At 73.5% G+C, this 55,717-nt stretch carries 54 protein-coding genes, 1 tRNA gene and 1 riboswitch (2 of these 56 cut by a window edge); of the genes, 31 read left to right on the top strand and 24 right to left on the bottom strand.

Features of this window, described 5'->3' with window-relative positions:
- Positions 1 to 323: the 3' portion of a hypothetical protein gene (locus FB454_RS18450; protein WP_255368255.1), read on the top strand. Its footprint begins 10 nt before the window's first position; only the last 323 of its 333 coding nucleotides appear in the window; the start codon falls outside the window, past its left edge; the stop codon is at positions 321 to 323.
- A gap of 360 nt (positions 324 to 683) precedes the next feature.
- Positions 684 to 1,550: a hypothetical protein gene (locus FB454_RS18445; protein ID WP_145823219.1), complete on the top strand. Its 867-nt coding sequence runs from the start codon at positions 684 to 686 to the stop codon at positions 1,548 to 1,550.
- A gap of 84 nt (positions 1,551 to 1,634) precedes the next feature.
- On the opposite strand, the gene FB454_RS34910 is transcribed toward FB454_RS18445, so the two are convergent.
- The 6 genes from FB454_RS34910 to FB454_RS18415 all read right to left on the bottom strand — a co-directional run bounded on the left by FB454_RS34910 (position 1,635) and on the right by FB454_RS18415 (position 6,111).
- Positions 1,635 to 1,850: a hypothetical protein gene (locus FB454_RS34910; protein ID WP_186461616.1), complete on the bottom strand. Its 216-nt coding sequence runs from the start codon at positions 1,848 to 1,850 to the stop codon at positions 1,635 to 1,637.
- A 10-nt stretch (positions 1,851 to 1,860) separates the two neighbouring features.
- Positions 1,861 to 1,935 (bottom strand) — tRNA-Val (locus FB454_RS18435).
- 83 nt (positions 1,936 to 2,018) lie between these two features.
- Complete coding sequence (locus FB454_RS18430; RefSeq protein WP_013287822.1) at positions 2,019 to 2,486, bottom strand: peroxiredoxin; 468 nt, start codon at positions 2,484 to 2,486, stop codon at positions 2,019 to 2,021.
- Positions 2,487 to 2,567: 81 nt separating this feature from the next.
- The gene (locus tag FB454_RS18425) at positions 2,568 to 3,002 is read right to left on the bottom strand and encodes a DUF3052 domain-containing protein (protein WP_013287823.1); all 435 of its coding nucleotides are present in this window, start codon (positions 3,000 to 3,002) and stop codon (positions 2,568 to 2,570) included.
- 110 nt (positions 3,003 to 3,112) lie between these two features.
- Positions 3,113 to 5,578 (bottom strand): transketolase C-terminal domain-containing protein, encoded by a 2,466-nt coding sequence (locus FB454_RS18420; protein WP_357236728.1) that lies wholly within the window; start codon positions 5,576 to 5,578, stop codon positions 3,113 to 3,115.
- A gap of 62 nt (positions 5,579 to 5,640) precedes the next feature.
- A complete protein-coding gene (locus FB454_RS18415; protein WP_013287825.1) occupies positions 5,641 to 6,111 on the bottom strand; it encodes a MarR family winged helix-turn-helix transcriptional regulator in 471 nt (156 codons plus the stop codon).
- Positions 6,112 to 6,297: 186 nt separating this feature from the next.
- Between FB454_RS18415 and FB454_RS18410 the strand changes: the two genes are divergently transcribed.
- A complete protein-coding gene (locus FB454_RS18410; RefSeq protein ID WP_145823217.1) occupies positions 6,298 to 7,941 on the top strand; it encodes an alkaline phosphatase D family protein in 1,644 nt (547 codons plus the stop codon).
- 41 nt (positions 7,942 to 7,982) lie between these two features.
- Here FB454_RS18410 and FB454_RS18405 read toward each other — a convergent pair whose 3' ends face one another.
- The gene (locus tag FB454_RS18405) at positions 7,983 to 8,387 is read right to left on the bottom strand and encodes a secondary thiamine-phosphate synthase enzyme YjbQ (protein WP_030271630.1); all 405 of its coding nucleotides are present in this window, start codon (positions 8,385 to 8,387) and stop codon (positions 7,983 to 7,985) included.
- A gap of 189 nt (positions 8,388 to 8,576) precedes the next feature.
- On the opposite strand from FB454_RS18405, the gene aceE reads away from it, so the two are divergent.
- Positions 8,577 to 11,321, top strand: a complete 2,745-nt coding sequence (gene aceE / locus FB454_RS18400) for a pyruvate dehydrogenase (acetyl-transferring), homodimeric type (RefSeq protein ID WP_013287828.1) — start codon at positions 8,577 to 8,579, stop codon at positions 11,319 to 11,321.
- Positions 11,322 to 11,459: 138 nt separating this feature from the next.
- Here aceE and FB454_RS18395 read toward each other — a convergent pair whose 3' ends face one another.
- Positions 11,460 to 11,906, bottom strand: a complete 447-nt coding sequence (locus tag FB454_RS18395; protein ID WP_013287829.1) for an SRPBCC family protein — start codon at positions 11,904 to 11,906, stop codon at positions 11,460 to 11,462.
- Positions 11,907 to 12,108: 202 nt separating this feature from the next.
- Between FB454_RS18395 and FB454_RS18390 the strand changes: the two genes are divergently transcribed.
- The 3 genes from FB454_RS18390 (at position 12,109) to gltX (ending at position 16,232) form a co-directional block, all read left to right on the top strand.
- Positions 12,109 to 13,422: a GH1 family beta-glucosidase gene (locus FB454_RS18390; RefSeq protein WP_030271634.1), complete on the top strand. Its 1,314-nt coding sequence runs from the start codon at positions 12,109 to 12,111 to the stop codon at positions 13,420 to 13,422.
- Positions 13,419 to 14,696, top strand: a complete 1,278-nt coding sequence (locus tag FB454_RS18385) for an MFS transporter (RefSeq protein WP_145823216.1) — start codon at positions 13,419 to 13,421, stop codon at positions 14,694 to 14,696. The genes FB454_RS18390 and FB454_RS18385 overlap by 4 nt, the downstream gene beginning before the upstream one ends.
- Positions 14,697 to 14,822: 126 nt before the next feature.
- A complete protein-coding gene (gene gltX, locus FB454_RS18380; protein ID WP_030271635.1) occupies positions 14,823 to 16,232 on the top strand; it encodes a glutamate--tRNA ligase in 1,410 nt (469 codons plus the stop codon).
- 169 nt (positions 16,233 to 16,401) lie between these two features.
- Here the strand turns inward: gltX and FB454_RS18375 are convergent, their stop codons facing one another.
- A complete protein-coding gene (locus FB454_RS18375) occupies positions 16,402 to 17,004 on the bottom strand; it encodes a copper resistance CopC family protein (protein WP_071098154.1) in 603 nt (200 codons plus the stop codon).
- Positions 17,005 to 17,196: 192 nt separating this feature from the next.
- Here FB454_RS18375 and FB454_RS18370 point away from each other — a divergent pair, with 192 nt between their 5' ends.
- Positions 17,197 to 17,859, top strand: coding sequence for a hypothetical protein (locus FB454_RS18370; RefSeq protein ID WP_013287834.1), 663 nt, complete (start codon positions 17,197 to 17,199; stop codon positions 17,857 to 17,859).
- A gap of 56 nt (positions 17,860 to 17,915) precedes the next feature.
- On the opposite strand, the gene FB454_RS18365 is transcribed toward FB454_RS18370, so the two are convergent.
- Entirely contained in the window at positions 17,916 to 18,245 is a 330-nt protein-coding gene (locus tag FB454_RS18365; protein ID WP_145754767.1) for a hypothetical protein, read from the bottom strand.
- 143 nt (positions 18,246 to 18,388) lie between these two features.
- Here FB454_RS18365 and FB454_RS18360 point away from each other — a divergent pair, with 143 nt between their 5' ends.
- From FB454_RS18360 to fabF, 5 genes are all read left to right on the top strand, one after another.
- The gene (locus tag FB454_RS18360; RefSeq protein WP_225319759.1) at positions 18,389 to 19,624 is read left to right on the top strand and encodes a PucR family transcriptional regulator; all 1,236 of its coding nucleotides are present in this window, start codon (positions 18,389 to 18,391) and stop codon (positions 19,622 to 19,624) included.
- A gap of 97 nt (positions 19,625 to 19,721) precedes the next feature.
- A complete protein-coding gene (locus tag FB454_RS18355) occupies positions 19,722 to 20,891 on the top strand; it encodes an acyltransferase domain-containing protein (protein WP_145823215.1) in 1,170 nt (389 codons plus the stop codon).
- Positions 20,892 to 21,836 carry a beta-ketoacyl-ACP synthase III gene (locus FB454_RS18350; RefSeq protein WP_013287838.1) on the top strand — a complete coding sequence of 315 codons (945 nt, stop codon included), beginning with the start codon at positions 20,892 to 20,894 and terminating at the stop codon, positions 21,834 to 21,836.
- A gap of 83 nt (positions 21,837 to 21,919) precedes the next feature.
- Positions 21,920 to 22,159: an acyl carrier protein gene (locus FB454_RS18345; RefSeq protein WP_007072348.1), complete on the top strand. Its 240-nt coding sequence runs from the start codon at positions 21,920 to 21,922 to the stop codon at positions 22,157 to 22,159.
- Positions 22,160 to 22,161: 2 nt separating this feature from the next.
- Positions 22,162 to 23,388, top strand: coding sequence for a beta-ketoacyl-ACP synthase II (fabF, locus tag FB454_RS18340; RefSeq protein ID WP_013475619.1), 1,227 nt, complete (start codon positions 22,162 to 22,164; stop codon positions 23,386 to 23,388).
- A 101-nt stretch (positions 23,389 to 23,489) separates the two neighbouring features.
- Here the strand turns inward: fabF and FB454_RS18335 are convergent, their stop codons facing one another.
- The 3 genes from FB454_RS18335 to FB454_RS18325 all read right to left on the bottom strand — a co-directional run bounded on the left by FB454_RS18335 (position 23,490) and on the right by FB454_RS18325 (position 26,032).
- Complete coding sequence (locus tag FB454_RS18335; RefSeq protein ID WP_013287840.1) at positions 23,490 to 23,711, bottom strand: hypothetical protein; 222 nt, start codon at positions 23,709 to 23,711, stop codon at positions 23,490 to 23,492.
- 71 nt (positions 23,712 to 23,782) lie between these two features.
- Positions 23,783 to 25,507 (bottom strand): glycoside hydrolase family 3 protein, encoded by a 1,725-nt coding sequence (locus tag FB454_RS18330; protein WP_071098153.1) that lies wholly within the window; start codon positions 25,505 to 25,507, stop codon positions 23,783 to 23,785.
- A 33-nt stretch (positions 25,508 to 25,540) separates the two neighbouring features.
- The gene (locus FB454_RS18325) at positions 25,541 to 26,032 is read right to left on the bottom strand and encodes a DUF3145 domain-containing protein (protein WP_013287841.1); all 492 of its coding nucleotides are present in this window, start codon (positions 26,030 to 26,032) and stop codon (positions 25,541 to 25,543) included.
- Positions 26,033 to 26,359: 327 nt separating this feature from the next.
- On the opposite strand from FB454_RS18325, the gene FB454_RS18320 reads away from it, so the two are divergent.
- Entirely contained in the window at positions 26,360 to 26,689 is a 330-nt protein-coding gene (locus tag FB454_RS18320) for a hypothetical protein (RefSeq protein WP_013287842.1), read from the top strand.
- A 37-nt stretch (positions 26,690 to 26,726) separates the two neighbouring features.
- On the opposite strand, the gene FB454_RS18315 is transcribed toward FB454_RS18320, so the two are convergent.
- Positions 26,727 to 27,350 carry a carbonic anhydrase gene (locus FB454_RS18315; RefSeq protein ID WP_013475616.1) on the bottom strand — a complete coding sequence of 208 codons (624 nt, stop codon included), beginning with the start codon at positions 27,348 to 27,350 and terminating at the stop codon, positions 26,727 to 26,729.
- 148 nt (positions 27,351 to 27,498) lie between these two features.
- On the opposite strand from FB454_RS18315, the gene FB454_RS18310 reads away from it, so the two are divergent.
- From FB454_RS18310 to FB454_RS18295, 4 genes are all read left to right on the top strand, one after another.
- The gene (locus FB454_RS18310; RefSeq protein WP_013475615.1) at positions 27,499 to 28,413 is read left to right on the top strand and encodes an alpha/beta fold hydrolase; all 915 of its coding nucleotides are present in this window, start codon (positions 27,499 to 27,501) and stop codon (positions 28,411 to 28,413) included.
- Between the two features lie 124 nt (positions 28,414 to 28,537).
- Positions 28,538 to 30,652 carry an AAA family ATPase gene (locus FB454_RS18305; RefSeq protein WP_145823214.1) on the top strand — a complete coding sequence of 705 codons (2,115 nt, stop codon included), beginning with the start codon at positions 28,538 to 28,540 and terminating at the stop codon, positions 30,650 to 30,652.
- Between the two features lie 104 nt (positions 30,653 to 30,756).
- A complete protein-coding gene (locus FB454_RS18300) occupies positions 30,757 to 31,671 on the top strand; it encodes a cation diffusion facilitator family transporter (protein WP_145754772.1) in 915 nt (304 codons plus the stop codon).
- Between the two features lie 144 nt (positions 31,672 to 31,815).
- A riboswitch (cyclic di-AMP (ydaO/yuaA leader) is annotated at positions 31,816 to 31,946 on the top strand.
- 4 nt (positions 31,947 to 31,950) lie between these two features.
- A complete protein-coding gene (locus tag FB454_RS18295) occupies positions 31,951 to 33,024 on the top strand; it encodes a coiled-coil domain-containing protein (RefSeq protein ID WP_013287847.1) in 1,074 nt (357 codons plus the stop codon).
- A gap of 25 nt (positions 33,025 to 33,049) precedes the next feature.
- Here the strand turns inward: FB454_RS18295 and FB454_RS18290 are convergent, their stop codons facing one another.
- Both FB454_RS18290 and FB454_RS18285 read right to left on the bottom strand, forming a co-directional pair.
- Positions 33,050 to 33,502 carry an SRPBCC family protein gene (locus tag FB454_RS18290; RefSeq protein WP_013287848.1) on the bottom strand — a complete coding sequence of 151 codons (453 nt, stop codon included), beginning with the start codon at positions 33,500 to 33,502 and terminating at the stop codon, positions 33,050 to 33,052.
- Positions 33,503 to 33,605: 103 nt separating this feature from the next.
- Positions 33,606 to 33,965, bottom strand: a complete 360-nt coding sequence (locus FB454_RS18285) for an STAS domain-containing protein (protein WP_013287849.1) — start codon at positions 33,963 to 33,965, stop codon at positions 33,606 to 33,608.
- 418 nt (positions 33,966 to 34,383) lie between these two features.
- On the opposite strand from FB454_RS18285, the gene FB454_RS18280 reads away from it, so the two are divergent.
- From FB454_RS18280 to FB454_RS18265, 4 genes are all read left to right on the top strand, one after another.
- On the top strand, positions 34,384 to 34,788 hold the full coding sequence (locus FB454_RS18280) for a hypothetical protein (protein WP_013287850.1): 405 nt from the start codon (positions 34,384 to 34,386) through the stop codon (positions 34,786 to 34,788).
- Positions 34,789 to 34,948: 160 nt separating this feature from the next.
- Complete coding sequence (locus tag FB454_RS18275; protein WP_030271660.1) at positions 34,949 to 35,623, top strand: BON domain-containing protein; 675 nt, start codon at positions 34,949 to 34,951, stop codon at positions 35,621 to 35,623.
- A gap of 58 nt (positions 35,624 to 35,681) precedes the next feature.
- The gene (locus FB454_RS18270) at positions 35,682 to 36,179 is read left to right on the top strand and encodes a redoxin domain-containing protein (RefSeq protein WP_013475609.1); all 498 of its coding nucleotides are present in this window, start codon (positions 35,682 to 35,684) and stop codon (positions 36,177 to 36,179) included.
- Positions 36,176 to 36,730, top strand: coding sequence for a DsbA family protein (locus FB454_RS18265; protein WP_013475608.1), 555 nt, complete (start codon positions 36,176 to 36,178; stop codon positions 36,728 to 36,730). Before FB454_RS18270 ends, FB454_RS18265 begins: the two co-directional genes overlap by 4 nt.
- 3 nt (positions 36,731 to 36,733) lie before the next feature.
- Here the strand turns inward: FB454_RS18265 and FB454_RS18260 are convergent, their stop codons facing one another.
- Positions 36,734 to 39,529: a winged helix-turn-helix domain-containing protein gene (locus FB454_RS18260; RefSeq protein ID WP_145754775.1), complete on the bottom strand. Its 2,796-nt coding sequence runs from the start codon at positions 39,527 to 39,529 to the stop codon at positions 36,734 to 36,736.
- A 155-nt stretch (positions 39,530 to 39,684) separates the two neighbouring features.
- Between FB454_RS18260 and FB454_RS18255 the strand changes: the two genes are divergently transcribed.
- The 5 genes from FB454_RS18255 (at position 39,685) to serS (ending at position 45,362) form a co-directional block, all read left to right on the top strand.
- A complete protein-coding gene (locus FB454_RS18255) occupies positions 39,685 to 40,128 on the top strand; it encodes a hypothetical protein (protein WP_013287855.1) in 444 nt (147 codons plus the stop codon).
- Positions 40,125 to 41,261, top strand: a complete 1,137-nt coding sequence (locus FB454_RS18250; protein WP_145754777.1) for an alcohol dehydrogenase catalytic domain-containing protein — start codon at positions 40,125 to 40,127, stop codon at positions 41,259 to 41,261. Before FB454_RS18255 ends, FB454_RS18250 begins: the two co-directional genes overlap by 4 nt.
- 31 nt (positions 41,262 to 41,292) lie before the next feature.
- Complete coding sequence (locus FB454_RS18245) at positions 41,293 to 42,468, top strand: saccharopine dehydrogenase NADP-binding domain-containing protein (protein ID WP_145754779.1); 1,176 nt, start codon at positions 41,293 to 41,295, stop codon at positions 42,466 to 42,468.
- Positions 42,469 to 42,499: 31 nt separating this feature from the next.
- Entirely contained in the window at positions 42,500 to 43,651 is a 1,152-nt protein-coding gene (locus FB454_RS18240) for a DNA polymerase III subunit beta family protein (RefSeq protein WP_145823213.1), read from the top strand.
- 427 nt (positions 43,652 to 44,078) lie between these two features.
- Positions 44,079 to 45,362, top strand: a complete 1,284-nt coding sequence (serS, locus tag FB454_RS18235; protein ID WP_013287859.1) for a serine--tRNA ligase — start codon at positions 44,079 to 44,081, stop codon at positions 45,360 to 45,362.
- Here the strand turns inward: serS and FB454_RS18230 are convergent.
- The 4 genes from FB454_RS18230 to FB454_RS18215 are packed head-to-tail and all read right to left on the bottom strand — an operon-like array spanning position 45,349 to position 50,086.
- Positions 45,349 to 46,323 carry a cytochrome c biogenesis CcdA family protein gene (locus FB454_RS18230; RefSeq protein ID WP_145823212.1) on the bottom strand — a complete coding sequence of 325 codons (975 nt, stop codon included), beginning with the start codon at positions 46,321 to 46,323 and terminating at the stop codon, positions 45,349 to 45,351. The genes serS and FB454_RS18230 overlap by 14 nt on opposite strands.
- Positions 46,320 to 46,907: a redoxin family protein gene (locus FB454_RS18225; protein WP_145823211.1), complete on the bottom strand. Its 588-nt coding sequence runs from the start codon at positions 46,905 to 46,907 to the stop codon at positions 46,320 to 46,322. Before FB454_RS18225 ends, FB454_RS18230 begins: the two co-directional genes overlap by 4 nt.
- Positions 46,908 to 46,922: 15 nt before the next feature.
- The gene (locus tag FB454_RS18220) at positions 46,923 to 48,389 is read right to left on the bottom strand and encodes an NADH-quinone oxidoreductase subunit NuoF family protein (RefSeq protein WP_013287862.1); all 1,467 of its coding nucleotides are present in this window, start codon (positions 48,387 to 48,389) and stop codon (positions 46,923 to 46,925) included.
- Positions 48,386 to 50,086: a ferric reductase-like transmembrane domain-containing protein gene (locus tag FB454_RS18215; protein WP_145754789.1), complete on the bottom strand. Its 1,701-nt coding sequence runs from the start codon at positions 50,084 to 50,086 to the stop codon at positions 48,386 to 48,388. Before FB454_RS18215 ends, FB454_RS18220 begins: the two co-directional genes overlap by 4 nt.
- Before the next feature lie 291 nt (positions 50,087 to 50,377).
- Between FB454_RS18215 and FB454_RS18210 the strand changes: the two genes are divergently transcribed.
- Positions 50,378 to 51,823, top strand: a complete 1,446-nt coding sequence (locus tag FB454_RS18210; RefSeq protein ID WP_145823210.1) for an alpha-amylase — start codon at positions 50,378 to 50,380, stop codon at positions 51,821 to 51,823.
- A 73-nt stretch (positions 51,824 to 51,896) separates the two neighbouring features.
- Positions 51,897 to 52,787, top strand: coding sequence for a L,D-transpeptidase (locus FB454_RS18205; RefSeq protein WP_145823209.1), 891 nt, complete (start codon positions 51,897 to 51,899; stop codon positions 52,785 to 52,787).
- Between the two features lie 40 nt (positions 52,788 to 52,827).
- Here FB454_RS18205 and FB454_RS18200 read toward each other — a convergent pair whose 3' ends face one another.
- A complete protein-coding gene (locus FB454_RS18200; protein WP_145823208.1) occupies positions 52,828 to 53,571 on the bottom strand; it encodes an SDR family oxidoreductase in 744 nt (247 codons plus the stop codon).
- A gap of 139 nt (positions 53,572 to 53,710) precedes the next feature.
- On the opposite strand from FB454_RS18200, the gene FB454_RS18195 reads away from it, so the two are divergent.
- The gene (locus FB454_RS18195) at positions 53,711 to 54,562 is read left to right on the top strand and encodes an alpha/beta fold hydrolase (protein WP_145823207.1); all 852 of its coding nucleotides are present in this window, start codon (positions 53,711 to 53,713) and stop codon (positions 54,560 to 54,562) included.
- Between the two features lie 14 nt (positions 54,563 to 54,576).
- On the opposite strand, the gene FB454_RS18190 is transcribed toward FB454_RS18195, so the two are convergent.
- Positions 54,577 to 54,831 (bottom strand): hypothetical protein, encoded by a 255-nt coding sequence (locus FB454_RS18190; protein WP_013287870.1) that lies wholly within the window; start codon positions 54,829 to 54,831, stop codon positions 54,577 to 54,579.
- Complete coding sequence (locus tag FB454_RS18185; protein ID WP_030271676.1) at positions 54,828 to 55,142, bottom strand: DivIVA domain-containing protein; 315 nt, start codon at positions 55,140 to 55,142, stop codon at positions 54,828 to 54,830. The genes FB454_RS18190 and FB454_RS18185 overlap by 4 nt, the downstream gene beginning before the upstream one ends.
- Positions 55,143 to 55,509: 367 nt before the next feature.
- Here FB454_RS18185 and FB454_RS18180 point away from each other — a divergent pair, with 367 nt between their 5' ends.
- Positions 55,510 to 55,717: the 5' end (the start) of a helix-turn-helix domain-containing protein gene (locus FB454_RS18180; protein ID WP_030271678.1), read on the top strand. It continues 671 nt past the right edge of the window; 208 of the gene's 879 nt are visible here — the first part of the coding sequence; it begins with the start codon at positions 55,510 to 55,512; its stop codon lies beyond the right edge, outside the window.

Here is a 55,717-nt window from a genome sequence, read left to right as displayed (position 1 = left end):
AGACTGCGCCACAGGGGTGGATGCAGCAGCACATGGCCTCCTGGCTCCGCCTCGCCACCACCTTGCAAAGCGAAGGCTGGGAGGCGCAGATGACGTGTGAGGCAGCTCCGGTGCAGATGGAAGGTCACTTGCCGAGTGGCGAGCGGTTCTACTTCCGTGCCCGTCACAGCGATGTATCGCTCGGCATCGGAGGCGAAGACCCTTCCGACATCCCTGAGTGGGAAGAGAGCGAATCACACGAGGAAGCAAGCTGGCTACCAGCTACCGACGGGGAGGCCATCATCCGACGACTCGCGCTCCGATATGCGGGGCGGAAGCGTTGAGGTGTGGCCGGGATTCGCTTCGCGTGGTGGCACCCTTCCCTTGATGGTGGGAGCGGCAGGTTTCGAACCTGCGACCCCTCGCTTGTAAGTTCTGGGCGCTCCGTCTACACGGTCACCGCTGCTGTCGGCAGCCGCGCCCTGCCCCGTCTCACGTCTAGGAGTTGCCGGTCATGGCCGTAGGCAGCTTGCCGCAGCGGACCTGGCGCGGCTGTGGTTCAGCGGTTGCTGGGCGACGCGTCCGCTGAACGCCGATCAGTGCAGGCGGCCGATTGGACCGGTGCTCTTCACATGACTTGGCGGTGCTCTTAACATGATCGGCCGCCGGTCGCGTAGCCGGCGGGCATCGGCCGGGGGTGTGGCGTGGGCAAGCGATCACGTGTCGAGTGGCACGACAACGGCGCGCTCACCTGGACTTGGGGGCTGACGCTGATCGTGTCGGGCGTCGGGCTGCTGCTGTTGGCCGTTGCGGCGGTCCTCTGGGCGGTCCACACCCCGGCCGAGGTCGCCGATGGAGGCGGCAGATTCATGGTCCCGGCGATATTCGGTGCCGTCGCGCTTCTGGTAGCGGTGGCTGGACGAATCACCTCGGCCAACGCCCTGAGGTACGCAGACTCGACCCTGCCGAAGGTTCCCCACGAACTGGGGGTGACACACCACGTCGGGAGGCAGCGGCGCTCGCTACGACGTAGCAGCGGCATTGCCTACCTGTATATGGCGGTCATCGCTGGCGGGCTCGCCGGCGCCGCTCTGGTGAACTGGGATGAGCAGCCCCGCGCTGGCAGCCTGCTTGAACTGGCACTCGCCGCGAGCGGCGCTGCCGGCTGCTACCTGGCCGGGCCGGCCGCCCGGTTCGTCGTCACACCGGAATATCTCCGCATCGAGACGGCGCTGCGCCGCATATCGATACCCCGGCACATGCTCGGCGACTTCTCCCAGCGCGGCGTAAAGATCCGTCTCGACCTGAGCAACGGCGACTACGTCCAGTTCCGGGTCGACTCACCCATATTGGACGCCGGCAACAGCAGGTACCGAACCAACGGGCGGACCCAGGCGCGCACCGTCGAGCGAATCGTGGCGATGCTGCGCGACGTGACCAGCGCCGGTAGCACCGACAGTCAGGTCGTAAGAGCGCCGAGGTGGGCCATGATCACCCTCGCCGTCGCCGCCGGGCTGGTGTCGGTCGCAGCGTTCATCGCGCCAGTCTTGCTACCGGCGCTTAGACCCTGACCGAGAGACGCTGCACAGCCTCATCCCAGGAGCGCGCCGTTACAGCCACCGAACACCGATATCTGCGCAGCAGACCCTTCTTGGCTACGTGCTGGTGATCTCGCCCTGCTCTTCGCCGGCCTCCGAGAGAAAGCCGGCCGCCCCGAGGTCCGGCTGCACGACCTGCGGCACACCGTCGTCTCGCTGCTGATGGAGTTGCGCGTCCCGCCGCACGTCGTCCAGGCCATCGCCCGGCACGCCGACGTAAGCCCCTGTTGCTGTCACCGCCCCGAGGCCCGATCTTCTCGGGGCGGTTTTCACTGCTGGTGGGTGGTGGGCGCGGCAGGTTTCGAACCTGCGACCCCTCGCTTGTAAGGCGAGTGCTCTCCCACTGAGCTACGCGCCCGGAACGCCCGTACGGCGGGCCGGAGCGGCCAGCTTACCTGCCCGCCTCCGGCCCCGCGCAACGACGTGCCTGGGGTGTGGGACTCAGGCGGCGACGGCCTCGGCCAGTGCCTTGCGCCAGCCCTGCTGGTCGCGCGCCTCGCCGGGCATGTTCATCTCGGCGAACCGGACCACGCCGGCCTTGTCGATGACGAAGGTGCCCCGGTTGGCGATGCCCGCGACGTCGTTGAAGACGCCGTACGCCTGCGCCACCGCGCCGTGCGGCCAGAAGTCGGACAGCAGCGGGAACTGGTAGCCCTCCCGGTCGGCCCAGATCTTGTGGGCGTACACGGAGTCGACGCTGACGGTCAGCACCTGGACGTCGTCGTTGACGTACTCGTTGAGGTTGTCCCGCACCTCGCACAGCTCGCCCTGGCAGATGCCGGTGAAGGCGAGCGGGTAGAAGACCAGCAGCACGGTCTTGCTACCGCGGAGGTCGGAGAGCCGGACCTCCTGGTTGTTCTGGTCCTTGAGCAGGAAGTCGGGCGCCTCGGCGCCAACCTCGATGGGCATGCGTGCTCCCTCGGGATCGGGTCTGGAGATGATCAGCCTGCCACACCCGGCGACCGCGGTCGCCGGGTGTGCGGCGCCGCCCTACTTCTTGCTCTTGGACCCGCGACGCATGACGAGGCGGGCCCCGCTCCAGTCGCGGCCGGCGTTGATGGTGGAGGTCTGCTGGAGCCCGGCAGTCTGCGCGCTCTCCGCGACCTCGCTCGGCTCGACGTGACCGTCGCGGCCGGCCTTCGGGGTCAGGAGCCAGACCACGCCGTTGTCCGCGAGCGGCCCGAGGGCGTCGACGAGGAGCTCGAACAGGTCACCGTCGCCGTCGCGGTGCCAGACCAGAACCGCGTCGACCACCTCGTCGGTGTCCTCGTCGACGAGTTCCCCACAGCGGTCGGTCAGGGCGTCCCGGAGATCGGTGTCGACGTCGTCGTCGTAGCCCATCTCCATGACGACCATGCCCGGCTCGATACCGAACCGGTCCGCCAGGCTGCGTACCCCGTCGGCCTGGCCAGCGGTCGCGCTCACTGTCGAGTGCCTCCTCATCTATCCCTGCTCGTGGCGTCGGGTGACACCGTCGGGCTCAGTCCACACAGTTGCGGCTCGCCGCGCAAGTGGCGCACCGGGTGGAACGGAATTTACCGTGCCAGCAGCGTACGGGCACCCTGGGTGATGGCTTCCGCGGAGACCAGAACCTGACGGGCAGCCGGACCTAATGGTACAAACGAGTCAAGTGCGGCTACGCGGCGTGCAGCGCCCACGTACCCGGTGTCGACGAGCGCGGACAGGACGCCCTCGCCCACCCCGCCGGTTCGCCGCGTCTCGTCCACCACCAGCACCCGGCCGGTCGCCGAGGACTCCCGGATGATGTCGGCCACCGGCAGCGGGGCCAGCCAGCGCAGGTCCACCACCCGGCTGCCCACGCCCTCCTCGGCCAGCGTGGCGGCGGCACGCAGCGACATCCGCACCCCGTTACCGAACGTGATGATGGTGAGGTCCTCGGCGGAGCCGATCCCGTAGACGCGAGCCCGCCCGATCGGCACGTGCCGGTCCGCCCAGGTGCCCGGCTCGGCGTACTCGGCGGTCCACTCGTCGTCACCGTCCGTGTACAGGTCGCGCACGTGGTAGAGCGCGATCGGCTCCACGAACACGCAGACGCTGCCGTCCACCCGGGCCGCCGCCAGGCAGGTCCGCAGCATCGGCGCGGCGTCGTCCGGCCGGGCCGGCACGGCCACCACCAGCCCCGGCACGTCCCGCAGCGCCCCCAGCGAGTCGTCGTTGCGGTCGTGGCCGCCGAGTCCTTCCGGGCTCGCCAGGCCGGGCACCCGCACCACCATCGGGTTGCGGAACTCGCCCCGGGACAGGAACCGCATGGTGGCCGCCTCGCCGCGGAGCTGGTCCTCGGCGCCGTGCAGCGATGTGAGGTGGCGGATCTCGGGCACCGGCAGCAGACCGGCCAGCCCGGCGCCCAGCCCGAGCCCGAGGATCGAGGTCGCGTCCGGCAGCGTGTCGAACACGCGCGCCGCCCCGAACCGGTCCCGCAGCCCCTCGGTCACGCCGTACACCCCACCCTGTGCGGCCACGTCGTGGCCGAACACCGCCGTCCCGGGGTGGTCGAGCATGCCGTCGGCGAGCGCGGCGTTGATGCTCTGCGCCAGCGTGAGCGGGCCGGTCAGCTCCGGCGGCTTGCCGCCGAACGCCTCCGCCCGCGCTCCGGCGCCCGGCCCGGCCGCGTGCGCCGCCGCCTCGGCGACCGCGCGGGACACCCGCACCGGCCGGCGCGGCGCCAGCTCCCGCACGATCTCGACCGGGGAGGCGAGCTTCGGCTCGTCCAGCACCTCCTCGGCGACGCGGCGCAGTTGCCAGCCCCGCTCGTCGTAGCGGGCCAGCAGTTCCTCGCCACTGGCGTACCCGGAGGTCACCAGCAGCCGCGCGGTGGCCAGCAGCGGGTCGCGGGCCGCGTCGCCGTCACCCTGCTCCATCAGGCGGACCGCGCTCAGGTGCAGCACGGCGGGCCGGCGCTGGCGGCGTACCCAGTCCGCCGCCTCCGCCGCGACCCGGTAGGTCGCGGCCACGTCCGTGCCGTCGGCGGCGAAGTACCTGATGCCGGGCCGGGCCCGCAGCGTGGCGGCCACCCAGCCCTCGGCGGAGGCGCCGCCGTCGGCGCAGACGAACAGCACCGGGATGCGCAGGCCGGTGTGGTCGTACCAGCCGGTCGTGTTCAGCGCGGCCGTGGCCGCGGCGTGGTCGGCCGCGCCGTCGTCGAAGGCGCAGACCACCACGGCGTCGGCCGGCCAGGGCGCCGCCTCGGCCTCGCCGTCGGCGGGCCGCGCGCCGCGGCGCAGCCGCTCCAGCGCGAGCCCCAGGCCGACGGCGCGCGGCAGGTGCGAACCGGCGGCCGACGTGGTCGGCACGACCGCCAGGTCGGCGCGGCCGAAGACCTTCGCCCGCCCGCCGGCCGCGGGCTCCTCGGCGGAGGCGACGATGCCGCGCAGCACGTCGCGCGCCGCCGCCGCGAACGCGTCGTCGGGCGCGGGCTGCGGCAGATCGGGTACGACGACAGTCGCGTCCCCGTCCGCGTCCACGACGATCCCGGCGCCCACGGGGAGGCTGGCCGCCTCCGTCTCCCCCGGGTCAACGTCGAGATCTTGGTGGGAAACGGCCCCCGGAGGGGCGCTTTCGCTCCAAGATCTTCCCGGTTCCGGGGTGGTGGGTGGGGCGTCGGCGCCGGTCGCGGGCGGCAGGTCCGGCGGGGCTGCGGGGAAGGCGCCGGCGGCCTGGGCCGCGCGCAGGCAGTAGAACGCGCCGGAGCGGGCGTGCAGCAGCGCGGGATCGGTCGGCCGCAGCGCGGCTGCCACCGCGGCGTCGCCCTCGTGACCGGCCGACTCGACAGTGAAGTACCCCTCACCGAAGCCCGACAGCCACCGCCCGGCCAGGTCGAGCAGCCGGCTGGTCAGCTGCGCGTCGAACAGGGCCAGCGCCTGCGCCCCGGTCAACGCACCGCCGTCGGGCAGCGGTTCGGCCAGGTCGCGCCGCTGGTCGGGCGCCCCGAGCGCGGCCAGTTCGGCTCGGAGCCGGTCGTCGAGATCGTGCGGGGTGGTCACGCGGACAGCATTACCGACTCGGGCCCGCCTCGCCCAGTCGGACACGTTCCGCCCGGCGTGGCTCAGACCTGGCCACACTCCTGCGGACAGCCTCCGTCGGAGACCTTGAGCACCAGGTCCCGCAGTGTGGCCAGTTCGTCGGTGCTCAGGGCGTCGAGGAGTCGGGAGTCCGACATCACCTGGCGGACCCGGTCGCGTACCTGCCGCCCCCGCCCGGTGACCACGAGCGCCTTCTGCCGCCGGTCGGCCGGATCGGTACGCCGTTCCACCAGCCCGGCCTGCTCCAGCTTGTCGGCCAGGCCGGTGACGTTGGACCTGTCGCAGCCGAGCTGCTCGGCGAGGTCACGGGCCGGGAGCGGGCGGTCCGGGTCCAGCTCGTGCAGCGCCCGGGCGACCGCCGGGGTGAGGCCCAGCGCCGCGATCCCCTCGTCCTGGTGGTGCCGCAACGCGGCGGCGACGTGCAGGATCCGGCGCACGGTCTCCCCGGCCAGGTCCGCCCGGTCACGGACGGTGGGAACGGTGGATTGCGCCATCCGATCATCGTATGGGCGAGTCGATCTTCGATCAGCCGAACGGTCAGGCACCTCCTGCAACCGATTGCCGATCATGAAGCGCTGTTCGGCGGAAATTCCCGGCCGGTCGTCCGCCCTTCACCTGACGGCCATCGACGTCCGTGAGGCTGCCGGGAGTCGACGAACCGGACTCCGGGGAGGAAAACCGTGGCTCTGTCCCGACGTACCATCCTGCTCAGCGGCGCGGCGCTCGGCGCCGCCGGCGCGGCAGCCGGCCTGCCGGTCGCGGCCGCCGCGTCGCCCGGCCCGCTGCGCCGCGACCCGTTCACGCTCGGCGTGGCCTCCGGCGACCCGGACCACGAGGGCTTCGTGCTCTGGACCCGGCTGGCGCCGGAGCCGCTGGCCGAGGACGGCCTGGGCGGCATGCCGTCGCGGGTCGTGCCGGTGTCCTGGGAGGTGGCCGCCGACGAGCGCTTCCGGCACGTGGTGCGCCGCGGCGTACGGCTGGCCCGGCCGGAGTCTTCGCACAGCGTGCACGTCGAACTGGACGGCCTGCTGCCCGGACGGGAGTACTTCTACCGGTTCCGGGCCGAACGCTGGGCGTCCCCGGCCGGGCGCACCCGCACCGCCCCGGCGCCGTGGTCGATGCCCTCCGCGCTCGCCATGGGCTTCGCCTCCTGCTCGCAGTACGAGCACGGCTACTTCACCGCGTACCGGCGGCTGGCCGAGACCGAGCCGGAGCTGATCCTGCACCTCGGCGACTACCAGTACGAGTACGCCAAGGGCACGTACAACGTCCCCGGCGGCAACCCGCGCGACCACGAGGGCCCGGAGACCCGGACGCTGGCGAACTACCGGCAGCGGCACGCCCAGTACAAGACCGACACCGACCTCCAGGCGGCGCACGCGGTCGCGCCCTGGGTGGTGGTCTTCGACGACCACGAGGTGGAGAACAACTGGGCCGACGAGGTGCCCGAGGCGCCCGACCCGGAGTTCCCCGCACGGCGGGCGGCGGCGTTCCAGGCCTACTACGAGAACATGCCGCTACGCCGCACCTCGATCCCGCGCGGCATCGACATGCAGCTCTACCGGCGGGTGCGCTGGGGCCGGCTGGCCACCTTCCACATGCTCGACACCCGGCAGTACCGGGACGACCAGGCGTGCGGTGACGGCTACAAGAGCTGCGCCGAGGCGTCCGACCCGGCCCGCTCGATCACCGGCGCCGCCCAGGAGGCGTGGCTGCTGGACGGCTTCCGCCGTTCCGAGGCCCGCTGGGACCTGCTCGGCCAGCAGGTGTTCTTCGCCCAGCGGGACAACAACTCCGGTCCGCTGACGGTGACGAGCATGGACGCCTGGGACGGGTACGTCGCATCCCGGGACCGGATCACCCGGGGCTGGACGGCCGCCGGGGTGCGCAACCCGGTGGTGCTCACCGGCGACGTGCACGCGCACTGGGCCAGTGACCTGAAGCTGGACTACGCCGACCCGACCTCGCGCACCGTCGGCAGCGAGCTGGTCTGCTCGTCGATCACCTCGACCGGGGACGGCGCCGACTCGCCGACCGGCTCGCACCCGTGGCTGGCGTTCAACCCGCACCTGCGCTTCCAGAACAACCTTCGGGGGTACGTCCGCACCACTATCACCCCGACCGAGCTGACCGCCGACTTCGACGTGCTGCCGTACGTGAGCCGGCCGGACGCGCCCGCGTACACCCGGGCCACGTTCGTGATCGAGGACCGCGTACCCGGGCTGAACCTGACCCACGACCGGCCGCCGGCCGCGGTGCGCACCGCCGCCCCCGGCGTCGACCAGGGCCGGCAGACGGTGGAGGCGGAGACGGTCCGCCCGTGACGGCGCGGCCGGGCCGGGCGCGCGGCGCCCGGGCCGGCCGGTCAGCCGGCCAGGAACGAGAAGCGCACCTGACGGTCGGGGTTGTCGCCGTTGGTGTCGACCAGGCAGATCGACTGCCAGGTGCCGAGCTGGAGCCGCCCGCCGAGCACCGGCAGCGTCGCGTACGGCGGCACGAACGCCGGCAGCACGTGGTCGCGGCCGTGTCCGGGTGAGCCGTGCCGGTGCCGCCACCTGTCGTCGGTAGGGAGCAGGTCGTCGAGCGCCCGGAGCAGGTCGTCGTCGGAGCCGGCACCGGTCTCGATGATCGCCAGCCCGGCGGTGGCGTGCGGGACGAAGACGTGCAGCAGGCCGTCGCCGGCCCCGGACACGAACCGCTCGGCCTCGCTCGTGATGTCCCGGACGGTCGGCCGGGAGCCGGTCCGGACGGTGATCACCTCACTGCGCATACGGCGCATTCTGCCGCAGGGCCCGGTTCACCGCCCCGCCCGCCGATAGCGCATCCGGCGATAGCGCAAAGTTACTGATGGGTACCTGTGTTCAGCGTCGCGTCTGGGGGTGGGAGAGGTGACGGCACACGCCACCAGGGGGCAGGATGGCGCTAGAGACCTATCCCACACGAAACCGAGGGAACGCCTGTGGCTACGGAACGCAAGCGCCCGGTGATCACCGCTGGTCTGCCGAGCCAGCTTCCGGACATCGACCCTGAAGAGACCAGCGAATGGGTCGAGTCACTCGACGGTGTCATCGACGAGCGCGGGACAAAGCGAGCCCGGTACGTCATGCTGCGCCTGCTGGAGCGGGCCCGCGAGCGGCAGGTCGGGGTGCCGTCACTGACCACCACCGACTACATCAACACGATCCCGCCGGAGCGCGAACCGTGGTTCCCGGGTGACGAGCACGTCGAGCGGCGGCTGCGGGCGTACATCAGGTGGAACGCCGCGATGCTGGTGCACCGGGCGCAGCGCCCGGAGATCGGCGTCGGTGGGCACATCTCCACGTTCGCCAGCTCGGCGTCCCTCTACGAGGTGGGCTTCAACCACTTCTTCCGGGGCAAGAACCACCCGGGCGGCGGCGACCAGATCTTCTACCAGGGTCACGCCTCCCCCGGCATGTACGCGCGGGCGTTCCTGGAGGGCCGGCTCAGCGAGAGCCAGCTCGACGGCTTCCGGCAGGAGCTGTCGCACCCCGGCGGCGGGCTCCCGTCGTACCCGCACCCGCGGCTGATGCCGGACTTCTGGGAGTTCCCCACCGTCTCGATGGGCCTCGGCCCGCTGAACGCGATCTACCAGGCGCGGTTCAACCGCTACCTGCACCACCGCGGCATCAAGGACACCTCCCAGCAGCACGTCTGGGCGTTCCTCGGCGACGGTGAGATGGACGAGGTCGAGTCGCTCGGCGCGATCGGCGTGGCCGCCCGCGAGGAGCTGGACAACCTCACCTTCGTGATCAACTGCAACCTCCAGCGCCTGGACGGACCGGTCCGCGGCAACGGCAAGGTCATGCAGGAGCTGGAGGCGTTCTTCCGGGGCGCCGGCTGGAACGTCATCAAGGTGGTCTGGGGCCGCGAGTGGGATCCGCTGCTCGCCGCGGACACCGACGGCGCGCTGGTCAACCTGATGAACACCACGCCCGACGGTGACTACCAGACCTACAAGGCGGAGTCCGGTTCGTACGTGCGGGAGCACTTCTTCGGCCGCGACCCGCGGACCCGCAAGATGGTCGAGCACCTGTCCGACGACGAGATCTGGAACCTCAAGCGGGGTGGCCACGACTACCGCAAGCTCTACGCGGCCTACAAGGCGGCGATGGAGCACACCGGCCAGCCGACGGTGATCCTCGCCAAGACGATCAAGGGCTGGACGCTCGGCTCGCACTTCGAGGGCCGCAACGCCACCCACCAGATGAAGAAGCTGACGCTGGAGGACCTGAAGCTCTTCCGCGACCGCCTCTACCTGGACATCCCGGACAAGCAGCTGGAGGAGAACCCGTACCTCCCGCCGTACTACACCCCGGGCGAGAAATCCGACGAGATCGCGTACCTGAAGGACCGGCGTCAGCAGCTCGGCGGCTACCTGCCCACGCGCAGCACCGCGCGCAAGACGCTGGCCATCCCGGGCACCGAGCGGTTCTCCGACGTCAAGCGCGGGTCGGGCAAGCAGAAGGTCGCCACCACGATGGCGTTCGTCCGCCTGCTCAAGGACATCATGAAGGACAAGGAGTTCGGCAAGCGCTGGGTGCCGATCATCCCGGACGAGGCCCGTACCTTCGGTATGGACTCGCTGTTCCCGACCCAGAAGATCTACTCGCCGCACGGCCAGCGCTACACCTCGGTGGACCGGGAGCTGTTCCTGTCCTACAAGGAGTCGACCACCGGCCAGATCCTGCACGAGGGGATCAACGAGGCCGGTTCGGTGGCCTCGTTCACGGCCGCGGGCACGGCGTACGCCACCCACGGCGAGCCGATGATCCCGCTGTACATCTTCTACTCGATGTTCGGCTTCCAGCGCACGGGCGACGGGTTCTGGGCGGCGGCGGACCAGATGGCGCGGGGCTTCGTGCTCGGCGCGACAGCCGGCCGGACCACGCTCAACGGTGAGGGCCTCCAGCACGAGGACGGCCACTCGCTGCTGCTCGCCGCCACCAACCCGGCGGTGGTCTCCTACGACGCGGCGTTCGCCTTCGAGCTGGCGCACATCGTGGAGAACGGCCTGCACCGGATGTACGGCGAGGCGCAGGAGAACATCTTCTACTACCTCACCATCTACAACGAGCCGATCTTCCAGCCGGCCGAGCCGGAGGGCGTGGACGTCGAGGGCATCCTCAAGGGCATCCACCGCTACTCCCCCGCGCCGCAGGTCGGTGACGACGCGCCGAAGGCGAACATCCTCGCATCCGGCACCGGGATGCAGTGGGCGCTCAAGGCCCAGCAGCTGCTCGCCGAGGACTGGGGCGTGTCCGCCGACGTGTGGTCGGTGACGTCCTGGACCGAGCTGCGCCGCGACGCGGTGGAGTGCGAGGAGCACAACCTGCTCAACCCGGGCGAGGAGCCGCGCGTGCCGTACATCGCGCGGAAGCTGGCCGACGCCGACGGGCCGAAGGTCGCTGTGAGCGACTGGATGCGCGCGGTGCCGGACCTGATCGCGCGCTGGGTGCCCGGGGACTACACCTCGCTCGGCACCGACGGCTTCGGCATGTCGGACACCCGGCACGCGCTGCGCCGCCACTTCCACGTGGACGCCGAGTCGGTGGCGGTCGCGACGCTGCGCCAGCTCGCGCTGCGCGGCGTGGTGCCGGCGCACGTGCCGGCCGACGCGGCCCGCAAGTACGCGCTGGACGACGTCAACGCCGCCCCGGTCGGCGAGACCGGCGGCGACAGCTGAAAGGAAGGGCCCCTTCTTAACGCCTCCGGTAGAGGAGGGGCCCCTTCTTAACACCTCGGGCACAGACGACGACGGCCCGGCGTCCCTGGCGGGAACGCCGGGCCGTCACCATCGCGGGCGACGCCGGGACGGGCTCGGTCAGCCGACGGCGGCCAGGTCGGTCAGCCGGGCCAGCGAGTCCTCCAGGTCGGCGCCGACCCGGCGCAGGCCGAGCCGGAGCAGGGCCGCCTTGACGGGTCCGGCGGGCCACCGCACGACGATCAGGCGTACGACGGTGCCGCCACCCTCCTCGTCCGGGGTGAGCTGGACATAGATCTCGGTGCGCGCCTCGGCCCGGGCGCCGGCGCCCTTCGCGCGTTCGCGCCAGCCGATCAGGGTCGGCTCCTGGAAGGCGATCACCTCGGCCTCGTGCGCGGCGCCGCGTCCGGCCTGGACCAGCTGCCGCCGCCCGAATCCCTCCCCGGACAGGACCTCGGCCGCGCGGACTCCCGCCAGCCAGGCCGGCAGCTGCTCGGCGCGCTGCACGACGTCCCAGACCACATCCACCGGCGCCGCCACGTGCGCGCTTCGTTCCACGAGGATCATGAGTATCTTTCCCCCACTTAAATCACATCCGCGATATTTGGCACTCTATGTGTAAATCGGACTTAAGCGGACGGGTTCGGAAAAGACACGCCGAACTCCCTTGCGTCATCCACCCATGACGGCCTATGGCGCGTCGGTCCGCAGAGCCCTAGAGTCGCGAGCACGCTTCACGTTCCTGGAGGGTGACTTGACGACCGCGCCGATGCCCGAGTTCCCCGCCGGCTTCCGCTGGGGGGTCTCCACCTCCGCGTACCAGATCGAGGGTGCGACCACAGTCGACGGGCGTGGTCCGTCCATCTGGGACACGTTCGCCCACGACCCGGGCCGGATCGCCGACGGCAGCACCGGCGACCAGGCGTGCGACCACTACCACAGGTACGCCGAGGACACCGCGCTGCTGGCCGGGCTGGGGGTGTCCGCGTACCGGTTCTCGATCGCCTGGCCCCGGATCCAGCCGGCCGGCACCGGCCCGGCGAACGCCGCCGGGCTGGACTTCTACGACCGGCTGGTGGACGGACTGCTCGCCGCCGGTGTGGACCCGGTCGCCACGCTGTTCCACTGGGACCTGCCGCAGGCGCTGGAGGACGCCGGCGGCTGGCTCAACCGGGACACCGCCGCCCGCTTCGCCGAGTACGCCGACCTGACCGCGGCCCGCCTCGGCGACCGGGTGAAGCTCTGGATCACGCTCAACGAGCCGTTCATCCACATGAGCCTCGGCCACGGCATGGGCGAGCACGCGCCGGGCCGCACGCTGCTGTTCGACGCCTTCCCGGTGGCCCACCACCAGCTCCTCGGGCACGGCCTCGCGGTCGCCGCGCTGCGCGCCCGCAGCACGTCCCCGGTGGCGATCGCCAACAACTACTCCCCGGTGCGCCTGGCCGGCGACACCGACGCGGACCGGGCCGCCGCCGCGGCGTACGACGCGCTGCACAACCGCCTGTTCACCGATCCGCTGCTCGGACGCGGCTACCCGGACGCGCTCGGCCCCGACCCCGCAGTGGTACGCGACGGCGACCTGGACGTGATCGCCGCCCCGATCGACGTCCTCGGCGTCAACTACTACAACCCGACCGGCATCCGGGCACCGGAAGCGGGCTCGCCGCTGCCGTTCGAGATCGTGCCGCTGGACGGCTACCCGCGTACCGCGTTCGACTGGCCGGTGGCCCCGGACGGGCTGCGCGAGCTGCTGCTCCTCCTGCACGAGCGGTACGGCGACGCGCTGCCGCCGATCCAGGTCACCGAGAGCGGCTGCGCGTACGACGACGCGCCGGACGCCGACGGCCGGGTGCACGACCCGGAGCGGATCGCGTACCTGGACGGGCACATCCGCGCGGTGCGCGAGGCGATGGCCGGGGGCGTGCCGGTGACCGGGTACTTCGTCTGGTCGCTGCTGGACAACTGGGAGTGGGCCGAGGGCTTCACCAAGCGGTTCGGCCTGGTGCATGTCGACTTCGACACCCAGCGGCGGACGCCGAAGTCGTCGTACACCTGGTTCCGGGATCTGGTCCGGCGGTGACCACTGTGAACCCGACGCCGGCCTCGCTGCCGGCGGCGCTCGCCGAGCCGACCGTCCCGGTACGGCGGAGCTGGATCGCGCTGATCTTCGCGGCCAACCTGGGCGTCTGGATGGCGTTCTTCACCCCGATCCAGGTGCTGCTGCCGCAGCAGGTGGAACGGATCGCCCCGGCCGACAAGGAGGCCATGCTGGCGGTGGTCACCGGCATCGGCGCGCTCGCCGCGGTGCTGGCGAACCCGCTCGCCGGGGCGCTGTCCGACCGCACCTCGCTGCGGCTGGCCAACCGGCACTTCGGCCGCCGCCACGTCTGGACCGCGCTCGGCGCGGTCATCGGCGCGCTCGCCCTGGTGCTGCTGGCCCGGCAGAACACCATCGCCGGGGTGGCGGTGGCCTGGGTCGCAGCGCAGGTCTGCTTCAACGCGATGCTGGCCAGCCTCACCGCCGCGATCCCGGACCGCGTGCCGGTGGCGCAGCGCGGCGGCGTGTCCGGCTGGGTGGGCATCCCGCAGGCGCTGGGTCTGGTGCTCGGCGCGGTGCTGGTCACCGCCGTGGTCACCGGAAACGCGGCCGGGTACGCGGCGATCGCGCTCGCCGTGCTGCTGCTGTCGCTGCCGTTCGCGCTGCTGACCCAGGACGACCACCTGCCCCGGGAGCACCGCTCACCGCTGCGGCTGCGCTCGCTGTTCGCCTCGATGTGGATCAGCCCGCGCCGCCACCCCGACTTCGCCTGGGCCTGGTTCACCCGGTTCCTGGTGCAGACCGGAAACGCGCTGGGCACGCTCTACCTGCTCTACTTCCTCACCGACGGGGTACGGGTGGCCGACCCCGAGGGCTCCCTGCTGGTGCTGATCCTGCTCTACACGCTGGGCATGATGCTCACCGCGGTGGTCGCCGGGCGCATGTCCGACCGCTCCGGCCGGCGCAAGGTCTTCGTGATCACCTCCGGGCTGATCATGGCGGTGGCGGCGGTGCTGCTGGCGGCGGCTCCCACCTGGCCGATGGCGATCGTCGCGGCGCTGCTGCTCGGCGCGGGCTACGGCGTCTACCTGTCGGTGGACGCGGCCCTGATCACCCAGGTGCTGCCCGCCGCGACCGACCGGGCCAAGGACCTCGGCGTGATCAACATCGCCAACTCGGCGCCGCAGGTGCTCGGGCCGGCGCTGTCCGCGCCGATCGTCGTGCACCTCGGCGGCTACCCGACGCTGTACGCGGTCACCGCGGTGGTCACCCTGCTCGGCAGCGCCCTGGTCGTGAAGATCCGCTCCGTGCCGTGACGCCCGCCGGCCGCGCGCGTGTGTCAGCGCGTGTTGGCGAGTGTTAAGAAGGGGCCCCTTCACCTCCGGAGACGTTAAGAAGGGGCCCTTCCTTACTCGGTGGCGGCCCGCCGTAGGCTGGGGGGCGTGACGGTACGTGTACGCTTCGCCCCTTCCCCGACCGGTATGTTCCACGTCGGCGGCGCCCGTTCGGCGCTGCAGAACTGGATCTTCGCCAAGCAGCAGGGCGGGGTGTTCGTGCTGCGCATCGAGGACACCGACGCGGCACGTAACCGGCCCGAGTGGACCGAGGGCATCCTGTCCGCGCTCGACTGGATCGGCATCGCCCGGGGCAGCTACGAGGGCCCGTACTTCCAGTCCTCGTACGCGGGCGAGCACCGGGCCGCCGCGCAGCGGCTGTACGAGGGCGGCCGGGCCTACTACTGCGACTGCACCCGCGAGGACGTGCAGGCGCGTACCGGCCCGCAGCAGCGCGGCTACGACGGCTTCTGCCGGGACCGCGGCCTGGAGCCGGGCGAGGGACGGGCACTGCGTTTCCGGACGCCGGACGAGGGCGAGACAGTGGTGGTCGACCTGGTCCGCGGCGAGCCGACGTTCGAGAACAAGCTGATCGAGGACTTCGTCATCGCCCGTGGCGACGGCTCCCCGGTGTTCCTGCTGGCGAACGTGGTCGACGACATGAGCATGGGCATCACCCACGTGATCCGGGCCGAGGAGCACCTGCCGAACACCCCGAAGCAGCAGCTGCTGTGGGACGCGCTCGGCGTCAAGCCGCCGATCTGGGCGCACGTGCCGGTGGTGGTGAACGAGAAGCGGCAGAAGCTGTCCAAGCGGCGGGACAAGGTCGCGCTGGAGGCGTACCGGGACGAGGGCTACCTCGCCGACGCGATGCGCAACTACCTGATGCTGCTGGGCTGGGCGCCGTCGGGCGACCGGGAGATCGTGCCCTGGTCGGTGATCGAGGAGGAGTTCCGGCTGGACGAGGTGAACCCGTCCCCGGCGTTCTTCGACGAGAAGAAGCTGCGCGCGTTCAACGGCGACTACATCCGGGCGCTGCCGGTGGAGGACTTCGTCGAGGCGTGCCGGCCGTGGCTCACCGGCACCGAGACCATCGCCCCGCCGCCGTGGCAGCCCGACGAGTTCGACCCGGCCGCGTTCGCGGCGGTGGCCCCGCTGGCGCAGACCCGGATCGCGGTGCTCAGCGAGATCGTGCCGAACGTCGACTTCCTGTTCCTGGCCGACCCGCTGATCGACGAGGCGGCATGGGCCAAGGCCATGAAGGAGGGCGCCGCCGACCTGCTGGACGCGGCGATCGTGGCGTTCGAGGCGCTGGAGTCCTGGGACGCCGAGTCGCTGAAGGCCACGCTGGAGGCGGTCGGCGCGGAGCGCGGGCTGAAGCTGGGCAAGGCGCAGGCGCCGGTACGCGTCGCGGTCACCGGGCGCACCGTCGGCCTGCCGTTGTTCGAGTCGCTGGAGGTGCTCGGCCGCGACCGTACGCTGACCCGGCTGCGCGCCGCCCGCGTACGCCTGGTCTGAGCCGCGGCACGGCGCCCGTTCCCGACGCTCGGGCGTGTCGTGGCCAGAAAGCGGTTCCTCTATTGGCCTATATGCCTCTGAGTCATAATTATGACTCAGAGGCATATAGGTTTTCGGCGATCATTGCGCCGGCAGTGTCACGCAGAGTGGTCCCGCGCACTGGCCACGATCACCGGCGGGTGGCCCGGCGGCGCAGCAGCAGCCCGCCGCCCAGCGCCGCGAGCACCACCACCGTGCCGGCCGCCCACAGCCAGCCCGTACCCCCGTCATCGTCCGCCCCGGCGGCGGCCGGGGTGGGGCTCGGCACCGCGCTGGTGGGCAGAGCGGCGGAAGTGGCGGGGGCGGCGCTGGTGGGCGGCACCGTCGCCGACGGCGACTCGGCCGGGGTGCCGGTGGTCAGGGTGAACCGGACCTCCCCCTTGATCGGGTGGCCGTCGTCGGAGGCCAGCCGGTAGGTCACGATGTAGAGGCCGGCCGCGCCCGGCCGGAACGGCACGATCACGCGCTTGCCGGAGAACGTCGGCGCGCCGCCGGTAGCGGCCACGTTGTCCGGGCCGGTGACTGTGACCTCGGTCGTCGCCTCCTTCGGCGTGGCGAGGAACCGCAGCTCGATCCGCTCCGGTGCGGCGGCCAGCCGGGCCCCGTCGCGCGGATCACTGCCGGTCAGCGAGTTGTGCGCGGCGGCGGGCGCGGCCGGCAGCAGCGCGAACGCCGCGACCACCCCGAGCACCACCGCCCAGGTACGCGCCACACGGGCGACCCTGCCCCCCATGGTTCCCTCCGTCCGGGTAGGATCCGGCCGATGATCATCGACCGCTCATTGGTCGGTCTCAGCTCGCAGATAGTTCCAAATACTCTTCCACCAGCTGCAACCGAGCGCCGTTCTGCGGAGTCTTTGTGGTGGACACCGGTCCAGTGTGACCTGCAGCGGAAGCCAGCCATCGAACGGGGCGAGGAGGCGGCGATGATCCGAAGGGTGAAACGGCTGCTGGTCGCCGTGACCGGGAGCGTGGCGGCCCTGGCGTGCACGCTGGCCCTGACCGGCACCGCGGCGGCCCAGGCGGCGCCCAAGCCGAAGCCGGCCCCCACCGGTGTCGACATCAGCGGCGAGCGGCTCGACGCGCCGCTGAAACTGCGCGCCGACACCAGCCCGAACGAGGTCAACCTGGTGATCGACCAGGTCAAGTGGCTGGGCACGACCGGCCAGCTGCGCGGCCCGGCCGCGAAGGATCTCGGTCCGAAGTACACGGTGGTGGTGCTCGCCGCCGCCGGCCCGCAGCGCACCTACGACCTGTTCCCGCTGGCCAAGGGCGGTCCCCGGATCTACCGGCCGGGCAAGCAGCCGGACCTGAGCAGCACCCGGGCCGGCTGGTTCTTCGGGCGGCTCAACATGCCCGAGACGCTGCGCTCGGTCGGCGTGCCGATGCCGGCGCAGTTCGACACGCTCGCTGGAGGCGTCGGCGGCGGCGAGCGGGTGCTTCCGGAGGAGGCGCTCGACCCGGTGCAGAACATCGACACCGCGCTCGGCGAGCTCCAGCGGCTGCTGCTGCTCAACGTGGGCATCGTGCTCGTCATCACCGCCGGGCTGGCCGGCATCGCGCTGCTGGTCCGCCGCCGCACCCGCTGAGCCCGGCCGCACCCGCTGAGCCCGGGCCGCACCCGGTCAGCCCGGCAGGCGGCGCGTCAGCACCAGCGGCGCGGCGGGCGCTCCCGGCGTGTGGTGCGGTTGCGCGGGCGTACCGCGCCGTGACGGTGGGCTCCCGCCCAGCCCGACAGGTCGCTGCGGCAGCTCCGGTCGGCCGGCTCGTCGTCGGTCAGGTGCGCCGGCTCCGCCGCCCGCTGCCGGGGCACGCCCGGCTCGTCCTCGGCACGCTCCGGCACCCGGCCGGCCGGCTGCTCCCCCTGGTGGTTCAGGCACGGCCGGCGCGGGTGCGTGGCAGTCGCCGGCTGGTCGTGACCCCGCCGGCAGGCCTCACCCTGGGCGCAACCGTGCTCGGCCTCCCCCTGCGCCATCCCCGGCCCCCTCACGCGTCGCCCTCGCCCGCCCGGCCGGAGTCTGGCCCGGCGTGCCCTGACACCGTACTGGCCCGGCCGGACGAGATCGTCAGCGCGTACCGGTGGAGATCGTCACGCCGCGGTGAGGGCGTCACCTCGAAGTGGATCCGCTGGTCACGCCGTGTCAGGCTGGTGCGGTGAGCGAACCGGGCGGAACGGAGACGTCGGCGACGCTGCGTCGCATCGAGCGGGCGGCGGGCGGCCTGGCCACCGCCAGCGTGGCGCGGATGGACGAGACGCTGCCGTGGTTCCGTGAGCTGCCCGCCGACCAGCGCTCCTGGGTCATGCTCGTCGCCCAGGCCGGCGTGCGCTCGCTGGTGCTGTGGCTGCGCCAGGGCGGCGGCGCGACCGACCGCACCCAGGAGGTGTCGGACGAGGTCTTCGCCGCCGCACCGCAGGCGCTGGCCCGCTCGATCAGCCTCCAGCAGACCGTGGCGCTGATCAAGGTGACCATCGACGTGGTCGAGGAGCAGGTGTCGGAGCTGGCCGTACCGGGCGAGGAGCAGTCGCTGCGGGAGGCGGTGCTGCGCTTCTCCCGGGAGATCGCGTTCGCCGCCGCACGGGTCTACGCCCGGGCCGCCGAGAGCCGCGGGTCCTGGGACGCCCGGTTGCAGGCGCTGCTGGTCGACGCGCTGCTGCGGGGCGACTCCCCGGACGTGCTGGCCAGCCGCGCCGCCGCGCTGGGCTGGACGGACGCGCCGCCGGTGGCGGTTGCGGTGGGCCGCTCCCCCGGCGGCGAGGTGGCAGCCGTGCTGCACACCGTCTACCGGCAGGCCCGGCGGATCGGCGTCGAGGTGATCGGCGGCGTGCACGGCGACCGCCTGGTCATCGTGCTGGGCGGGGCTGCCGATCCGGTGGCGGCCACGGAGAAGCTGCGTACCGCCTTCGGTGAGGGGCCGGTGGTGGTCGGGCCGGCGGTGCCCAGCCTGGACGAGGCCACCGAGTCGGCGCGGGCCGCGCTGGCCGGGTTCCGGGCCGCGCCGGCCTGGCCGACCGCGCCGTGCCCGGTCGCCGCCGACGAGCTGCTTCCGGAACGCGCGCTGGCCGGTGACACCGAGGCCCGCCGCCGGTTGCGCCACGACGTGTACGCGGCACTGGCCCGCTCCGGCGGCGAACTGCTGGAGACGCTCGACGCGTTCTTCGCCGCCGGCGGCACGCTGGAGAGCGCGGCCCGGGCGCTGTTCGTGCACCCGAACACCGTGCGCTACCGGCTGAAGCGGATCGCCGAGGTGACCGGATTCTCGCCGCTGGCCCCGCGCGACGCGTTCGCGTTGCAGGTCGCGCTGACAGTGGGACGCCTCGACCCGGTGGTGCCGACGGTCTCCGACCGGCGATGATCGCCGACAATCTTTGTAGGATTCCTCTAAAGGTTCTAGTGCGGTTTGGTGCCGTACGTTACAGCGCGGCACGCCGGTATCCGTCAGAGTCGTACACGTGCTCGCCGTACTCTCTCCCGGACAGGGTTCGCAGAAGCCCGGCTTCCTCGCGCCGTGGCTCGACCTCCCCGGCGCCGAGGCGCGTCTGCGCTGGTGGTCGGCGCTGGCCGGGGTGGACCTGATCCACCTGGGCACCCGGGCGGACGCGGACGAGATCAAGGACACCGCCCGTACCCAGCCGCTGCTGGTCGCCGCCGCGCTGCTCGCCGCCGAGCACCTGCCGATGCACGACGTCGGGCTGGTCGCCGGGCACAGCGTCGGCGAGCTGGGCGCCGCCGCGCTGGCCGGGGTGCTGCCGGCCGAGGCCGCCGTGACGCTCGCCGGCGTACGCGGGCGGGAGATGGCCGCCGCCTGCGCGCTGGAGCCGACCGGGATGGCCGCCGTGCTCGGCGGCGACCCGGACGAGGTGCTCGCCGCGCTGACGGCGCACGGGCTGCACCCGGCCAACCGCAACGGCGCCGGTCAGATCGTGGCCGCCGGCGCTGTCGACGCGCTGGACAGGCTCGCCGCCGAGCCGCCGACCCGCACCCGGGTCATCCGGCTCCAGGTGGCGGGCGCGTTCCACACGCCGTACATGGCGCCGGCCGAGACCGCGCTCGCCGCGGTCGCCGCCGGTGTCCCGGCCTCCGCCCCGGCCCGGATCCTGCTGTCCAACCTCGACGGCGCACCGGTCGGGCACGGCCCCGAGACGGTACGCCGGCTCGTCCGGCAGGTGACCGCTCCGGTCCGCTGGGACCTGTGCACGCGTACGCTGGCCGACCTCGGCGTCACCGGCGTGATCGAGCTGCCGCCGGCCGGCACCCTGGCCGGGCTGGTCAAGCGGGAGCTCAAGGGCGAGGGCGCGCCCGAGATCGTCACCCTGAACACGCCGGCCGACCTGCCCGCCGCGCGCCGCCTGATCGCCCGGCACGCCAGTCCCGCCGCCCGGCCGACCGCGCCGTCGTTCCGGGTGGTCGTCTCCCCCGCCGCCGGCCGCCTCGACCTGTCGGCCGGACCGGCCGAGGGTGCCGGGGTACACGCCGGACAGGTCCTCGGCCACGTCACCACGGGCCGGGGGCCGGTCGAGGTGACCGCGCACGACAACGGGCCGCTCGTCGAGTGGCTCGCACACCACGACGACCCGGTCGCACCGGGCCAGCCCCTCGTCCGTATCGGAGGAACGCACTAAATGGCCGGCAGCCGGATCGTCGCGATGGGGCACTACCAGCCCTCCCGCGTCGTCACGAACGACGAGATCGCCCAGATGGTCGACACCAACGACGAGTGGATCCGGGACCGGGTCGGCATCGTCACCCGGCGGATCGCGGGCGACGAGACGGTGGCCGACATGGCCACCGCCGCCGCCGGCAAGGCGCTCGCCAACGCCGGGCTGACCGCCGCCGACATCGACCTGGTCGTGGTGGCGACCTGCACGTCCGTGGACCGCAGCCCCAACGTGGCCTGCCGGGTCGCGGCCAAGCTGGGCATCAACGCGCCCGGGGCGTACGACCTCAACACCGCCTGCTCCGGATTCGCGTACGCGCTGGGCACCGTGGACCACGCGATCCGGGCCGGCGCGGCGCGCAACGCGATCGTCATCGGCGCGGAGAAGCTCTCCGACTTCACCGACTGGACCGACCGCTCGACCTGCATCATCTTCGCCGACGGCGCCGGGGCGGCGGTGGTCAGCGCGACCGCCGACGACGAGCCGGCCGGGATCGGGCCGGTGGTCTGGGGCTCCGCGCCGGAGAAGAGCGACGCGGTCCGGATCGAGGGCTGGCAGCCGTACATCACCCAGGAGGGGCAGTCGGTGTTCCGGTGGGCCACCACCGCGCTGGCCCCGCTCGCGCTCCAGGCGTGCGAGCGCGCCGGGGTGGACCCGTCGGAGCTGGCCGCGTTCGTGCCGCACCAGGCCAACGCCCGGATCATCGACGGCATCGCCAAGCGGCTGAACATCCCGGACGCGATCATCGCCAAGGACATCGTCGAGTCCGGCAACACGTCGGCGGCGAGCATCCCGCTGGCCCTGTCGAAGCTGGTCGAGCGGCGGGAGGTGCCCTCGGGCGCCCCGGTGCTGCTGTTCGGTTTCGGCGGCGGCCTGACCTACGCCGGTCAGGTCGTGCGCTGCCCCTGAGACCCCCTCGGGCGCGAACGCGCCGAGGTGTGTGACCGGCGACGCCGGTCACCGGTAACCCCCGATGAGAGGAACCAACCGCAATGACCCGTGACGAGATCACCGCCGGCCTCGCCGAGATCCTCGAAGAGGTTGCCGGGGTGAACCCGGACGACGTGGCCGAGGGGAAGTCCTTCACCGACGACCTCGACGTCGACTCGCTCTCCATGGTCGAGGTCGTGGTGGCGGCCGAGGAGAAGTTCGGCGTCAAGATCCCGGACAACGAGGTGCAGAACCTCAAGACCGTCGGGGACGCGGTCAGCTACATCGAGGCGCAGTCCTGATCATGAGTCGTCCCGACGTCGTCGTCACCGGGCTCGGCGCGACGACCCCGCTCGGCGGGGACGTCGCGTCGACCTGGGACGCCATGCTCGCCGGCCGCTCCGGGGTGGGTGCGCTCACCCAGGAGTGGGCCGCGCAACTGCCCGTCCGGATCGCCGCCGAACTGGCGGTCGACCCGTCCGAGGTGCTGGACCGGGTGAAGCTGCGCCGGCTGGACCGCTCGGAGGCGATCGCCATCATCGCCGCCAAGCAGGCGTGGGCAGACGCCGGTCTGGACGAGGCCGGGCCGGACCCGGAGCGCCTGGCGGTGAGCGTCGGCTCGGGCATCGGCGGCGCCACCACCCTGCTCGCCCAGGACGACATCCTGGAGGCGTCCGGACCGCGGCGGGTCTCCCCGCACACCATCCCGATGCTGATGCCGAACGGCCCGGCCGCCTGGGTCGGTCTGGAGCTGGGCGCCAAGGCCGGGGTGCACACCGTGGCCAGCGCCTGCGCGACCGGCGCGGAGGCGATCGCGCTGGGGCTGGACATCATCCGCGCCGGCCGGGCCGACGTGGTGGTGGCCGGCGGCACCGAGGCGGTCATCCACCCGCTGCCGATCGCCGGCTTCAGCTCGATGCGGGCCATGTCGACCCGCAACGACGAGCCGGAGCGGGCCTCCCGGCCGTGGGACTCGGGTCGCGACGGCTTCGTGCTCGGTGAGGGCGCGGGCGTGGTGATCCTGGAGCGCGCCGACCACGCCGCCGCCCGGGGCGCCCGGGTGTACGCGCGCCTGGCCGGCGCGGGGATCACCTCGGACGCGTACGACATCGTGCAGCCGCACGCCGAGGGTGAGGGCGCCATCCGGGCCATCGCCCGGGCGGTCGCCGACGCGGACGTGGCCCGTACCGACATCGTGCACGTCAACGCGCACGCCACCTCCACCCCGGTCGGGGACATGCTGGAGATCGGCGCGCTGCGTCAGGCGGTCGGCGACCACCCGGTGCTCACCGCCACGAAGTCGATGACCGGGCACCTGCTCGGTGCGGCCGGCGCGCTGGAGTCGATCGCCACCATCCTGGCCATCCGGGACGGCGTGATCCCGCCGACGATCAACCTGGACGACCCGGACGAGGGCCTGACCCTGGACGTCGCGGCGCACAAGGCACGTCACATGGAGATCCCGGCGGCGCTGAACAACGCGTTCGGCTTCGGCGGGCACAACGTGGCGCTGGTCTTCACCCGCCCCTGAGGTTCCGCCCTGAGGTAAGGAAGGGCCCCTTCTTAACAGTAACTGTTAAGAAGGGGCCCTTCCTCTACCGCAGGCGTTAAGAGGGGGCCCTTCCTTACACCTCAGCCGCGGTTGCGGGGGTGCTGCCGGGCGGTCCGCTCGTTGCCGCGCCGGTAGTTGCCGGTCCACCGGGCCATGGCCAGCTGCGGGTCGTCGCCGACCTCGGCCAGGAACTGCGCGGCCCGGCCGCCGCGCAGCGTGCCGGCGACCCGGCCGTGATGCGTGATGACCACCGTGCCGTCGGCGCGCTCGACGTAGCGGAAACCCTGTGCTGCCTCTCCCATGGGCGCCACCCTGCCAGCCGGGGCCGCCCGGACGCATCCGGGTTTCGGCGCGATCCGGGCGGGCGGCCGGGTCAGGTGCGGCAGGTGGTGGCCGGCAGGCCGGAGACCGGCACCGGGGAGCGGCCGGCCGGGCGGGCCTTGCCGGCGAGCACCGCGGCGAGCCCGGTCATCGAGGCCCGGGTGGAGGAGTAGGTCGCCATCAGCGTCGGGGACTTCGCCCCGGACAGCACGTACGGCGTGTCCATCGCCACCGTCACGGCGGCGCCGGCGCTCAGGTCCTTCGCGCCGTCGCCGTAACCGACCAGGTGCACCACCGTGCCGCCGGAGGGCACCACCTTGACCCCGGCCGCGGTGAGCGCCTCGGTCAGCAGCTTGCGGGTGCGCTCCCGGCCGCCGGAGGAGGTCACGCTCACCGGGCCGGTCACCGCCCCGCCGCACTTGCCGCGCAGCACAGTCACGGCGGCGGTGGCCAGGTCGTCGGCGGCCTTGCGGTGGGCTGCGCCGTCGAGCGTGGACAGCGCGGGCGCGTCCCGCCCGGCCAGCCGGAACTTCATGGTCAGCACCCGGGTGACCGCCTCGACCAGGCGGGCGCGGGGCAGCGAGCCGTCCTTGAGCGCGGCGCGCAGCCCGTCGTACGCCTGGGTGACGTTCGGGGTCATCAGGATGAGATCGTTGCCGGCGTTGAGCGCGCGTACGGCGGCCTCGCCCGGCGACCACTTCTTCGCCGGGGCCATGTTCATCCCGTCGGTGATCACCACGCCCTGGAAGCCGAGCTGGCCGCGCAGCACGTCGGTGAGCAGCTTGCGGGAGAACGTGGCAGGGGTGCCCGGGTCGACTGCCTTGACGTCCAGGTGGGCCGACATCACCGCCATGGCCCCGGCGCCGATGCCGGCCCGGAACGGCGGGAACGCGAGGCGGTCCAGCTCGGCGCGGGACTGCTTGATCACCGGCAGTTCGGTGTGCGAGTCCTCGGCGCTCAGGCCGTGCCCGGGGAAGTGCTTGACCGCGGCACCGACGCCCTCGGCCTGCAGGCCGCGTACCGCACCCGCCACCTGGGGGGACGCGGTCGCCGGGTCGGCGCCGAAGGACCGGGAGCCGATCACCGCGCTGCGGGTCGCCAGCACGTCGGCGACCGGCGCGAAGTCGAGGTTGACGCCCATGGCGGCCAGCTCTGCCCCGGCGGCCCGCCAGGCGGCCTCGGTCAGCGCCGGGTTCCCGGCGGCGCCGGCGGCGAGCGGGCTGGGCAGCAGCGTCACCCCGTCGGTGATCCGGGTGACCACGCCGTACTCCTGGTCGGTGCCGATCAGGAAGGGCGCGGCACCCGCGGGCAGCTTGCCGGCGGCGGCGCGCAGTCCGTCGGTGAGCGCACGGACCTGCTTGGGGTTGTCCACGTTCGTGGTGGCCTGGTTGCCCGAGGTCGGGTCGTCGGCGCTGAAGCCGACCAGGATCAGCCCGCCGAGCCGGTACTTCGCCACCATCTCGGCGGGGGTGTCGACCCCTGCCAGCGCCCGGTTCCCGGCGGCCGACCCGGCCGACACCTCGGTGGCCGAGCTGCCGTACGCGTACGGCATCAGCACCTGCCCGACCAGGTCCTCGTCGCTCAGCGTGCCGACGAGCGCGGCCGCGCGGGCGGCTGGATCGGCGGCCGGCGGGTCACTCGGCGCGGGCGCTGCGGACGACGGCGCCGGGCTCGTCGGGGCAGGTCGGGGCCGGTCCGGCCCGTCCGAGCACCCGGAGACGAGCAGCGCGGTCAGTGCGGCGAGCGCGACGGCGGAGCGCCGCGGGGAAATCGACACGCGGCCCACCGTATCGGGGCAACTCGGCCGCCGTCACCCGACCCGGGTGAGCAGCGTCACCGGCGCACCGTCCCCGGCGTACCGGTAGGGCTCCAGTTCGGCGTCCCAGGCGGTGCCGAGCGCCTTGTCCAGGGCGTGGGCCAGCGCCTCCGGGCTGCGTGCGGCGGCCATCAGGCTGCGGAGCCGGTCCTCGCCGAGCTGGATGTCGCCGGCCGCGCCGACAGCGGCGCGGAACAGGCCGCGGCCCGGTACGTACATGAAGCGCTCGCCGTCGACGCCGGGACTGGGTTCCTCGGTGACCTCGAAACGGATCATGGGCCACTGCCGGAGGGCAGCGGCCAGCTCCGCGCCGGTCCCCGGGCTGCCGGTCCAGCCGCACTCGGCGCGACGGGCGCCCGGGTCGGCGGGCTGCGCCGTCCAGTGCAGGTTGACCGGCGCGGCGAGGACGCGCGCGATCGCCCACTCGACGTGCGAGCACACGGCGAGCGGGGTCGAGTGGACGTATACGACGCCACGCGTTGGCACGGTGACCTCCCGATGAGCCGAGGTGCGTCTTCCCCTACGACCTCGTCCTACCGAGTGGTACCTGGCACACATGATGACCCGTGTGACTGGTGGTGCGCCAGCGAATCGGAAAATTCGCCGGGCCCCGGAGCGGGAAATACCCGGGTGGTGGAGCTGGTTGTGCCCTCTGACGCCGCGACGACCAGCCAGGTGTCGTGGTCGTGTACAGTTCTCTGGGCGGTTCTGTGCCGCCGTACATCTTCGCGGGCCGACGCCCACCCGGGCGTCATCCGCATACAGCCCCCGGACGGCTTCCGTCCCCACCGTACGTCTGCAAGGAGTACCTCCGTGGCGAGCAACACCTCTAAGACCGCGCGCGCGTCCGTCCGGGCCGGCCAGGCTGGCCAGGGTGGCGCCCTCAGCGTGCTAGGCGAGTTCAAGTACCTGATCCCGCTCAACGGCGGCAAGCACGCCTACGTGCGCAACCTGACCAACGGCAAGACCGCGCACCTGCGCACCGACTCCGACGCCTTCGTCGAGGAGATCCGCGTGCTGGCCGCCGCCGGCCACGCCGCCAAGATCCGCGCCGAGATCAACGGCCTGGCCGCGTCCTACCCGGACCACGGCTGGGACGCCACCGAGAAGCGCCTCGTCGAGGCCGGCGTCTTCGAGGGCTGAGCGCTCTCACCCGCACCACCGCGACCGCCCGCCGGGATCACCCCGGCGGGCGGTTTCGCGTCTGCTCCTGCGGCAACAGCGTCACCTCGCCCGTGGCCAGGTCGTAGAGCGCGCCCTCCACTGCCAGCTCACCTGCGTCCACCGGCCCGGCCAGCCGGTCGTCGCGGCGCAACGCCGCCACCGTGCGCCGGACGTGGCGGCGGATCGCCAGCGGATGCGCGTCCGGGTCGTCCACCCCGACGTCGGTGACCGCCGGGGCGATCCGGTCCACCACGTACGCCAGGTCCCCGCCGGGCCGGCGTCCGGTGCGCAGCGCCTCGACGGTCGAGCCGACCGCGCCGCAGCGCTCGTGGCCCAGCACCATCACCAGGCGTACGCCCAGTTGCTCCACCACGTACTCGATCGAGCCCCGGACGGCCCGGTCCAGCACGTGCCCGCCGGTACGGATCACGCAGATCGAACCGAACGTCTGGTCGAAGATCGCCTCCAACGGCACCCGGGAGTCGATACAGCCCAGCACCACCGCGTACGGCTGCTGGTCGCCGGAGGCCACCGCCGCGGCGGCGGTGACGTCGTGCCCGTGCACCGGCTGCCCGCTGACGAAACGGCGGTTGCCGGAGAGCAGCTCGGCCAGCGCGGCGCGCGGGCTGGTGGACGGCATGCCTCCCAGCCTGGTCACCGATCCGACCTCGTGGGGCCGGACGGGAATCTTCTCTCCGGGCCGGTTGCCGTGGTCTCATGGCGGGTAACGCCGGTGTCACCGCCGGGTCATCCGGTGGACACACATCGGCGGGCCCGGGAGGTGGACGATGCCGGACCTGGAACTGCGGCTCCCCGACGACGTACGCCTGCACGTCAGCGTCACCGGGCCGGTCGACGCCGAGGTCACCGCCGTCCTGCTGCACGGCTGGACGCTGGACGGGCGCAGCTGGCACCGTCAGGTCGCCGAGCTGCGGGAACGCTTCGGCGGCCGGGTCCGCCTGGTCACGTACGACGCGCGCGGCCACGGCCGGTCGAGCTGCCTGGCGCTGCGCGACGCCACCCTCGCGCAGCTCGGTGACGACCTGGCGGCGGTGATCGACGAGATCGTCCCGTCCGGTCCGATCGTCCTGGTCGGGCACTCGATGGGCGGGATGACGGTGATGGAGTACGCCCACCGGCACCCCGACCGGTTCGCCGCGCGTACCGCCGGGCTGGTCTTCGTCTCCACCACCGCCGAGGGGCACACGCACACCGCGTACGGCCTCTCCCCCCGGATCACCCGGCTGATCCGCCTGGCCGAGACCACAGGCGCCGGGGTGCTGGCCCGCTGCGGCGGCTGGCGGCCCCCGCACGCGCTGCTGCGCGCGCTGCGCCCGAGCATCCGCTGGATGCTGTTCGGCGACCGCTGCGACCCGGCCGACATCCGGCTGGTCACCTCAGCGGTGGCCCGGGCCACGCTGCGCTCGATCGGCGGTTTCCGCGCCTCGATCGGCGCCCAGCACCGGCTGGAGACGCTCGCCGCGCTCGGCGGGCTGCCGGCCGCCGCGCTGGTCGGGGACCGGGACCGGCTCACCCCGCCGCCCTGCGCCGAGTCGATCGCTGCGGCGCTGCCCACCACGGAGCTGACCGTCTGCCCGGGTGCCGGGCACATGCTCATGATGGAGCGCCCCGACGAGGTGAACGCAGCCCTCGCCGGCGTGCTGGACCGGGTCCTGGCCGGCCGGCCGGCGACCCGCCTCTGAGCGTCTCCCGCTCGCGAGCGGTACTGACGTACGCCACGTGCGCGGCATGCCCCGGCGTGGCGGTTGCCGGCGGACCGTACCCTCATTCAGCCCGTCGTGCCCTCCGAACACAGGAGCATCCGCGTTGACCGACCAGACCACGCTGGACCGGGAGATCGCCGCCGAGCAGCGCCACCTCGACCGGGTGTACGCCCGGCTGGCCGAACTGCGCCGGTCGGCGGCCGACGCCGAGCGGGAGGGCTACCGGCTGGCCCGGGTCGGCAACTTCGGCGCGCTGGTCGAGCGGGACGCGATGGTCTTCCACGCCGCCCAGCGCCGGCACGTGCTGGACGCCGAGCACGAGGGGCTGGTGTTCGGCCGGCTGGACCTGCGTACCGGGCAGGTGCTGCACGTCGGCCGTCTCGGCGTGCGGGGCGTGGACGCGGAGACGCTGGTGGTGGACTGGCGGGCACCCGCCGCCGCCGCGTTCTACCAGGCCACGCCCGCCGAGCCGCGCGGTGTGGTGCGCCGGCGCACGATCCAGTCCGCGTCCGAGAAGGTCACCCGGATCGAGGACGACCTGCTGGACCCGGAGGCCGCGCCGCCGGACATGGCGGTGGTCGGTGACGGGGCGCTGCTGGCCACGCTGTCCCGGGCCACCGGCCGGGGCATGCGCGACATCGTCGCCACCATCCAGCGCGAGCAGGACGAGGCGATCCGTTCCCCCGGCAACGGCGTCACGATCGTCTCCGGCGGCCCCGGTACCGGGAAGACGGCGGTGGCGCTGCACCGGGCCGCGTACCTGCTCTACTCCGACCGGGCCCGGTACGCCGGCGGCGGCATCCTGGTGGTCGGCCCGTCCGGTGTGTTCGTCGAGTACATCGCCTCGGTGCTGCCGTCGCTGGGCGAGGAGACCGCCACGCTGCACTCGCTGGGCTCGCTGTTCCCCGGCCTGTCCGCGTCCCGGACCGATCCGCCGGACGTGGCGGCGGTGAAGGGTTCGCTGCGGATGCGCCGGGTGCTGGAACGCGCGGTACGCGACGCGGTGCCGGACTCCCCCGCCGAGCTGCGCCTGCTCTACCGGGGCGAGCTGCTGCGCCTGGAACGCCCCGCGCTGGACGCGATCCGGGACCGGACGCTGGCCCGTGGGGCGCGCCGCAACGAGGTACGCCGGGCGGCGTTCGACGCGGTGCTCGCCGCGCTCTACACGCAGGCCCGCACGCTGCGGGTGGGCCGGCTGCCGGAGCAGCCCGCGTTCGAGGACGAGATCATCGAGCGGCCGGAGTTCCGCGAGTTCCTCAAGGCCTGGTGGCCCCGGCTGCACCCGAGGCACGTGCTGGACTGGCTGGCCCGCCCGGACCGGCTGCGCCGCTACGCCGGTGGGATCCTCTCCTCGGCGGAGATCCGGCTGCTCGGCGACGCGTACCGGAGCCTCGCGACCGAAGGGCTGACGGTGGCCGACATCGCGCTGCTGGACGAGCTGGACGCGCTGCTCGGCAAGCCGGTGCGGCGGGCCCGCCCCAAGCGCGACCCGTACCAGCTCGCCGGTGGCGTGCGCGAGCTGAGCACGTACGCCGATCGGCAGCGCGCCGCCCGCGCGGCGGCGCGGGAGCGTCCGGACGACTACCGCGACTACGCGCACGTGGTGGTGGACGAGTCGCAGGACGTCTCGCCGATGCAGTGGCGGATGGTCGGCCGGCGCGGGCGGCTGGCGTCCTGGACGGTGGTCGGCGACCCGGCGCAGACCGCCTGGACCGGCGACCCGCAGGAGCTGGACCGGGCCCGGGACCAGGCGCTGGGCCGGCGCAAGCGGCACCGCTACGAGCTGACCACCAACTACCGCAACTCGGCGGAGATCTTCGCGGTGGCGGCGGCGGAGATCCGCCGGCTCTACCCGGACCTGCCGCTGCCCGACGCGGTGCGGTCCACCGGCGTGCCGCCGGTCGAGCGCACGGTGCCCGCCGCCGACCTGCCGGCGGCCACCGTCGAGGCGGCCGAGGCGCTGCTCGCGCAGGTGGAGGGCACCGTCGGCGTGATCACGCCGGTGCCGCGCCGGGACGAGGTGGCCGGCTGGCTGGGCGGGCTCGGCGCGGGCCGCCTCCAGGTGGTGACCAGCCTCCAGGCCAAGGGCATGGAGTACGACGGCGTGGTGCTGGTGGCGCCGAGCGAGATCCGGGCCGACCCCGGCTCGGGTGTCCGCACGCTCTACGTGGCGCTGTCCCGGGCCACCCAGCGTCTCACCACGCTCGACCCCTCCTGACGGACACCCGACCGTGACCCGGCTGTCACCCATCGTTCAGTTGCATACATAGCGATGTGAACATACATTGGGCCTGGCCGGTACGGGGCAGGAAGGGTGTTGGCGTGGGCGCAGGTCATGACCACAGCGGCGCGGTGACCAACGCGGCGCACCGCCACCGGGGCCGCCTCTGGGCCGCCTTCGCGCTGCTCGCCGCCCTGATGGTGGTCGAGGCGGTGGCCGCCTTCACGACCGGCTCGCTGGCGCTGCTCTCCGACGCCGGGCACATGTTCACCGACGTCCTCGGCATCGGCATGGCCCTCGCGGCGATCACCGCGACCCGCCGCGCCGGCACCGACCCGCAGCGCACGTTCGGGCTCTACCGGCTGGAGGTGCTCGCCGCCCTCGCCAACGCCGTGCTGCTCGGCGCCGTCGCCATCTACGTCCTGGTCGAGGCGGTACGCCGGTTCGGCGAGCCGCCGGAGGTGCTGGCCGGCCCGATGCTCGTGGTGGCGGTGCTCGGCCTGCTCGCCAACATCGTCGCGTTCGCGCTGCTGCGCGCCGGGTCGAAGGAGAGCATCAACCTGCGCGGGGCGTACCTGGAGGTGCTCGGCGACCTGCTCGGCTCGCTCGGCGTGATCGCCGCCGCGTTGATCATCACGGTCACCGACTGGTGGTGGGCGGACCCGCTGGTCGCCGTCGGCATCGGCGTGTTCATCCTGCCGCGCACCTGGCGGCTCGGCCGGGCCGCGCTGCGCATCCTGGTGCAGGCCGCGCCGGAGCACCTGCAGGTCACCGCCGTGCACGACCGGCTGGCCGCCGTACCGGGCGTGGCCGAGGTGCACGACCTGCACGTCTGGACGCTCACCTCGGGCATGGAGGTGGCCTCGGCGCACCTGACCACCGATCCGGGCGTGGACCCGGGCGTGGTGCTGGCCGCCGCGCGGGCCGCCCTGCACGAGGACTTCTCCATCGATCACGCCACGTTGCAGGTCGAACCCGGAGCGTCGGCCGGAGTGTGCGGACAGACCGAGTGGTGATTAGGACACACTTAAATCACTGTGGCTAATGTAGTCTTATGCCGGTTTTGCCCCGCCTAGTGGCACTGCTCCACGGAGCCGCGCCCGGGCAGCGCCGGTAGTCTCGGTCGCGGCCGCACCCGCGGGCGCCACCCGGCCCCGGTGGGGCGGCCGTCGCCTAATCGTCCGCAGGGACGAGCCGGGGAACCACGTACGTGGGGTGCATCCGCGTCAGCGGTAGGGATCTTCCGTCCCGAACCCGTCAGCTAACCCGGTCGGCGTTGACGGAAGGACGTGTGAATGCCCCCAGTGGCACCTGTACGACGGACGGCCGCCCGGTTGGCGGCCCTGCTCGTCGCGACGCTGACCCTCGGCGTCGCGACCGTTCCGGTCTCCCCCGCCTCGGCGGCGCCGGTGACCGGCCTGCTCGCCGCAGCGCCCGGCGACGACGAGGGTGGCACGCCCGAACTGCGTGCCCAGCTCGACGCGGCCAGCAAGGGCTGGCTGGAGGCGAAAGCCGCGCTGAACCGGTCGGTGAGCCGCCAGAAGCAGCTGAACGAACAACTCAAGACGGTCGGCGCCGAGCTGGCCGTACGCGACGCCAAGGTCGGCGAGATCGCCGCCGTGGCGTACCGCAACGGCCGTCTGGGGACCGCCGGGGCGCTGCTCGGCAGCAGCAGCCCGGAGGGCTTCATGGACCGGGCCGCCGCGCTGGAGCAGGTCGCCGCGCACGAGGACCGTACGCTGCGCGACCTGATCACCACCCGGGACGAGGCCACCCGCACCCGCGCCCAGCTCGACGGAGAGATCCGCGAGCAGCGCAAGCAGGTGACGGTGATGGCCAAGCGCAAGGAGCAGGCCGAGCGCGCCCTGGAGGTGGCGAACGACCGGGCCTCGCGCAGCAGCAGCGGCGGTGGCAGCGTCCAGGGCACCTCCAGCAAGAACGCGAAGCCGGCACCGCGCAACTCGGACGGCTCCTGGCCGTCGGAGTCGTGCAGCGTCAACGACCCGACCCCGGCGAACGGCTGCATCACCCCGCGCACGCTGCACGCGCTGCAACAGGCCAAGGCGGCGGGCTTCACCCGGTACGTCTCGTGCCACCGGCCCAGCGGCTCTGGTGAGCACCCGAAGGGGCGGGCCTGCGACTTCGCCGCGCAGAAGAACGGCTTCGGCGGCGTGGCCACCGGCGGTGACCGGACGTACGGCAACAACCTGGCCGCGTACTTCGTGCGCAACGCCGACCCGCTCGCCGTGCTCTACGTGATCTGGTTCAAGCAGATCTGGCTGCCCAGCAGCGGGTGGAAGTCGTACAGCGGCGGCAACGGCGACCCGTCCAGCGACCACACCAACCACGTGCACCTGTCGGTGTACTGAGCGCGCCCCGAGAGGGCCGGCCGGATCAGGCCGGCCGGCCCTCCAGGGTCGCTCCGAGACGAGCCGCCAGGCCCAGGTGAGCCGCCCGGGCCTGGCGGAACGCGTACCCGAACAGTGGCGCCGGAGCGGTGAGCGTGATCTCCACGTCGATGCGTACCGTGCCGTCCGGCTCGTCGCGCAGCCGGGTGTGGTTGCGGACCGTCGTCGCGGGCTGCTGACGCGCCACTGTGACGACCTCGTCCTCGCCGGCGATCAGCACGTCCGCCTGGTACGTGACCGGGAAGTGCAGCGGGCCGAGTTGCAGCCGGTCGGTGATCGCGTAGCTGGCCAGCGCGCCCGGCCGGGCCGGCAGCTTCCGGACCCGGACGATCAGCGGATGCAGCTCGCCCTGGCGACTCAGGTCACCCAGTAGCGCCACCGCTTCGGCCCGGGTGCACCGGGCCTGCACGGTGTAGCTGAAGCTGTCGCTGCTCTGCAAGCGGGCCCCCTCGCCGTCGTGCGTCGCGACGATCGTCCCGTACCGACGCCGGACTGGCAACGGGTAGAAAGTCCCCTGGCTGCAGGGGGTGTGAACGGCGCGCTCAGGCGCCGGGCAGCACCTCGGGGGTGTCGTCGGCGAACCACGGCTCGGGCGCGCCGAACAGGCCGAGCAGGCCGGTCACCCAGAGCTGCCGGTGCACGAACCGGCTCGGCTCGGTGACCACGAGCTTGACGCCGCTGACCTCGCAGGTCTGGAAGCCGGCGACCATGGCGCTGATGCCGACCGAGTCGATGAACGTGACGAGCCGCATGTTCAGCTCGATTCGCGAGGGACGGCCCTTGGCGAGCACTTCGGCGATCGCTTCCCGCACCTCGTACGCGGTGTCGACGTCGATCTCCCCACGGGGCGCGATCTGGACGACACCACCCGGCCGCACCGACTTCACGATCGACAGGCTCACGCGAGCACCTCCACTCGCCCATGACGGGCGCCTCATCAGTACGCGGGCCGCGACCGAGAGTATTCCTCCAACGGCCCGGTCGCCACCCCCCGGGATGAGCAATTCGCGAACTGGGCACACCTGGGCGTACCCAATCCGGACCTCCGGGTTCCAGTTTCCCCTGTATGGCGGGTCGCGGCCAACCGTGCGACCGGGCGGGCCCGCCGATCCGCCGACCAGGGTAGCGGGCGCACGCACGTCCCGTGGGCACCGGTCCCGGCGCGTTCGGGTGGTTCGTCCCGTTCGCTGCTCACGGCCGGGAACCACGGCGTGGTTTGCCACGCGCCCCGGTGGGGCACTGCCCGAGACAGTGAACCCGCCGGATGGACACCGGAGTCCGAAGTGGCCGCCGGCCTTCGGCACCCGAGGAGGTAGAACGATGTTCGGATCCAACCTGCTGGACCGCCGGGGCAAGGCCGAGCGGGTCGCCGACCAGGCGTGGCAGAACCTGCTCTCCGCCGCCGGTTCCGCCGGTGACAGCGTGCGCGACGCCACCCGGACCGCCCGCCGCAGCTCCTCCGGCCTGGCCGACGACGCCACCGACCTGGTCGGCTCCGCCGCCGACGAGGCACGCCGCCGGGCGTCCCTCGCCTTCGACGCGCTCGCCGGCCGCCGGCCCGCCCTGCCCTGGACGCTGCTGATCGCGGCGGCGCTGGCGGGCGCGGCGATCGGCTGGGCCGCCGGCACCGCGGCGCGCGCCGCCGGCAGCCGGGACCGGGCCGCGGACGAGATCGAGTTCGTGGACGTGGACCGGCCGAACTCGCCGGCCGGCCTGGACGGCTGACCCGCCCGTACGACACGACGACGGCCGCTCCCGGGACTCCCGGGGGCGGCCGTCGTGCTGCCTCACCCGCCCCGGGTGAGGCCCGCTCACCCGGGGCGCGCGCAGGATCGCGGGTGCGGGACCACGTGCCCGCGCCGCGATCGACGGGAGGGGGAGCCGGATGGCCACCGACACGATCACGCGTACCGACCGGGACATCCAGTCCGCCGTGCTCGACGAGCTGACCTGGGAGCCGCGGGTCGGCCCGGACGAGATCGGAGTGACCGTCACCGAGGGCGTGGTGACGCTCACCGGACGGGTGGACAGCTACGCCAAGAAGTGGGCCGCCGAGCGGGCCGCGCACCGGGTCGCCCGCGTCCGCGCGGTCGCCAACGACATCGCCGTCCGGATCGACACCGCGGCCGGGCGGGAGGACCCGGAGATCGCGGTCGCGGCCGTACGGGCGCTGGAATGGGACGCGTTCGTGCCGATCGAGGCGTTGCAGGTGACGGTGGCCGACGGCTGGGTCACGCTGCACGGCGAGGTCGAATGGGAGTACCAACGGCGGGCCGCCGAACGCTCGGTCGCCCGGCTCACCGGCGTGTGCGGGGTGAGCAACGGCATCGCGGTACGCCCCGCCGTGCGCGCCGACGGCGGTGACCTGGCCGAGCGGATCGTGGATGCGCTGGCCCGCAACGCCGCCACCGAGGCCGAGCAGGTCGACGTGCGGGTGCACGGCGACACGGTGCTGCTGGACGGGCAGGTCCACTCCGCAGGCGAGCGCGAGGAGATCGAGCGGGTGGTGTGGAACGCCCCGGGCATCCGGGAGGTGCGCAACCACCTCGCCGTGCGCTGACGGAACCACCCCGCCCGGGTGAGCCCGCCTCACCCGGGCCGCGGCCATGGTGGGAGGCATGAGTGATCCGAACGGGCTGATCACACCCGGGCGGGCCGCGCCCGGGTTCACGCTCCCGGCGGCGCCGGACGGACGGGAGGTGGGCCCCGGGCAGTTCCGGGGCCGTCCCGTGGTGCTGGCCTTCTACCCGGCGGACTGGTCACCTGTGTGCGGCGAGCAGATGACCCTGTACCAGGCCGCCCTGCCCGAGCTGGAGCGGTACGACGCGGTGCTGCTGGGCATCTCGGTGGACAGCGTCGACTCGCACCGGGCGTTCGCCGAGAGCCGGGGCATCCGGTTCCCGCTGCTCGCCGACTTCGAGCCCAAGGGCGAGGTGTCGCGCCGGTACGGCGCGTACGCGCCGCACGGGCAGTCGGACCGGGCACTCGTGGTCCTCGACCCGGACGGCCGGGTGGCCTGGAGCCATCTGTCCCCGCCCGAGGTGAACCCGGGCGTGGACGGGATCCTCGACGCACTGGAACAGCTGGACGCGGATCGGCGGGTGAGTACCGGATGACCACGCCCCTTCAGGTCACCACCGCGCGGCTGCGGATCCCGGTGACCGAACGCGACCATGTCCGCGGGCCGGTGGACGCGCCGGTCACCGTCGTCGAGTACGGCGACTTCCAGTGCCGGTTCTGCGGCGCCGCCTACCCGAACCTGGCGGAGGTGCTGCGCCAGCGGGCCGACATGGTGCGTCTGGTGTACCGGCACTTCCCGATCACCAACGTCCACCCGTACGCGGAGACCGCCGCGGAGACCGCCGAGGCCGCCGCCGCCCGGGGCCGGTTCTGGGAGATGTACGACTGGCTCTACCAGCACCAGGACCAGCTCGACCAGGTGCACCTGTCGCTCGGCGTCGAGCAGATCGGCCTGTCGCCGGAGGAGATCGCCGCGGAGGTCGGCCGGCAGGAGTACGCCGACCGGGTCCGGCAGGACTTCGTCGGCGGCATCCGCAGCGGCGTCAACGGCACCCCGACGTTGTTCGTCAACGACGTCCGGCACGACGGCGGCTACGACCTGGCCGAACTGCTGGCAGTGGTGGACGCCGCCACCGACGACGGCTGACTGTCAGATCAGCCGCAGCTCGCGCGCCCGCCGGACGGCGTCCCGTCGGCGGGTCGCGTCGAGCTTGCGGTAGATGTTGCGCACGTGCGTCTTGACCGTGTTGACCGACAGTGACAGCTCGGCGGCGATCTCCACGTTGGACAGGATGCTCTGGAGATAGCGCAGGATGGTCAGTTCCCGCTCGGTGAGCGGCTCGTCGAGCGACCGGGCCGGACCGTCGGCCGGTGCCGCTGCCGGTTGCGCGTCCACGCCCCGGACCAGCTCGCTCACCGTGGCCCAGTACGCGGTGCCCGAGTCCAGGCGCGCGGCGAGCAGGTCCCGTACCCCCGGGTCGGCCCGGGTGAAGACGCGCCGGAAGCCGTCCGGCTCGGCGAGCGCCAGCACCTCCTCCAGCAGCCGCCCGGCGCGCCGAGCGTCACCGGAGGCGTCGGCGAGCGCCGCGTCGAGCAGCCCGGCGCCCAGCCGCACCGGCAACGGCCAGTCCGCCGCGCCGGACGCGGTCCAGTCGGGAAGTGCACGCTCGGCCGCGCGGGCGTCACCGGCGCGCAGCCGCAGCCGCGCGGCCACCAGCGCCGGCGCCGGCCCGTCACCCGCCGCGTCGAGCAGCGTCCGGGCACCGTCGACGTCGCCGACGGCGACGCGTACCTGGGCCTCGTCGGCGGCGAGCCATTCGCCGAGCTCCGCGCCGGGCGCGACCGCGCGCGCCCCGGCGAGCGTGCGCAGCGCGCCGCCCGGGTCGCCGCCGTCGGCCAGCAGCCCGGCCCGGCACAGCGCGGTGAGCGCCGCGCCGCCCGGCTCCGCACCGGCCGGCCCGGCGAGCGCCAGGTGGGCCGTGGCCTCCGCCGGCCGGTCCCGCTGCCAGTCCACGAACGCCAGCGCCAGGTACGCGTAGCCGCAGTCGGACCGCGACGACCAGCCCTGACACGGCGGCATCGCCAGCGCCTCCCGGGCCAGTTCCTCGGCGGCCCGCAGCGCGCCCCGGGCCGCCTCCAGCAGCGCCGAGCGGCTGACGCAGAGCAGTTCGGTACGCGGCCGCCCGGCCCGCCGCGCCGCCTCCCGCGCGGCGGCGAACCGGTCCCGGGCGGTGGACAGCTCCCCCTCGGCCAGCGCGACCAGCCCGTGCGCGGCACCGGCCACCGCGCGCACGTCGTGCCGCTCGGCCGTCCCGGCGCGCGGATCGCCGGGATCACCGGCAACGGCACTGTCGGCGTCCGGGCCGCCCGGGGACTCGTCAGCGGCGATGGTGGCCAGCAGGCGGTCGGCGGCCCGGCGTACCTCCTCGTGGTCGCCGCCGAGCCGGGCGAGGCTCAGCTCCACGGCGGCGGCCAGCCGGCCGAACCGGTCACGGCGGGGCGCGGGCAGGCCGGCGGCCTCGGCCAGCGCCCGCCGCAGCTGCGCGTCGGCGGCGGCCCGATCCCCGGCGTACGCCCGTTCGGCGGCGGCGGCCAGCGCCAGCTCCGGATCCCGGCGGACCGCCTCGGCCGGCGGCTCGGGCGGAGCGGGTACGGCGGCCGGTTCGTCCGGCGCCAGCTCGGGCCAGCGGGTGACGAGCAGTTCGGTGGCGTCGGCCCACTCACCGGCGAGAAGCGCATGCCGCAGCGCCTCGGCCGGACGGTCGTGGGTGCCGTACCAGCCGGCGGCCCGCCGGTGCAGTTCCCGCACCTCGTCGGCGGGCAGCCGGTCCAGCTCGTCGCGCAGCACGTCGGCCAGCAGCGGGTGCGGCCGGTACCAGGGTGGGCTGCCGCCGTCCTGGTGGAGGAAGCCGCCCTCCCGGGCCGCCTCGGCGAGCAGGTGCCCGGCGTCGGGCCGCCCGGTCAGCGCGGCCGCCAGGTCGGCGTGGACCGCGACGGCCACCGCCACCCGGCGCAGGACGTCGCGGGTCGCCGGTTCCAGCGGGGCGAGCACCTCGTCCCGCAGGTACGCGGCGACGTCCGGCTGGTCACCGGCGAACCGTTCCACGGTGCGCGCCGGGTCGGCGCCGTCGCCGAGCGCGAGCGCGGCGAAGCGCAGCCCGGCCGGCCAGCCGGTGGTCCGTTCGACGAGCCGGGTCACGGCCGGGGCGGGTACGGCCACGCCGTGCGCGACGAGCAGGTCGGCCACCTCGTCGGCGGTGAACGCCAGGTCGTCGGCGCCGATCACGGTCAGCTCGCCGGCCAGCCGCCAGCGGTGCAGCGCCAGCGGTGGTTCGCCGCGCGCGCCGGCCACCAGCCGCAAGCGGCCGTCGGAGTGCCGGAGCAGGAACTCCAGCCCGGTCAGGGCGGCCGGGTCGGTGACCCGGTGCAGGTCGTCCAGGACCAGCAGCACGGGTCGTTCACGGGTGGCGAGCGCGGCGGCGAGCGTTTCGAGCTGCTCGGGCCGGGGCGGCCCGTCCGGCATCGGTGGAGGGCCGTCGTCCGGATCGTCGGCGGCGGCGGTACGCAGGGCCGCCGCGAGGTAGCCCCAGAGCCGCCGGGTGGTCTCCCCCTCGGCCACCGTGACCCAGGCCGGCGCCGGCCCGTCCCGTTCCCCCTGCGCCCAGGTCGACAGCAGCGTGGTCTTGCCCCAGCCGGCCGGCGCGCAGACGAGCGTCACCGGCCCGGACGCGCCCTGTTCCAGCCGGTCGAGCAGCCGGGGACGCAGCAGGACCGGCTCGGGCGGCACGGGCGGCGTCAACCGGGACGCCAGCAGCGGCGGGCCACCCGGCAGCGCACCACCGGCGACATCGGGCGAATCGAGGCCGGTGGTGAGCAGATCGGGCGTACCGGTGATGTCGCTTGTGCCGCTCGGTGCGGTGACGACCTGGTCTGCCTCCTCCGGCATGCGTCCCTCCCCCCGTCGGTGCGGGCAGCGGTTACCCGCAGCGCGCCGGTTCACCCCTTCGGGGCGAACCCCGCTCACCCGGGCGGCGCGCACCCTGTAGGCACGCGGGGTGGCCGGACGGGTTGGTCGGCCACTCGGGGACGGCGGGAGGTCAGGTGGCGCGGAGCGGGCGGCTGGCGGCGGGCGTGCTGGTGCTGGCGGGGGTACGGGTGCTGGCTCCGGCGGGCGCGCGGGTGCTGGCCCGCCGCCGGGCGCGGCGGTCCGGCGCCGACCCGCGGCCGGGCCGGTGGCAGGTGGTGACGATCGCCGGGGCGCCCGAGCAGGTGCTCCCGGCCGGGCGGTGGCCCGAGCCGCTGCGCCGCCTCGACGGCGCGGTCGAGCTGTGGGCCCGTCCGGCCCCCGGCGGTCGCGGTACCGAGCTGGCGGTCCGCCCGCTGGGCGGGGAGTGCACGCTCCCGGGGTTCGCCGCACACCTGGTCGGCGACGACCCGGGCCGGTTCCTGCGCCACGTGCTGCGGCAGACCAAGCAGCTCCTGGAGACCGGCGAGGTGCTGCGGGCGGACCGTTCGCCGCTGGACCGGCCGGGGACCGTGACGTGAGGGCGCTGTGCTGGGCGGGAGCCGGTCTCGTGGAGGTGCGCCGCGTCCCGGACCCGGAGCTGCGCAACGCCCAGGACATGATCGTCCGGGTCCGGCGGAGCACGACCTGCGGCGCGGACCTGCCGCTTCTGGCCGGGCAGGTGCCCGAGGCGTCCGCCGGGGAGGTGCTCGGACGCGAGTTCCTCGGCGACGTGGTCGAGGTCGGTCCGGAGGTACGCCGGCACCGGGTCGCCGACCGGGTGGTGGTGGGCGCGGCGGTGGCCTGCGGGGCGTGCTGGTTCTGCCGGCAAGGGCTGCCGGCGTGCTGTGACAACGGCACGAGCGGCGTGGTGGCCGAGCCGGAGTGGGGGCAGCCGCCCGCCGGCGGGTACGGCCGCCCGGCCCGGCTGGGCGGCTTCGCCGGTGGTCACGCCGAGTACGTGCGGGTGCCGTACGCCGATGTGGGCGCGTTCGCTGTGCCGGAGTCGGTGAGCGACGAGCGGGCGGTGTTCGCCGCCGACGCCGCACCGGCCGGCTGGTACGGCGCCGAGCTGGGCGAGGTCGCCCCCGGCGACGTGGTGGCGGTCTGGGGCGCGGGCGCGGTCGGCCAGCTCACCGCCGACGCGGCGGTGGCCCGGGGCGCGGACCGGGTGGTGGTGGTCGACGACCGGGACGACCGGCTGCGGATGGTCACCGGGCACGACGGCGTGGAGGCGCTCAACCACAGGTACGTGGACGTGCTCGCCGAGCTGCGCGAACGCAGCGGCGGCCGGGGCCCGGACGTGTGCGTCGACGCCTCCGGGGTGCCGGCCGCGCCGGGCCGGTGGCCGGTGGCCGAGCCGGACGGCGGGGCGGCGCTGCGCGAGGCGGTGCACGCCTGTCGCAAGGGCGGCGTGGTGGTGGTGCTCGGCGCCCGGCCCGGATTCGTGGACCGGTTCCCGCTCGGCGCGTTCGCCGACAAGGGGCTCGCCGTCCGCGCCGCCCGGCGCCGGGGCAGTGCCGCGATCCCGGCGCTGCTGGAACGGATGGCCCGCGACGAGCTGGTCACCGAGCACCTGGCCACCCATCGGATGCCGCTGGAGCGCGGCGCCGAGGGGTACGCGTTGTTCCGGGACCGGGCTGACGGCTGCGTCCGGGTGCTCTTCACCCCGTGAAGGTGGGCGCTGTGGATGGCACACTCGGCGGATGCGCGCAGACCGTCCGTACGACCTCGTCCTGTTCGGCGCCACCGGCTTCACCGGCGGACTGACCGCCGAGTACCTGGCCCGGCACGCGCCGGACCGGCTGCGCTGGGCACTAGCCGGGCGCAACCCGGACAAGCTGGCCGCGGTGCGGGAGCGGCTGGCCGCGATCGACCCGGCCCTGGCCGACCTGCCGCTGCTCACCGCCGACGTGACCGACCCGGCGTCGCTGCGGGCGGTGGCGGAGAGCGCCCGGGTGGTGGCCACGACAGTCGGCCCGTACGTGCACCACGGCGAGCCGCTGGTGGCCGCCTGTGCCGCGGCCGGCACCGACTATCTCGACATCACCGGCGAGCCGGAGTTCGTCGACCGGATGTACGTGCGGCACCACGCCGAGGCGGTGCGCACCGGGGCGCGCCTGGTGCACGCCTGCGGTTTCGACTCGATCCCGCACGACCTGGGCGTCTGGTACACGGTCAAGCAACTGCCGGCGGACGGGCCGATCGCCGTGGACGGCTACGTGCGGGCCGGTGGCCGGTTCTCCGCCGGGACGTACCACTCGGCGCTCACCGCGTTCTCCCGTACCGGTGAGATGAGCCGGGCGGCGCGGGCCCGCCGGGCGATGGAGCCCGGCCCGGACGGACGCCGGGTCCGCGCGGTGCCGGGCAAGGTCGGCCGGGTACGCGAGTTCGGCCAGTGGGCGGTGCCGCTGCCCACCATCGACCCGCAGGTGGTCCGCCGGTCCGCGGCGGCCCGCCCGGAGTACGGCCCGGACTTCCGCTACCGGCACTTCGCGGCGATGAAGCGGCTGCCCACTGTGCTGGTCGCCGGCGTCGGACTGGCCGGTGTGGTGGGGTTGGTGAAGGTGGCGCCGACGCGGCGCTGGCTGCTCGGGCGGCTCGCCTCCGGGCAGGGCCCGACCGCCGAGCAGCGGGCCAAGTCGTGGTTCCGGGTGCGGTTCGTGGGCACCGCCGGCGACCGGCGGGTGGTGACCGAGGTGGCCGGCGGCGACCCGGGTTACGACGAGACGGCCAAGATGCTCGCCGAGTCGGCGCTCTGCCTGGCCTTCGACGACCTGCCGGAGACCGCCGGGCAGGTCACGCCGGTCACGGCGATGGGTGACGCGCTGCTGGATCGGCTGGTACGCGCGGGCATCACGTTCCGCACGCTGCCGGCGTGAGGTTGACCCTCGACCCGCTTGAGGTCACAGGATGACGGCCGTGGAGAGCGAGCTTCGCAGCATCGGCGAACTGGCCCGGGCCAGCGGGTTGACGGTCAGCGCGCTGCGGTTCTACGACCGTTCCGGCGTGCTGGCCCCGGCCCGGGTGGACCCGGTGACCGGCTACCGCTGGTACACCGAGGAGCAGGTGGACCCGGCCCGGCTGGTAGCAGGGCTGCGCCGGGTGGGGATGCCGCTGGCCGGCATCGCCGAGGCGCTGCGGAACCGGCACCGGCCGGCCGAGGTGCACCGGCTGCTGGACGCGCACCTGCGCCGCCTGGAGGACGGCCTGGCCGACGCGCGTCGCGAACTCTCCCGGATCCGTAGCCTGATCGACCCGGAGGAGATCACAGTGACCACCCGCCTCGTGCTGTCCCGCACCGACCTCGCCGCCGCCGTGGACGCCGTACGCTTCGCCGTCGGCGCCGACCCCGGGCTGCCGGTCCTGTCCGGCGTGCTGGTGGAGGTCGAGCCGGACGGCGTCCGGCTGGTCGCCACCGACCGGCACCGGCTCGCCGTGGCCCGGGTCGGCGGCACCGTCGACGGCCCGCCGGTGAGCGCGCTGCTGCCGGTGGCCGCCGTCGACGAACTCCGCGCGCTGCTGGACCTCGACGGCGCCGACACCGCCGAGGTCGTCGTCGCCACCGACCGGGTGACCGTCACGGTGGCGGGCCGGCCGCTGACCGCCGTCCCGTTGCCGTACGACTTCCCCGACTACCGGCGGCTGCTGCGGGCGCAGCTCGGCGACGTGCCCACGTACCGGATCCCGTTCGACGGCGCGGCGCTGCGCGCGGCGCTCACCGCCGACGGCGTCCCGGTCTGCCACCGCGCGCACGAGGGAGTCGAGCACGAGGTGGTGGCGCTCGGCCTGGACGGCCGGGGTGAGCTGCGCCTGGTCGACCCGGACGGCGTGGTCGACGCCGGGGGCGTGGAGGGCGTGGAGGGCGGGGCGGGCGCGGCGGGCGCGGGCGCGGGCGGCCCGGATGCGCTTCGGGTGGCGGTGAACCGCGAGTACCTGCTGGACGCGCTGGGGTCCGGCGACGGCCAGCTCGTGCTGGAGCTGGACGGCCCGATCGCCCCGCTGGCCGTACGGCGGGCCGACGACGCGCACGCCTTCTCGGTCCTGATGCCGGTACGCCTCTGACGTTCCGCGCTCGTCGGCGTCGGTACCGCTCTGCGGCAGGCATCCGTGACTGTGCGTGACGCCGCCGCCCTCCTGGGTGCGTCACCCCTCGCGCACTTTGCTCTGCAGCCATCCGCGCGACGCTGACGCTCCGTCGAACGCCGCGTCGGTGGCTGCAGAGCAAAGTCGCCGGAGGGACATGTCCGCCGGAGAGCGGATCCGCGAGATTGACCAGTTCAGCGAACTAGCGAGCCGCAGCGGGGCGGCACCAGCACCGGAGCACCATCACGGAAAGTGAGAACGGCGCACCGACGGCGGCACCACCACGCACCGTCACCGGAAAGGGCCTCGCGGCGGCGGGCTGCGCGGGCCGGGCCGGGGCGGCGGGGGCGCGACGGTAGCATCTGGAGGTCCCACCTGACTGCCTGGACGGAGGCGTACGAGCAGCATGCTCGACATGGAGTTGATCCGGAAGGATCGCGAGGCGGTGGCGACCGCGCTGGCGAAGCGTCTGGATCCCGCCGAGGTCACCCGGGCGCTGGACGACATCCAGCGGCTCGACCAGGAACGACGCGCCCTGATCACGGAGATCGACGCCGAGCGGCAGCGCCGCAAGGCCGAGGCGCGCGCGTACGCGGAGGCGAAACGGTCCGGCGGCACGCCGCAGCCGGTCGCCCCGGAGGCCGAGCGCAAGCAGCTCGCGGAGCTGGAGTCCCAGCTCGACGAGGTGCAGTCCCGGCTCCGCTCGGCGATGAGCGAGCTGCCGAACCTGCCCGCCGAGGACGTGGTCCCCGGCGGCAAGGAGGCCAACCGGGTGGTGCGGACGTTCGGCGAGGCGCCGGCCATCGAGAAGGTACGCGACCACGTGGAGCTGAGCCGCGCGCTCGGCCTGGTCGACCACGAGCGGGGCGTGAAGCTCGGCGGCTCGGGCTTCTGGATGTACACCGGTCTGGGCGCCCGGCTGGAGTGGGCGCTGGTGAACTGGCTGATCGAGCAGAACATCCAGGCCGGCTACGAGTTCCTGCTCCCGCCGCACCTGCTGCTGGACAGCGCCGGTTTCGCCGCCGGGCAGTTCCCGAAGTTCCACGACGACGTCTACCACATCGACAAGCAGTCGTCCTCGCGCGGCCAGTTCCTGCTGCCCACCGCGGAGACGGCGATCCTCGGCGCGTACCAGGACGAGATCCTGGAGACGCCGAAGCTGCCGTTGAAGGCGTTCGCGTACACGCCGTGCTACCGGCGCGAGGCGGCCGGTTCGCACTCCGACGAGCGCGGCACCGTGCGCGGCCACCAGTTCAACAAGGTGGAGATCTTCCAGTTCACGCTGCCGGAGCAGGCGGGCGAGGCGCTGGAGGCGATGGTCGGGCACGTCGAGGGCCTGGTCGGCAAGCTCGGTCTGCACTTCCAGACCAGCCTGCTCGCCGCCGGTGACGCGAGCGCCTCGATGAAGAAGACGCTCGACGTCGAGGTGTGGATGCCGAGCACCGGCAAGTACAAGGAGGTGTCGTCGGTCTCCTGGGCCGGTGACTACCAGGCCCGCCGGGCGGCGATCCGCTACCGCGAGCCGGGCGCGAAGCAGACCCGTTTCGTGCACACGCTCAACGGCTCGGCGCTCGCCACCAGCCGCCTGTTCCCGGCCATCCTGGAGCAGTGCCAGCAGCCCGACGGCTCGGTGGTGGTCCCGGAGGTCCTCCGCGACAAGCTCGGCACCGACCGCCTCACCCCGCGCTGACCCGCGTCCCCGCCCCCGTCCCCGCCCCACCCGCCTCTCCCCCGCGATCTTGCACTTCCGGCCCGCGAGAAGTCCGCTTCACCCCTTCCGCCCGGGCACCAACTGCAAGATCGCGGGAGAGGGGGCGGGGGCGGGAGAGGGGGCGGCGGGTGAGGGCGGCGAGGAGCAGCGCGGCGAGGAGCAGCGCCGTGAGGACGGCGGGGCCTAGCGTGTCGACGGCGCTCACCACTGACTGCTGGATGCGGGCGGCGGTGCGGATGACCGGGTCGGTGAAGGCGTCGTAGCGGCCCTGGGCGAGGCGTACCTCGTACCAGCCGTACCAGGCGACGTAGCCGCCCGCTACCAGCAGCACCAGGCCGCTCAGCCGCGGCACCCACGCGCCCGCGCCGCGCAGCCGCGCCACGACCCGGCCGCGCAGCAGCGCCACGGCGAGCGCGGCCACGCCGACCACGAGCGCCATCCCCAGCGCGTACGCGCCGAACAGCGCCAGGCCGCGCAGCGGCGACCCTGCCCGCAGGCTGGTCACCACGATCGCCAGGAACGGCGCAATCGCGCAGGTCAGCGACGTGAGCGCGTACGCCGCGCCGAACAGCGCCATGGACGGCCAGGTACGGGTGAGCCGGGGCGCGACACGCAGCGGGCGCGGCGTGGGCAGCCGCCGGCCGGCGAGCAGCCAGCATCCGGCCAGCGCCAGCAGCACGCCGAGCGTCACCGTCAGCCACGGCAGCCGGGGCCGCAGCCAGTCCGCCGCCGGCGCCAGGGCGAGCCCGAACGCGCCGAACACCAGCACGTACCCGAGGGTGAGACCGGCGGTCGCGGTGAGCGCGCGTCCGACCGCGCCGCGCCCGCCGTCGGGGCCGGCGACGAGCAGCGAGAGGTACGCGGGCAGCATCGCGAAGCCGCACGGGTTGACCGCGCCGAGCATGCCCGCGGTGAGCGCGAGCAGCAGCGCGCCGGTCATCCCCGGGCCAGCGTCTCGACCTGCCGGGTCAGTGCCTCGCCGTCCAGGAATCCCTGGTGGACGACCCGGCCGGTGCGGTCCAGGACGACGAACGTGCTCTGCTCGGCCACCTTGAACCGGCGCCACAGCGCGCCCGCCCGGTCGTCGATCTGTGTCGTGCCGCCCAGGTCGAACTCGGTGACGAACGACTTCATCGCCTTCTGCTCGCCGAGTCCGGCGACGCCGACGATGGGGACCGTGTCGCGGTAGGCCGGGGCGATCTCGGCCACCGTCCACGCCTGGCTGGCGCAGGTGGCGCACCAGGGCGCCCAGAACCAGAGCACGACCGGCCGCCCGGCCAGGGCGGCGGCGTCGAACGCCGTACCGTCGAGGGTCTTGCCGGTGAACGACAGCGCGGCCGGCACCGCGGCCGGTGACGTGGACGCCGGTGCGGATGCCGGCCCGGACGGGGACGCGGCGGCCGGGGGCGCCGGTGCGACCGCTCCGGCCCGGTCCCCGGGCTCGGGCCCGGCGGCGCAGGCGGTCGCGGCGGCGAGCGTGGCGGCCAGTAGGGCGACGGCTGTCACACGAGCGGCGGTACGCATCGGCGGCTCCTGGTTCTACTCGGCCCGGACCAGGCGGAGCGCGAGTTCGGGACAGACCTTGACCGCCTTGAGCGCGCCCTCGCGCAGCCACGTCGGCACCGGGGTGGGCGGGAACGCCGGGTAGCCGTTGCCGTCGAGCCGGATGAAGTCGGGTACGACGTGCGCGCACAGCCCGTGGCCGTCGCAGCGTGACCAGTCCAGGGTGAGCTTCTGCGGGTTGGCGTCCGGCGCGCCGGGCAGGCCCATCATGCCCTTGACGCGTTTGCCGCAGCCCTCGCCGGTGGCGTGCAGCCGCAGGTCGTCGGCGAACACCTCCATGGCGGACAGCGCGAACCGGGCGGTGCCGTCCGGGTGGCTGCACGCGCCGCGTCCCTTGACGTCGCCGGCGGCGGCCCGGACCAGTTCGACGGGTGCGCTGCCGGAGACCGCGAGGTCGACCGAGCGGGCCAGGTCGGGCAGGCCCATCTTGCACGGGCCGCACTGCCCGGCGGACTCGCCCGCCAGGTAGCGCACCACCTGCGCGGCCTCGCCGAGCGGGCAGGTGTCGGCACCGAGCGGCACGATGATGCCGGCACCGAGCGTGCCGCCCACGGCGGTGAGCCCCTTGCGGGACACCTCGGCCCGCTCGGCGGCCGCCGCGGTGATCCACTTGCCGTGGTAGCCGCCCATCAGGATGCCCGGGCCGGGCGGCACCTCGCACAGGTCGAGGATCTCCCGCAGCGGGGTGCCGGCCGCGCACTCCACCACGGCGGGGCGCTTCGCCGACCCGGTGACTGTGAGCAGCACGGTGCCCGGCTCGTCGTCGGTGCCGAGCGCGGCGTACTCGTACGGGCCGATCCGGGCGGCGACGGCGAGCTGGGAGTACGTCTCGGCGTTCGACAGCAGCGTGGGCAGACCGCCGACGCCGGAGTCGCTGGAACGCTTCTTCGTGCCGGGCGGGATGTGCGGCAGGCCGTTGATGCCGTTGACCAGCGCGCCGCCCTCACCGGAGATGAACCGGTGCGGCACCGTGACGATGGTGGTCGGCACCGGCATCCGCCGTTCCTGCAACGCCTCGGTCAGCGAGGGCCGGCCCACGTCGTCGTCGGCCACCCCGATCACGATCTCCTCGGCGTCGAGCGCGAACGCGGCGAGCGCGGCGCCGTCCAGGATGAGGTGCGGGGCGCGGGTGAGCAGCACCTTGTCCTTCCAGCTCGCCGGCTCCCCCTCGGTGGCGTTGACCACCACCACGGCGCCGAGGTCCTGCCGCTCGCAGGACTCCAGCACGGCGCGCAGCTTGCGGGCGAACGGGAAGCCCGCGCCGCCCTTGCCCTTGAGGTCGATCGCCTCGGCGAGTCGCAGCAGCGCCGCCGGTTCCATCGGGCCGATCGGGCCGTGCACCTCCTCGTGGGCCAGCAGGTCGAGCCGGCCGAACTCGGCGAACCCGGCGGTCAGGCGGGGCTCGCCGACACAGGCGACCGGCGGGACCGTCGTGCGCGTCACCGGGCCTCACCTCGCAGCCCGGCCCAGTACGCGCCGTCGACCGCGTCCGCGTCGGCCCGCTTGCGACGGCCGGACCGGCTCTCCTTGCCCGCGCGCATCGCCCGGCGGGAGGCGAGGTCGACGAGCGTCGGGGTGTCGTCCACGAACGCCTCGTCGGCGGCGTAGCGGGCCGGCGGGCGCCAGTAGTCCGGCTCCTCCGGCACGTCCTCCTCGTCGCGGTAGCGGCGGCCGGACCCGCTGAGCGGTTCGGCCGAGAGCGGGGTGCCGGAGATCGGGCCGGCCGAGATCGGCTCACCGGAGATCGGGCGGCTCTCCCAGCGGCGCGGGCTGTCCCACGGCTCCTCCGGCTCGTCGGTGGCGCGCGGCGGCGCGGAGTAGCGGGCCACCTCGGCCGCGGTGGCGTACCGGCTGCTGTCCGGGGGTGCGGAGTGGCGGCCGCCGGTGTCCGGCGGCGCCGAGTGCCGGCCGCCGCTCTCCGGCGGAGCCGAGTACCTGGCGACCAGATCCTCGTCGTCGCGGGACCGGCGGCTCACCCGCTCCTCGTTCCGGGACCGGCGGGTCACGCGCTCCTCGTCGTCGCGCCGACGGCGGCGGGACCGCTCGCCGTCGGTCCGGCGGGCCGGCGCCGCCTCCTCGTCCCGGGCGCGGACGACGGGCTCGCGCTCCTCGTCGCGGCGGCGGGCGGGCGCCTCCTGGGTGCGGGCGCGCCGGGCAGGCGCGTCCGGTTCGGCGTCGCGCCGCCGGGCGGCTGCCGCGCGGACCGGCTCGCGCAGCGACCCGGGTTCCGGTACCACGGGTACGGCGAACCGCTCCGGGTCGCGCCGCCGGGCGGTGCCCGCCGGTGCGGTCCAGGTGGCTGTCGCCTCGGCCCAGCGTCCCCGGCCGGCGCCGCTGTCCTCCTTGTCCGCGGCCTTCTTCCGGGTGAGCGCGGCGAACACGCCGGTACGCTCCTCGCCCTTGCCGGCCATCGCCTTGTTGAGCGCGACGGCCTGGTGCTGCTCGCGGCTGCGCTTGCCGAGGTGGACCGAGACGCGGACCAGCAGCGCCATCACCACCAGCACCACGCAGGCGAGGTAGCTCAGCACCACCCAGCCGGCGGCGGGCCGGCCGGCGTTGAGGCCGTGCACGAGCGCAAACGGCCAGGACACGTACGCCATCGAGTGCAGTCCGCGCCAGAACCACTTGGGACCGACGCCGGCGAACCGGACCCGGATCAGGCCGGTCCAGAGCACGCCCACCATCAGCAGCGCGGCGACGGTGCCGAGCCCGATGTAGAGGCCGCTGCCGCTGATGAACGGCACCACCGCGTCGGTCGGCCCGGCCCGGCCGATCGCGACCTTGGTGATGACGTGGAAGACCAGCCCGGCCACGCCGAGCACGCCGGTGGCGCGGTGCGCCGACTGGAGCAGCACGCGGTGCCGGATGAGCAGCACCAGGCGGTCGGTGGCGAGCAGGCCCAGCATCACGGTGATGCTGAGCGAGACCAGGGCGACCACCCCGGCGAAGAACTCGGTGAAGAAGAATCCGTACGAGTACATGACGCCGCCGGCGCCGGCCAGCTCCACCCCGGCCCACGCGAGGCCGAGCGCGGAGGCGGTCAGCGCCACCATCGCGGACTTCGACATCGTCCGGGCACCACGACTGGTGGTGGTGGTCCGGACGGTCGTCGCCTTCTCGTTCTGCTGTGCCCGGGCCATCTGCTCCTCGATCGTCTCGCGGCGGCGCCCCCACCGGCCGACCCTGCTCCCACCTCAGGTACGGAGGGACGGCGCGGACGGATCACCTCCGGTGGCGAATTTCTCGGCCGGATTCTCGAACCGTCCGGACCGGACGCGCGTGTAGCGCCTGACGCAACGACGGATGCCCATGCGTTGACAGACTTTGCAACAGGCTCGTAACCTTGCCGCAAAATTTCAGGCTGGTTGCAAGAAGCCGGCACTGATACAGGCTCCACTCCCCCGCATCCCCCGCACCCCGCAGGAGTCCTGATGCATCGACGCCGATGCCGCGCCGCCGCGCTCGCCCTGGGTCTGGCCGCGAGTCTGCTCGTCCCCCTCACCGCGGCGGCACCCCCGGCCGCCGCCGCCACCCCCGGCGCCAAGAAGGTCATCGTCCAGCTCTTCGAGTGGAACTGGACCTCGGTGGCCGCCGAGTGCACCAGCACGCTGGGCCCGAAGGGCTACGGCTACGTGCAGGTGTCCCCGCCGCAGGAGCACGTCAACAGCAGCCCGTGGTGGGTGTCGTACCAGCCGGTCAGCTACCGGATCGAGTCCCGCAAGGGCACCCGCGCGCAGTTCCAGTCCATGGTGAACACCTGTCACGCCGCGGGCGTCAAGGTGATCGTCGACGCCGTGGTCAACCACATGTCCGGCCAGGAGAACGGCGGCACCGGCTGGGCCGGCTCGTCGTACGGCCACTACAACTACCCGGGCGTCTACTCGGCGCAGGACTTCCACTACTGCGGACGCAACGGCAACAACGACATCGCCAACTACAACGACCGGTACGAGGTGCAGAACTGCGAGCTGGTCAACCTGGCCGACCTCAAGACCGAGTCGGAGTACGTGCGCGGCCGGCTGGCCGCGTACCTCAACGACCTGCTCTCGCTCGGCGTCGACGGCTTCCGCCTGGACGGCAGCAAGCACATGCCGGCCGCCGACATCGCCGCGATCAAGGCCAAGCTGAACCGCAGCGCGTACCTGGTGCAGGAGGTCATCTACGGCGCCGGTGAGCCGATCCAGCCGACCGAGTACACCGGCAACGGCGACGTGCACGAGTTCCGGTACGGCAAGGACCTGGCCCGGATGTTCAACAACGAGCGCCTCGCGTATCTGCGGAACTTCGGCGAGTCCTGGGGCTACCTGTCGAGCGCGAAGGCGGTGGTCTTCACCGACAACCACGACACCCAGCGCGAGGGCGGCGTGCTCACCTACCGCAACCGCGGCACGTACGCGCTCGCCAACGCGTTCATGCTGGCCTGGCCGTACGGCACCCCGACGGTGATGTCGAGCTTCACGTACAGCGGCCGGGACCAGGGCCCGCCCGCCGACGGCAGCAACCGGATCACCAACGTCACCTGCTACTCGGGCTGGGAGTGCGAGCACCGCTGGCCGGTCATCGCCAACATGGTCGGCTTCCGCAACGCCACCGAGGGCGCCGGGGTCTCCAACTGGTACGACAACGGCTACCAGCACATCGCGTTCAGCCGTACCGGCAAGGGCTACCTGACGATCAACGACGAGGACAGCGCGGTGAACGGCCGGTCGTACTACACCGGGCTGCCGGCGGGCCGCTACTGCGACGTCATCCACGGCACGTTCAGCAACGGCTCGTGCAGCGGCCCGGTGATCACCGTGGACTCGTCCGGCTGGTTCGCCGCGAACATCGCCGCGCACGACGGGATCGCCATCCACATCGGCGCGAAGCTCAGCTGAGCCACCCGGGCCGCGAAGCCCCCGTACCCGCAGTACCGGGTACGGGGGCTTCCGGTCGGTTACAGTCGGTTTCGTGCTTTTCGACCGGTTCGCCACGCGCCGGCCTCCCGGCTGGCTGATCGCCGCGCTCGCCGCACCGCTGCTGCTCGTCACCGCGCTGCTGGTCGGCCGCGCGCTCACCGCCGCGCCCGCGCGCCAGGCGGCGCCGCCCGCCGCCGCGCCCCCGGCCACGACCGCCGCGCCGAGTCCGTCGCCGGTGGAGTCGGTGCCGCCCGCCGCGCCGGCGCCGGACGACCTGCCGGTGGTCACCTACGACCCGGCGCCGCGCGGCTTCCCGCCCGACCCGGACCCGGCCGACACCCGCCCGTTGAGCGAAGGGCTGCGCCCGAACCGGAACGTGGCCGCCTACGACGCACCGGGCGGCCGTCCGCTGGCGTTCCTCGCGCCGACCATCAGCGGCGTACGGCTCACCGTGCCGATCGTCGACCGCCGCTCGGGCTGGACGGCGGTGCTGCTGCCGTCGGCGAACCGCACCATCGCCTGGCTGCCGTCCGGCGGCTGGACCACTGTGGTGCTGCGCGACCAGATCGTGGTGGAGCGGCGCACCCACCGCCTCACCTGGAGCCGGGACGGGCGCGCGATGCGCACCTGGCCGGTCAGCCTCGGCATGTCCGGGCAGCTCACCCCGCTGGGCCGCACGTTCGTGCTGGGCCGCACCCCGCCCCCGGAGGCCGTCTACGGCGGCGTCGACATCTTCGCCCTCGGCGCGATCCCCGACGACCCGGACGCGGTGCCGACCGGGCTGCGCGGAGCCCACATCGGCCTGCACAGCTGGTACAACGACGACACGCTCGGCAAGAACGTCACGAACGGCTGCATCCGGCTGACCCGCAGCGCCCAGCGCCTGCTGCTGACCGAGGTCGAGCCGGGCACCGCCTTCGTGGTGGTCGACCGCCTGCCCTGACCGGGCTCGGCCCAGCAGCCGGTCGTCGGCCCGGATCCGCTCAGGCCGTCGCGCCGCCGTCGACCGCGATCGACGCGCCGGTGATGTGCCGTCCGCCGGCGCCCACCAGGTGACTGACAGTCGCCGCCACGTCGTCCGGATCCGCGTACCGGCCGAGGGCGATGTGCGACCGCTGCCCGTCCGCGCCCGCGCTGTCCGCCGGGTTCATGTCGGTGTCGGTCGAGCCGGGCAGGATCAGGTTGACGGTGATCCCACGCGGACCGAGCTCGCGGGCGAGCGCCCGGGTCAGCCCGTTCACGGCGCTCTTTGTCATCGCGTACGCGCTCACGCCGGGAGCCGGGACACGGCTGGCGAAGCTGCTGCCGATGTTGACGATCCGCCCACCGGCACCCATGTGGCGTACCGCCGCCTGGGTGGCGAGGTAGGTCCCGCGCACGTTCACCGCGATCGCCCGGTCCAGGGCGTCGAGGCTGACCGACTCGATCGGCCCACCCGCGAACACCCCGGCGTTGTTGACCAGGATGTCCAACCGCCCCAACTCGGCTACGGTCCGCTCCACGGCGCCGACCACGGCCGTCGCGTCGGTACTGTCCGCATTGATCGCCAGGCCGGTCCGGCCGTACGCCTCGATCTGGCTCACCACGGACTTCGCGCTGTCCTCCGCGGTGCGGTAGGTGAACGCGACGTGGATGCCGTCCTCGGCCAGCCGGCGCGCGACGGCGGCGCCGATACCCCGGCTCCCGCCCGTCACCAGGGCAACCCTGTCGGCAAGTCTGACCGTCATGCCGTCATCCTGACAGTCGACTCAGGACGCTGATCATCCGGGCCACCCGTCCGTTCCCTGTCCGTTCGATCAGACAGGATTGCCGGCACCCAGTCCGGGTACGCGCGGGCCGTCCAGCGGCGAAACGGGGAGACTAGACATGAGCGCACCGACGGGACGGGTCGACACGATCGTGCTCATCCACGGGCTCTGGATGACCTCGCGGAGCTGGGAGCACTGGGCGCAGCGGTACGCCGCGCGCGGCTTCCAGGTGCTCACGCCCGCCTGGCCCGGCATGGACCGCGAGGTGGAGGAGCTGCGGGCCGACCCGGCGCCGATCGCCGCGCAGCGCATCGCCGACATCGCCGACCACTACGAGGCGATCATCAGGGACCTGCCGCGCCCGCCGATCATCATGGGCCACTCGTTCGGCGGCCTGATCGCCCAGTTGCTGGCGGACCGCCGCCTCGGCGCCGCGGTGGTCGCCGTGCACCCCGCGCCGGTACGGGGCGTGCTCAAGCTGCCGCCCAGCACGCTGCGCTCCGGGTACTCCATCCTGCACAACCCGGCGAACCGGCACCGCGCCGTGCCGTTCACACCGGAGGACTTCCGGTACGCCTTCGGCAACACCATCAGCCAGGAGCAGTCCGACGCGGCCTGGGAGCGGTACGCCGTACCGGGCGCCGGGCACGTGCTGTTCGAGGCGGCGTTCGCCAACCTGGATCCGAACTCGGCCACCGAGATCGACAAGAAGCGCAGCGACCGCGCCCCGCTGGTCATCACCGCGGGCGGCGAGGACCACGTGGTGCCCGCGTCGCTGGCCACCAGCATCTCCAACCTCTACCGGAGTTCGACGGCGCTCACCGGCTACCGGGAGTTCCCCGGCCGGTCGCACTTCGTCGGCGGCGAACCGGGCTGGGAGGAGGAGGCGGACTTCGCGCTGGAGTGGGCGGTGGAGGCGGCGAACGAGTTCTCCCCGACGGTGGTCGCCGAGGCCCCTCGACGGCGCTGACCCCCGGCGGTCGCTCATCGCGGCCGGAACCGCCGGGAGCACTCACCGTCGTGTCCGGGCCGGAGCAGACACCGCTGCCCGCCGGGCAGCAACCGGTCGCAGAACACCCAGTGGCGGACGTTCTGGTCGTCCTCCGCCGAGACAGTGGTGCCGCCCGGCTCGGTCTGCGGCAGAACGTGGGTCCAGTGCGCCACCACCCTCGCCAGCCGCTGAGCGGAGAGCAGGTCGTTGACGACGACCGGCAGATGGATCACCCAGCGCTCGGTCACCTGTCGTACCCCCGTTCGTTGCGGGCCTGGGCCTGCTCCGACTGCCAGCGGCGCAGCGCGTTCTTGATCCGGTCCGTCTCCCGGCGGCTCTGCGCCAGCGCGTCGTAGACGGCGGCCAGGTCACCGGCGACGCGGTCGAGGAACTCCCGCACCTCCTGCGGGTCGAGCCCGCGCCGGCCCAGCGGGGTCGTCCGGAAGCTCCGCTCGCGCACCTGCCAGGGGCGCAGCGGGTGGTAGGCCGACGAGCGATAGCAGGTCGATCCGAGGACCGACCGCCGGCGACGCCGGACACGCCGGAGGAAGACGCGCATGGCAGGACCTGCCTCTCACCGTCGAGATCGAACCGTGGAAGGGGTGGATCCGCCGACCCGCCCCGCACCGGCGGACCCACCCCGGCACCTGCCACCGCAGCCTTCGACCAGCAGTACGTCAGCAGGGCTCACATGGCCACTGAGCAGCGAGAACTCCACAGTGGCCGCAGAGGCAGTGAAGCACTGGACAAGCGCAATTGCAACATTGCAATAGCAGCTTGGCGATAGCGACCTACCCAAAGAAAGATACTCGCTGTGACGTGTCTATTGATTGCGAGACAGGACGGCGCTTCAATTGGACGTCCACTTGTTGAGGAACAACCGCAGTCGGAGGCAGTGCGTGTCACAAGGAGTCACCGGCTCGACGATGTTGCGGCGGCAGATCGGCCGCAAGTTCGAGTCACTGCGCAAGTCCGCAGGACTGACGATGGAGCAGGCTGCGGAACGTCTGGACCGAGCGCGGGCGACGCTGCATCGGATCGAGAACGGTGCCGAGCACGTCCGCTTCCGGCAGGCAGACGTACAACAGATGCTCGACCTCTATGGCGCATCCGCCGACGACCGTGAGCTGCTGC

The sequence above is a fragment of the Micromonospora sp. CNZ297 genome, assembly GCF_007827625.1.
This window is presented reverse-complemented; position numbering and strand designations above follow the sequence as displayed.

What these genes read in the sequence shown, in the direction of transcription:
- FB454_RS18390 (WP_030271634.1), top strand. Translation starts at nt 12,109, where the DNA reads ATGCCCGAGTTCCCCGCCGGCTTCCGCTGGGGGGTCTCCACCTCCGCG.
- FB454_RS18210 (WP_145823210.1), top strand. Translation starts at nt 50,378, where the DNA reads ATGCATCGACGCCGATGCCGCGCCGCCGCGCTCGCCCTGGGTCTGGCC.
- FB454_RS18200 (WP_145823208.1), bottom strand. Translation starts at nt 53,571, where the DNA reads ATGACGGTCAGACTTGCCGACAGGGTTGCCCTGGTGACGGGCGGGAGC.
- FB454_RS18280 (WP_013287850.1), top strand. Translation starts at nt 34,384, where the DNA reads ATGTTCGGATCCAACCTGCTGGACCGCCGGGGCAAGGCCGAGCGGGTC.
- FB454_RS18395 (WP_013287829.1), bottom strand. Translation starts at nt 11,906, where the DNA reads ATGATCCTCGTGGAACGAAGCGCGCACGTGGCGGCGCCGGTGGATGTG.
- FB454_RS18370 (WP_013287834.1), top strand. Translation starts at nt 17,197, where the DNA reads ATGATCCGAAGGGTGAAACGGCTGCTGGTCGCCGTGACCGGGAGCGTG.
- FB454_RS18230 (WP_145823212.1), bottom strand. Translation starts at nt 46,323, where the DNA reads ATGACCGGCGCGCTGCTGCTCGCGCTCACCGCGGGCATGCTCGGCGCG.
- FB454_RS18275 (WP_030271660.1), top strand. Translation starts at nt 34,949, where the DNA reads ATGGCCACCGACACGATCACGCGTACCGACCGGGACATCCAGTCCGCC.
- FB454_RS18310 (WP_013475615.1), top strand. Translation starts at nt 27,499, where the DNA reads ATGCCGGACCTGGAACTGCGGCTCCCCGACGACGTACGCCTGCACGTC.
- FB454_RS18315 (WP_013475616.1), bottom strand. Translation starts at nt 27,350, where the DNA reads ATGCCGTCCACCAGCCCGCGCGCCGCGCTGGCCGAGCTGCTCTCCGGC.
- FB454_RS18415 (WP_013287825.1), bottom strand. Translation starts at nt 6,111, where the DNA reads ATGGCGCAATCCACCGTTCCCACCGTCCGTGACCGGGCGGACCTGGCC.
- FB454_RS18365 (WP_145754767.1), bottom strand. Translation starts at nt 18,245, where the DNA reads ATGGCGCAGGGGGAGGCCGAGCACGGTTGCGCCCAGGGTGAGGCCTGC.
- serS (WP_013287859.1), top strand. Translation starts at nt 44,079, where the DNA reads ATGCTCGACATGGAGTTGATCCGGAAGGATCGCGAGGCGGTGGCGACC.
- FB454_RS18430 (WP_013287822.1), bottom strand. Translation starts at nt 2,486, where the DNA reads ATGCCCATCGAGGTTGGCGCCGAGGCGCCCGACTTCCTGCTCAAGGAC.
- FB454_RS18240 (WP_145823213.1), top strand. Translation starts at nt 42,500, where the DNA reads ATGACGGCCGTGGAGAGCGAGCTTCGCAGCATCGGCGAACTGGCCCGG.
- fabF (WP_013475619.1), top strand. Translation starts at nt 22,162, where the DNA reads ATGAGTCGTCCCGACGTCGTCGTCACCGGGCTCGGCGCGACGACCCCG.
- FB454_RS18270 (WP_013475609.1), top strand. Translation starts at nt 35,682, where the DNA reads ATGAGTGATCCGAACGGGCTGATCACACCCGGGCGGGCCGCGCCCGGG.
- FB454_RS18195 (WP_145823207.1), top strand. Translation starts at nt 53,711, where the DNA reads ATGAGCGCACCGACGGGACGGGTCGACACGATCGTGCTCATCCACGGG.
- FB454_RS18185 (WP_030271676.1), bottom strand. Translation starts at nt 55,142, where the DNA reads ATGCGCGTCTTCCTCCGGCGTGTCCGGCGTCGCCGGCGGTCGGTCCTC.
- FB454_RS18350 (WP_013287838.1), top strand. Translation starts at nt 20,892, where the DNA reads ATGGCCGGCAGCCGGATCGTCGCGATGGGGCACTACCAGCCCTCCCGC.
- FB454_RS18405 (WP_030271630.1), bottom strand. Translation starts at nt 8,387, where the DNA reads ATGCGCAGTGAGGTGATCACCGTCCGGACCGGCTCCCGGCCGACCGTC.
- FB454_RS18335 (WP_013287840.1), bottom strand. Translation starts at nt 23,711, where the DNA reads ATGGGAGAGGCAGCACAGGGTTTCCGCTACGTCGAGCGCGCCGACGGC.
- FB454_RS18225 (WP_145823211.1), bottom strand. Translation starts at nt 46,907, where the DNA reads ATGCGTACCGCCGCTCGTGTGACAGCCGTCGCCCTACTGGCCGCCACG.
- FB454_RS18265 (WP_013475608.1), top strand. Translation starts at nt 36,176, where the DNA reads ATGACCACGCCCCTTCAGGTCACCACCGCGCGGCTGCGGATCCCGGTG.
- FB454_RS18215 (WP_145754789.1), bottom strand. Translation starts at nt 50,086, where the DNA reads ATGGCCCGGGCACAGCAGAACGAGAAGGCGACGACCGTCCGGACCACC.
- FB454_RS18295 (WP_013287847.1), top strand. Translation starts at nt 31,951, where the DNA reads ATGCCCCCAGTGGCACCTGTACGACGGACGGCCGCCCGGTTGGCGGCC.
- FB454_RS18345 (WP_007072348.1), top strand. Translation starts at nt 21,920, where the DNA reads ATGACCCGTGACGAGATCACCGCCGGCCTCGCCGAGATCCTCGAAGAG.
- FB454_RS18375 (WP_071098154.1), bottom strand. Translation starts at nt 17,004, where the DNA reads ATGGGGGGCAGGGTCGCCCGTGTGGCGCGTACCTGGGCGGTGGTGCTC.
- FB454_RS18245 (WP_145754779.1), top strand. Translation starts at nt 41,293, where the DNA reads ATGCGCGCAGACCGTCCGTACGACCTCGTCCTGTTCGGCGCCACCGGC.
- FB454_RS18260 (WP_145754775.1), bottom strand. Translation starts at nt 39,529, where the DNA reads ATGCCGGAGGAGGCAGACCAGGTCGTCACCGCACCGAGCGGCACAAGC.